Origin of the sequence: Streptomonospora wellingtoniae (assembly GCF_031845375.1) — a bacterium.
Classification (GTDB): Bacteria; Actinomycetota; Actinomycetes; order Streptosporangiales; family Streptosporangiaceae; genus Streptomonospora; species Streptomonospora wellingtoniae.
This window is the reverse complement of record NZ_JAVREK010000031.1, coordinates 1-56,241: the sequence shown is the minus strand read 5'-3', so window position 1 is coordinate 56,241 and position 56,241 is coordinate 1. Positions and strand designations below refer to the sequence as shown.

General features: G+C 73.4%; 50 protein-coding genes. 24 read left to right on the top strand and 26 right to left on the bottom strand.

The genetic code is table 11. The features are described 5' to 3' along the window. Positions 1-382: 382 nt before the first annotated feature. Positions 383-1,651, top strand: coding sequence for an ornithine--oxo-acid transaminase (gene rocD / locus RM446_RS22525; RefSeq protein WP_311547412.1), 1,269 nt, complete (start codon positions 383-385; stop codon positions 1,649-1,651). A 138-nt stretch (positions 1,652-1,789) separates the two neighbouring features. Here rocD and RM446_RS22520 read toward each other — a convergent pair whose 3' ends face one another. Together RM446_RS22520 and RM446_RS22515 are read right to left on the bottom strand one after the other, a co-directional pair. Next, a complete protein-coding gene (locus RM446_RS22520; protein ID WP_311547411.1) occupies positions 1,790-2,902 on the bottom strand; it encodes an SGNH/GDSL hydrolase family protein in 1,113 nt (370 codons plus the stop codon). A gap of 111 nt (positions 2,903-3,013) precedes the next feature. Beyond that, on the bottom strand, positions 3,014-4,210 hold the full coding sequence (locus RM446_RS22515; RefSeq protein WP_311547410.1) for an aminotransferase class I/II-fold pyridoxal phosphate-dependent enzyme: 1,197 nt from the start codon (positions 4,208-4,210) through the stop codon (positions 3,014-3,016). A gap of 338 nt (positions 4,211-4,548) precedes the next feature. Here RM446_RS22515 and RM446_RS22510 point away from each other — a divergent pair, with 338 nt between their 5' ends. From RM446_RS22510 to RM446_RS22495, 4 genes are all read left to right on the top strand, one after another. Continuing rightward, positions 4,549-5,919, top strand: coding sequence for an adenosylmethionine--8-amino-7-oxononanoate transaminase (locus RM446_RS22510; protein WP_311547409.1), 1,371 nt, complete (start codon positions 4,549-4,551; stop codon positions 5,917-5,919). After that, positions 5,919-6,635 carry an ATP-dependent dethiobiotin synthetase BioD gene (bioD, locus tag RM446_RS22505; protein ID WP_311547417.1) on the top strand — a complete coding sequence of 239 codons (717 nt, stop codon included), beginning with the start codon at positions 5,919-5,921 and terminating at the stop codon, positions 6,633-6,635. Before RM446_RS22510 ends, bioD begins: the two co-directional genes overlap by 1 nt. Positions 6,636-6,723: 88 nt before the next feature. After that, positions 6,724-8,676 (top strand): acetoacetate--CoA ligase, encoded by a 1,953-nt coding sequence (locus RM446_RS22500; protein ID WP_311547416.1) that lies wholly within the window; start codon positions 6,724-6,726, stop codon positions 8,674-8,676. 111 nt (positions 8,677-8,787) lie between these two features. Then, on the top strand, positions 8,788-10,062 hold the full coding sequence (locus tag RM446_RS22495) for a heparan-alpha-glucosaminide N-acetyltransferase domain-containing protein (protein WP_311547408.1): 1,275 nt from the start codon (positions 8,788-8,790) through the stop codon (positions 10,060-10,062). A gap of 39 nt (positions 10,063-10,101) precedes the next feature. On the opposite strand, the gene RM446_RS22490 is transcribed toward RM446_RS22495, so the two are convergent. Continuing rightward, entirely contained in the window at positions 10,102-10,872 is a 771-nt protein-coding gene (locus RM446_RS22490) for an enoyl-CoA hydratase-related protein (RefSeq protein ID WP_311547407.1), read from the bottom strand. A 284-nt stretch (positions 10,873-11,156) separates the two neighbouring features. Here RM446_RS22490 and RM446_RS22485 point away from each other — a divergent pair, with 284 nt between their 5' ends. From RM446_RS22485 to yjfF, 4 genes are read left to right on the top strand one after another with little or no spacing between them, the layout of a single operon-like run. Continuing rightward, on the top strand, positions 11,157-12,131 hold the full coding sequence (locus RM446_RS22485; protein WP_311547406.1) for an ABC transporter substrate-binding protein: 975 nt from the start codon (positions 11,157-11,159) through the stop codon (positions 12,129-12,131). 28 nt (positions 12,132-12,159) lie between these two features. Next, entirely contained in the window at positions 12,160-13,689 is a 1,530-nt protein-coding gene (locus RM446_RS22480) for a sugar ABC transporter ATP-binding protein (RefSeq protein WP_311547405.1), read from the top strand. Beyond that, complete coding sequence (locus RM446_RS22475) at positions 13,686-14,798, top strand: ABC transporter permease (RefSeq protein WP_311547404.1); 1,113 nt, start codon at positions 13,686-13,688, stop codon at positions 14,796-14,798. The genes RM446_RS22480 and RM446_RS22475 overlap by 4 nt, the downstream gene beginning before the upstream one ends. Further along, on the top strand, positions 14,795-15,811 hold the full coding sequence (gene yjfF / locus RM446_RS22470; RefSeq protein WP_311547403.1) for a galactofuranose ABC transporter, permease protein YjfF: 1,017 nt from the start codon (positions 14,795-14,797) through the stop codon (positions 15,809-15,811). The genes RM446_RS22475 and yjfF overlap by 4 nt, the downstream gene beginning before the upstream one ends. A 58-nt stretch (positions 15,812-15,869) precedes the next feature. Here yjfF and RM446_RS22465 read toward each other — a convergent pair whose 3' ends face one another. From RM446_RS22465 to RM446_RS22455, 3 genes are all read right to left on the bottom strand, one after another. After that, on the bottom strand, positions 15,870-17,447 hold the full coding sequence (locus tag RM446_RS22465) for a PTS ascorbate transporter subunit IIC (RefSeq protein WP_311547402.1): 1,578 nt from the start codon (positions 17,445-17,447) through the stop codon (positions 15,870-15,872). A 129-nt stretch (positions 17,448-17,576) separates the two neighbouring features. Continuing rightward, positions 17,577-17,852: a PTS sugar transporter subunit IIB gene (locus tag RM446_RS22460; protein ID WP_311547401.1), complete on the bottom strand. Its 276-nt coding sequence runs from the start codon at positions 17,850-17,852 to the stop codon at positions 17,577-17,579. Continuing rightward, positions 17,849-18,322 (bottom strand): PTS sugar transporter subunit IIA, encoded by a 474-nt coding sequence (locus RM446_RS22455; RefSeq protein ID WP_311547400.1) that lies wholly within the window; start codon positions 18,320-18,322, stop codon positions 17,849-17,851. The genes RM446_RS22460 and RM446_RS22455 overlap by 4 nt, the downstream gene beginning before the upstream one ends. Positions 18,323-18,507: 185 nt before the next feature. Between RM446_RS22455 and RM446_RS22450 the strand changes: the two genes are divergently transcribed. Then, positions 18,508-19,200: an HAD family hydrolase gene (locus RM446_RS22450; RefSeq protein ID WP_311547399.1), complete on the top strand. Its 693-nt coding sequence runs from the start codon at positions 18,508-18,510 to the stop codon at positions 19,198-19,200. Between the two features lie 64 nt (positions 19,201-19,264). Here RM446_RS22450 and RM446_RS22445 read toward each other — a convergent pair whose 3' ends face one another. The 3 genes from RM446_RS22445 to RM446_RS22435 all read right to left on the bottom strand — a co-directional run bounded on the left by RM446_RS22445 (position 19,265) and on the right by RM446_RS22435 (position 22,223). Continuing rightward, entirely contained in the window at positions 19,265-20,428 is a 1,164-nt protein-coding gene (locus RM446_RS22445) for an acyltransferase family protein (RefSeq protein WP_311547398.1), read from the bottom strand. A gap of 298 nt (positions 20,429-20,726) precedes the next feature. Continuing rightward, positions 20,727-21,374: a TetR/AcrR family transcriptional regulator gene (locus tag RM446_RS22440; protein ID WP_311547397.1), complete on the bottom strand. Its 648-nt coding sequence runs from the start codon at positions 21,372-21,374 to the stop codon at positions 20,727-20,729. A gap of 162 nt (positions 21,375-21,536) precedes the next feature. Continuing rightward, the gene (locus RM446_RS22435) at positions 21,537-22,223 is read right to left on the bottom strand and encodes a hypothetical protein (RefSeq protein ID WP_311547396.1); all 687 of its coding nucleotides are present in this window, start codon (positions 22,221-22,223) and stop codon (positions 21,537-21,539) included. A 257-nt stretch (positions 22,224-22,480) separates the two neighbouring features. Between RM446_RS22435 and deoC the strand changes: the two genes are divergently transcribed. The 6 genes from deoC (at position 22,481) to RM446_RS22405 (ending at position 29,543) form a co-directional block, all read left to right on the top strand. Beyond that, entirely contained in the window at positions 22,481-23,431 is a 951-nt protein-coding gene (gene deoC / locus RM446_RS22430) for a deoxyribose-phosphate aldolase (RefSeq protein ID WP_311547415.1), read from the top strand. An 11-nt stretch (positions 23,432-23,442) separates the two neighbouring features. Next, on the top strand, positions 23,443-24,900 hold the full coding sequence (locus RM446_RS22425; RefSeq protein ID WP_311547395.1) for an aldehyde dehydrogenase family protein: 1,458 nt from the start codon (positions 23,443-23,445) through the stop codon (positions 24,898-24,900). A 247-nt stretch (positions 24,901-25,147) separates the two neighbouring features. After that, positions 25,148-26,029 carry an aldehyde dehydrogenase family protein gene (locus RM446_RS22420; protein ID WP_311547414.1) on the top strand — a complete coding sequence of 294 codons (882 nt, stop codon included), beginning with the start codon at positions 25,148-25,150 and terminating at the stop codon, positions 26,027-26,029. 202 nt (positions 26,030-26,231) lie between these two features. After that, positions 26,232-26,783: a GNAT family N-acetyltransferase gene (locus RM446_RS22415; protein WP_311547394.1), complete on the top strand. Its 552-nt coding sequence runs from the start codon at positions 26,232-26,234 to the stop codon at positions 26,781-26,783. Between the two features lie 143 nt (positions 26,784-26,926). After that, positions 26,927-27,742 (top strand): purine-nucleoside phosphorylase, encoded by an 816-nt coding sequence (locus RM446_RS22410; RefSeq protein ID WP_311547393.1) that lies wholly within the window; start codon positions 26,927-26,929, stop codon positions 27,740-27,742. A gap of 133 nt (positions 27,743-27,875) precedes the next feature. Continuing rightward, entirely contained in the window at positions 27,876-29,543 is a 1,668-nt protein-coding gene (locus RM446_RS22405; RefSeq protein WP_311547392.1) for a phospho-sugar mutase, read from the top strand. Positions 29,544-29,624: 81 nt separating this feature from the next. On the opposite strand, the gene RM446_RS22400 is transcribed toward RM446_RS22405, so the two are convergent. From RM446_RS22400 to RM446_RS22350, 11 genes are all read right to left on the bottom strand, one after another. Continuing rightward, positions 29,625-30,896, bottom strand: coding sequence for a thymidine phosphorylase (locus tag RM446_RS22400; RefSeq protein ID WP_311547391.1), 1,272 nt, complete (start codon positions 30,894-30,896; stop codon positions 29,625-29,627). Between the two features lie 128 nt (positions 30,897-31,024). Continuing rightward, positions 31,025-31,468, bottom strand: coding sequence for a cytidine deaminase (locus tag RM446_RS22395; protein WP_398695711.1), 444 nt, complete (start codon positions 31,466-31,468; stop codon positions 31,025-31,027). Continuing rightward, positions 31,447-32,922, bottom strand: coding sequence for an ABC transporter permease (locus RM446_RS22390; RefSeq protein WP_311547389.1), 1,476 nt, complete (start codon positions 32,920-32,922; stop codon positions 31,447-31,449). Before RM446_RS22390 ends, RM446_RS22395 begins: the two co-directional genes overlap by 22 nt. Continuing rightward, complete coding sequence (locus RM446_RS22385) at positions 32,919-34,355, bottom strand: ABC transporter permease (protein WP_311547388.1); 1,437 nt, start codon at positions 34,353-34,355, stop codon at positions 32,919-32,921. Before RM446_RS22385 ends, RM446_RS22390 begins: the two co-directional genes overlap by 4 nt. Further along, positions 34,352-35,923, bottom strand: a complete 1,572-nt coding sequence (locus tag RM446_RS22380; protein WP_311547387.1) for an ABC transporter ATP-binding protein — start codon at positions 35,921-35,923, stop codon at positions 34,352-34,354. Before RM446_RS22380 ends, RM446_RS22385 begins: the two co-directional genes overlap by 4 nt. A gap of 190 nt (positions 35,924-36,113) precedes the next feature. Beyond that, the gene (locus RM446_RS22375; RefSeq protein ID WP_311547413.1) at positions 36,114-37,178 is read right to left on the bottom strand and encodes a BMP family lipoprotein; all 1,065 of its coding nucleotides are present in this window, start codon (positions 37,176-37,178) and stop codon (positions 36,114-36,116) included. Positions 37,179-37,468: 290 nt separating this feature from the next. Then, positions 37,469-38,215, bottom strand: a complete 747-nt coding sequence (locus RM446_RS22370) for an alpha/beta fold hydrolase (RefSeq protein ID WP_311547386.1) — start codon at positions 38,213-38,215, stop codon at positions 37,469-37,471. 82 nt (positions 38,216-38,297) lie between these two features. Next, the gene (locus tag RM446_RS22365) at positions 38,298-38,672 is read right to left on the bottom strand and encodes a biotin/lipoyl-containing protein (RefSeq protein ID WP_311547385.1); all 375 of its coding nucleotides are present in this window, start codon (positions 38,670-38,672) and stop codon (positions 38,298-38,300) included. Positions 38,673-38,696: 24 nt separating this feature from the next. After that, positions 38,697-39,665, bottom strand: coding sequence for an alpha-ketoacid dehydrogenase subunit beta (locus RM446_RS22360; RefSeq protein ID WP_398695719.1), 969 nt, complete (start codon positions 39,663-39,665; stop codon positions 38,697-38,699). Between the two features lie 59 nt (positions 39,666-39,724). Continuing rightward, entirely contained in the window at positions 39,725-40,759 is a 1,035-nt protein-coding gene (locus RM446_RS22355; protein WP_311547383.1) for a thiamine pyrophosphate-dependent dehydrogenase E1 component subunit alpha, read from the bottom strand. 233 nt (positions 40,760-40,992) lie between these two features. After that, entirely contained in the window at positions 40,993-41,352 is a 360-nt protein-coding gene (locus RM446_RS22350; RefSeq protein ID WP_311547382.1) for a hypothetical protein, read from the bottom strand. A gap of 200 nt (positions 41,353-41,552) precedes the next feature. Between RM446_RS22350 and RM446_RS22345 the strand changes: the two genes are divergently transcribed. After that, complete coding sequence (locus tag RM446_RS22345) at positions 41,553-42,131, top strand: Lrp/AsnC family transcriptional regulator (RefSeq protein ID WP_311547381.1); 579 nt, start codon at positions 41,553-41,555, stop codon at positions 42,129-42,131. Positions 42,132-42,351: 220 nt separating this feature from the next. On the opposite strand, the gene RM446_RS22340 is transcribed toward RM446_RS22345, so the two are convergent. Beyond that, positions 42,352-42,927 carry a hypothetical protein gene (locus RM446_RS22340; protein ID WP_311547380.1) on the bottom strand — a complete coding sequence of 192 codons (576 nt, stop codon included), beginning with the start codon at positions 42,925-42,927 and terminating at the stop codon, positions 42,352-42,354. A gap of 99 nt (positions 42,928-43,026) precedes the next feature. Further along, complete coding sequence (locus tag RM446_RS22335; protein ID WP_311547379.1) at positions 43,027-45,000, bottom strand: acyl-CoA dehydrogenase family protein; 1,974 nt, start codon at positions 44,998-45,000, stop codon at positions 43,027-43,029. A gap of 293 nt (positions 45,001-45,293) precedes the next feature. Here RM446_RS22335 and RM446_RS22330 point away from each other — a divergent pair, with 293 nt between their 5' ends. The 6 genes from RM446_RS22330 to dapB all read left to right on the top strand — a co-directional run bounded on the left by RM446_RS22330 (position 45,294) and on the right by dapB (position 51,205). After that, the gene (locus tag RM446_RS22330; RefSeq protein WP_311547378.1) at positions 45,294-45,788 is read left to right on the top strand and encodes a hypothetical protein; all 495 of its coding nucleotides are present in this window, start codon (positions 45,294-45,296) and stop codon (positions 45,786-45,788) included. A gap of 157 nt (positions 45,789-45,945) precedes the next feature. Then, the gene (gene egtA / locus RM446_RS22325) at positions 45,946-47,151 is read left to right on the top strand and encodes an ergothioneine biosynthesis glutamate--cysteine ligase EgtA (protein WP_311547377.1); all 1,206 of its coding nucleotides are present in this window, start codon (positions 45,946-45,948) and stop codon (positions 47,149-47,151) included. 84 nt (positions 47,152-47,235) lie between these two features. Then, positions 47,236-48,612 carry an ergothioneine biosynthesis protein EgtB gene (gene egtB / locus RM446_RS22320; protein WP_311547376.1) on the top strand — a complete coding sequence of 459 codons (1,377 nt, stop codon included), beginning with the start codon at positions 47,236-47,238 and terminating at the stop codon, positions 48,610-48,612. Further along, positions 48,612-49,355 carry an ergothioneine biosynthesis protein EgtC gene (egtC, locus tag RM446_RS22315; RefSeq protein ID WP_311547375.1) on the top strand — a complete coding sequence of 248 codons (744 nt, stop codon included), beginning with the start codon at positions 48,612-48,614 and terminating at the stop codon, positions 49,353-49,355. The genes egtB and egtC overlap by 1 nt, the downstream gene beginning before the upstream one ends. Positions 49,356-49,368: 13 nt before the next feature. Beyond that, entirely contained in the window at positions 49,369-50,331 is a 963-nt protein-coding gene (gene egtD / locus RM446_RS22310) for an L-histidine N(alpha)-methyltransferase (protein ID WP_311547374.1), read from the top strand. 130 nt (positions 50,332-50,461) lie between these two features. Continuing rightward, a complete protein-coding gene (gene dapB, locus RM446_RS22305; protein ID WP_398695705.1) occupies positions 50,462-51,205 on the top strand; it encodes a 4-hydroxy-tetrahydrodipicolinate reductase in 744 nt (247 codons plus the stop codon). A 114-nt stretch (positions 51,206-51,319) separates the two neighbouring features. Here the strand turns inward: dapB and RM446_RS22300 are convergent, their stop codons facing one another. The 3 genes from RM446_RS22300 to RM446_RS22290 all read right to left on the bottom strand — a co-directional run bounded on the left by RM446_RS22300 (position 51,320) and on the right by RM446_RS22290 (position 54,039). Continuing rightward, positions 51,320-52,072: an MIP/aquaporin family protein gene (locus RM446_RS22300; RefSeq protein WP_311547372.1), complete on the bottom strand. Its 753-nt coding sequence runs from the start codon at positions 52,070-52,072 to the stop codon at positions 51,320-51,322. A gap of 421 nt (positions 52,073-52,493) precedes the next feature. Then, positions 52,494-53,375: a 1,4-dihydroxy-2-naphthoate polyprenyltransferase gene (locus RM446_RS22295; RefSeq protein ID WP_311547371.1), complete on the bottom strand. Its 882-nt coding sequence runs from the start codon at positions 53,373-53,375 to the stop codon at positions 52,494-52,496. Positions 53,376-53,496: 121 nt separating this feature from the next. Beyond that, a complete protein-coding gene (locus RM446_RS22290; RefSeq protein WP_311547370.1) occupies positions 53,497-54,039 on the bottom strand; it encodes a GNAT family N-acetyltransferase in 543 nt (180 codons plus the stop codon). Between the two features lie 226 nt (positions 54,040-54,265). Between RM446_RS22290 and RM446_RS22285 the strand changes: the two genes are divergently transcribed. Beyond that, positions 54,266-54,652: a phage holin family protein gene (locus RM446_RS22285; RefSeq protein WP_311547369.1), complete on the top strand. Its 387-nt coding sequence runs from the start codon at positions 54,266-54,268 to the stop codon at positions 54,650-54,652. Between the two features lie 63 nt (positions 54,653-54,715). Here the strand turns inward: RM446_RS22285 and RM446_RS22280 are convergent, their stop codons facing one another. Further along, positions 54,716-56,143: a short-chain fatty acid transporter gene (locus RM446_RS22280; RefSeq protein WP_311547368.1), complete on the bottom strand. Its 1,428-nt coding sequence runs from the start codon at positions 56,141-56,143 to the stop codon at positions 54,716-54,718. Positions 56,144-56,241: the final 98 nt, after the last annotated feature.

Here is a 56,241-nt window from a genome sequence, read left to right as displayed (position 1 = left end):
CGATCTCCAAGTACAACGCCAAGGGCGCCGTCGATCGGACCAGCTACAAGGCCACGATCAGTATCAACATCATGGCCGTATCAAGTCCTTGACGCCGCCGCCGGAGCCCTTAACTACACGGCATTGGGGCTAGATCGGTGACGGGAGCATTGTTGCGCCTGCCCGGCACAGCACCGATCTTGTAGCCATCGTTAACGGAAATCGCTTTCCTTTACGGTGGCTACAAGATCAACGGGGTTCGGGCCGCGGCGGCACCGGCCGCGCACCGGCCGCGCACCAGCGGCCACCGGCGGCTCAGGCGTACCGGATCGGGCGCTTCGCCCCGACGGCGAACGGGTATCCACTGAGCGGCAATCGATCAAGGGTGATCGGAGGAACCTGGATGAGCGAGACCCGCGCTCTGGGACCGCAGGAGACCGGTGGCGACCCCGCCGGAACCGCCTACTCGACCGCCGAACACATCAGGCTGGCCGAGACCCATTCCGCACACAACTACGCCCCCCTGCCCGTCGTCGTCGCAGAAGGCGACGGCGCGTGGGTGACCGACGTCGAGGGGCGCCGCTACCTCGACTGCCTGGCCGGCTACTCGGCCGTGAACTTCGGACACCGCAACCCCGAGCTCGTCGCCGCGGCCCGGCAGCAGCTCGAACGCGTCACGCTGACCAGCCGCGCCTTCTACCACGACCGGTTCGCGCCCTTCGTCGCCGCGCTGGCGGGCCTCGCCGGCAAGGGCCGGGTGCTGCCGATGAACTCCGGCGCCGAAGCGGTGGAGACCGCCGTCAAGGTGTCACGCCGCTGGGCCTACGACGTCAAGGGCGTCCCTGCAGACCAGGCCACGATCGTCGTCGCCGGCGGCAACTTCCACGGCCGCACCACGACCATCGTCTCCTTCTCCGACGACCCCGACGCCTACGGCGGCTACGGTCCCTACACCCCCGGGTTCCGCAGCGTGCCTTACGGCGACGCCGACGCGGCCGCCGAGGCGGTCGACTCCACCACCGCGGCGATCCTGGTCGAGCCCGTGCAGGGCGAGGCCGGTGTGATCGTCCCCCCGCCCGACTACCTGCCACGGCTGCGCGAGCTGTGCGACCGGCACCGGGTGCTGCTGATCGCCGACGAGGTCCAGTCGGGCCTGGGCCGCACCGGGACCGTGCGGGCCTGCGAGCACACGGGAGTCGTGCCCGACGCCTACCTGTTCGGCAAGGCGCTGGGCGGTGGCATCCTGCCGGTTTCGGCGATGGTCGCCGACGAGGACGTGCTGGGGGTCGTCAAACCCGGCCAGCACGGCAGCACCTTCGGCGGCAACCCCATGGCCTGCGCCCTCGGCAGCACCGTCGTGCGCATGCTGCGCGACGGCCCCTACCTGGACAACGCGCGGCGGCTGGGCGAGCTGCTGCGCACCCGGCTGAAGGAGTTCGAGGGCCGCGGCGCCGTCTCCACCCGCTGCATCGGCCTGTGGGCGGGCATCGACGTGTCACCGGAGCTGGCCACCGGCCGGCGGATGTGCGAGCTGCTGGCCGAGCGGGGGGTCCTGGTCAAGGACACCCACGGCTCCACGATCCGGCTCTCGCCTCCGCTCGTGGTCTCCGAGGACGACCTCGACTGGGGACTCGACCAGATCGCGGCGGTGCTGACCGAGCTGGGGGCCTGAACCGGCCGCCGCCCCGCGCGGCGCAGCAGACTCTCCCGTCCGGGGCTTCCCGCCGGCCGCACGGCCGGCGGGAAGCCCCGCCCCGCCTGGACCAGTCCGGCCCGGCTTCGCGCGGGGCCGGGCGCCGCACCGGCGGGCTCAGTCCAGCTCTCCCGCCAGGACCTCCGGCCCCGCGCTGTCCAGGGTCGCCTGCGCCGCGTACAGCGCACGGTCCGGCCCTTCCTCCAGCTGGCGCAGGATCCGCTTGGTGAAGGCGCGGTGCCCGCGCGCGTTGGGGTGGAAGGTGCCGTGGTCGACCTGGACGCCCTGGGCGAACCCGCCCAGCAGGACGCCGTTCAGCCAGGGCTCCTCGGCGCCCACCTCGTGGCCCTTGAGCGCGTCGAACATGCGCACGTACTCCACGCTGCCGGTCTGGCGGTCCTCCACGATCTCCGAGTCCAGCCCGGCGGCCTTCTCCCGCACGCGGGTGCTGAACTCCTTGAGCTTGCCGTTGAGCCATTCCTGGTCGTCGGGGGCCAGGGTGTAGTACATGCCCGAGGGGTCGGTGGGGAAGAGCCGCGGATAGCCCACGACCAGGATGCGCGCGTCGGGGGCCCGCTCGCGGATCTCGCCGACGATGTCCTCCAGGGTGTCGTCGAACACGCGCATCCGCTTCTCGATCTCCTCCTCCTGGTCGCGGCAGGCGGTGGACTCCATCAGCGGGACCCGCACCATGCACGCCCGCAGCACGCTGGTGAAACCGAGGTCGTTGCCGCCGATGCCGATGGTGACCAGCGAGGTGTGCGCGGTCACCCGCCCGATCTGGGAGTCGCGTTCGCCCACCGACTCCAGCATCGAGGCGCCCCTTTGGCGGCTGCAGGCGAAGAACCCCAGGTTCCCCGCCACGTCGAAGGAGTCGGCCACGCGCCGGGGGTAGGCGTTGGCCGAGCGCCGGCAGCCGTCCTCGCCGGCCGTGCCCGGCGCGTAGTCGCCTGCGCCCTCGCCTGAGGAGTAGGAGTCGCCCAGTGCGATGTAGTTGCCCCACGAGGCGGCCTCCTCCGGCGTGAGGCGCTGGCGCCAACCCGAGGCGCCGTCTTCGTCGCGCCGCGGGTCCTCCAGCCGGGTGCAGCCCTGGCCGGTCGCCTCGCACCAGGCGTCCCGCAGGCCCTCGCGGGTGACCGGAACCACCAGAACCGCGACGCACGCCAGCACGAGTGCGGCCGCCGTCGCGCAGATGATCCGTGTGCGACGGCTGATCTCGGGGATGCGCACCGCTCCTTCTGCCTCCCGTTCCCGGCGCTTGCGTCCGCGGCCGGAGCCCTGCGCGCCCGGCGCCGCGGACCGGCGTCCACTGCACGAAGGCTACCCGCGCGGCCGGCGGCCTCAGCGGAGGCCGCCGACCGGTCCCGCCGCGGGCGCACCGCGGGGACGGGCCGCCACCACCGCTTCCAGCGCGCGGTCCACCTGCTCCCCGGTGAGGTCGGCGCGCGCTGTCAGCCGCAGCCGGGCCCGGCCGTCGGGCACCGACGGCGGCCGGAAGCAGCCCACCTCCACGCCCGCCGCGCGGCACCGACCGGCCCACGAGACCGCCTCCTCGCGGGAGCCGGCGAGCACCGACACCACGGCCGCGTCCGGCACCGTCGCGGCCAGCCCGGCCGCCCGCAGCTCCGCCGACAGCCGCCGCGCAGTCTCGCGCAGCCGGCGCGGGCGCCGGGGGTCGCCACGCAGCAGCCGCAGCGCCGCCAGCGCGGCGCCCGCGGCGGGCGGGGCGAGACCGGTGTCGAAGACGAAGGTGCGCGCGGTCTCGACGAGGTGCCGGATGAGGGTGCGCGGCCCCAGCACCGCGCCGCCCTGGGCGCCCAGCGCCTTGGACAGCGTCGCCGCCGCCGCGACTCCCGGCGCCCCGCGCAGCCCGGCGGCGCTCAGCGCACCGGTTCCGCCCTCGCCGACCACCCCGAGACCGTGCGCGTCGTCGAGAAGCAGCGCGGCGCCGTTCTCGGCGCAGGCGCGCGCCAGTCCGGCGACGTCGCTCAGGTCGCCGTCCACGGAGAACACCGTGTCGCTGAGCAGCGTCCGGTGCTCCCGCCCGCAGTCGGCCAGCGCCGCCCGCGCGGCGCCGCCGTCGCCGTGGTCGAACAGCAGGACCTGCGCGCCCGCCGCCTTGGCCAGGCGCGCGGCGTCGATGAGTGAGGCGTGGTTGCCGCGGTCGCACACCAGCGCCGCCGATCCGTCGGCCACCGCCGTGACCAGGCCCAGGTTTGCGGTGTAGCCCGAGGAGAACACCAGGGCCGCCTCGGCCCCGTAGAAGTCCGCCAGTTCCTCCTCCAGTTCGCGGTGCAGCAGCGTGTCGCCGCTGACCAGGCGCGATCCGGTGGCGCCCGCACCCCAGCGCCGTGCGGCGGCGGCCGCGGCCCCGGTCACGGCCGGGTGGCGCGCGAAGCCGAGGTAGTCGTTGCCGGCGAGGTCCACTGCGCCGGGCGCGGTGTCGGGGCCGCGCGGGCGCAGCCGCCGGGCCAGTCCCGCTGCGGCGCGCTCGGCCGCGGCGGCGCCGAGCCGCTCGAAGGGATCGTGGTCGCCCATGCCGTCCTCGTCGTCGGTGTCCGGGGTCCCTGCCCGTCCCCGGGTCGGCGGGGGCCGGGCAAGGCCCGCTCCGTTGCGGGGGCGAGGGACCAGCTGCGGCGCCCGGCAGCCGCGACGCCGTCGGCGCGGCGGCCGGGTCGCGTGAAGCGAACACCGCGAAGCAGGAGTGCGCTTCAGGAGTACGGGCCCGGCCGGCTGCCGGGCCCCGACCGGGGCCACGGCCAATGTCACACGCCCGTCCGGCCGCGGCACCTGCGGAAACCCACAAGGAACCGCCGCAGGAATCTGGGCGGAGCGCCATTGGCGGTGGCCGGGCCCGATCGGCAGCATGGCCCGGTATGACCGACGCCTTCCGGGCACCCGCCGTGCCCCCGTCCGCGACCGCCGCAGGAGTCGACTGGGTCGAACGGGTCGACCGCGAGCACGTGTGGCACCCCTACTCTGCGATCTCCGCGAACGGGTCCGACGACGCGCCCCGCGTCGTCCTGGGCGCATCGGGCGCGCGGCTGCGGCTGGCCGACCCGGACGGCGGCGCCGAGCACGACGTGGTGGACGGCATGTCGTCGTGGTGGTCGGCGATCCACGGCTACGCCCACCTCGTCCTGGACGAGGCGCTGCGCGCCCAGGCCGGCTCCTTCAGCCACGTCATGTTCGGCGGGCTCACCCACGAACCCGCGGCCCGGCTCGCCGCCGCTCTGGTCGAGATCACCCCCGAGCCGCTCCGGCACGTCTTCCTGGCCGACTCCGGCTCCGTGTCGGTGGAGGTGGCGCTGAAGATGTGCCTGCAGTACTGGCGCTCGGCGGGGCTGCCGGCCAAACGGCGCGTGCTCACCTGGCGCGGCGGCTACCACGGCGACACCTTCCACGCCATGTCGGTGTGCGACCCCGACGGCGGCATGCACGCGTTGTGGGGGGACGTGCTGCCCCGCCAGATCTTCGCCGAGCAGCCGCCGCCGGGGTTCGCTGCCGGACCCGACCCCGCCTACACTGCTCACCTCGACGCACTGGTCGCCGAGCACGCCGACGAGCTGGCCGCCGTCATCGTCGAACCGGTCGTCCAGGGAGCCGGCGGCATGCGCTTCCACAGCCCCGGCTATCTCGCCGAACTGCGCCGCATCACCGAGCGCCACGGCGTCCTGCTGGTCTTCGACGAGATCGCCACCGGGTTCGGCCGCACCGGCGAGCTGTTCGCCGCCGATCACGCCGGTGTCGCCCCCGACGTCATGTGTCTGGGCAAGGCGCTGACCGGCGGCTATCTGACCCTGGCGGCCACCCTGTGCACCGCGGAGGTGGCCGAGGGCATCGGCCGCGGCGAGGTCCCGGTCCTGGCGCACGGGCCCACCTTCATGGCGAACCCGCTGGCCTGCGCGGTCGCCGCCGCCTCGATCGGCCTGCTCAGCGGCGGCGACTGGCGCGCCCGCGTCGCGTGCATCGCGCGCGAACTGGAGGCCGGACTCGCCCCGGCGCGGGCTCTGCCCGGTGTCGCCGACGTCCGCGTACTCGGCGCCATCGGCGTCGTCCAGCTCGACCGGCCCGTCGACACCCGCGCCGCCACGGCCGCCGCACTCCGCACCGGCGTCTGGCTGCGGCCCTTCCGCGACATGGTCTATACCATGCCGCCCTACGTCTGCGGCCCCGACGAAACCGCACGCGTCGCCGAGGGCGTGCTCGCCGCCGCCCGGGCCTGCACCGCAGAGGGGCGGCGGTGATCCTCGTCGTCGCCGGAACCGGAACGGGCGTGGGTAAGACCGCCGTCACCGCGGCCGTCGCCGCGCTGCACCCTGACCGGGCCGCGGCGCTCAAGCCCGCCCAGACCGGCGCCGCGCCCGGCGAGGCGGGCGACGCCGACGCGGTGGCGCACCTGGCACCCGGCACCGCGGTGTGCGAGCTGGCCCGCTACCCCGATCCGCTGGCCCCCGCCACCGCGGCCCGCCGCGCCGGCCGCGCGGGCGTGCGCGCCGTCGAGGCGGCACGCGCCGCGCGGGCGCTCGCCCGCGAGCACGCTCTCGTACTCGTCGAGGGCGCCGGAGGACCGCTGGTGCGGCTGCACGGGAACGGCGACACCCTCGCCGACGTCGCTGCCGAGCTGGGCGCACCGGTGCTGCTCGTGACCCGCGCGGGGCTGGGCACCCTCAACGACACCGCGGCTGCCGCCGAGGCGCTCGCCGCCCGCGGTCTGACCTGCCTCGGCACCGTGATCGGCAGCTGGCCCGCCCGGCCGGGCCTCGCCGCCCGCTGCAACATAGCCGACCTGCCGGAGGCATCCGGGCTGCCGCTGCTGGGCGCACTGCCCGAAGGGGCGGCGCGGCTGTGCCCCCGCGCGTTCTCCGCCGCCGCGGCCGCCTCGCTCACACCCCGGCTGGGCGGACGGTGTGCGACGCCCCCACCACCCCGCCCGCGTGTCACCTGCGGCGTCTGTTGTTAGATGATGGTCGGCGCCACACCCGCCGGCCGGACCCGCGCTCCGGCGTACCGCACGAAGGAGGAAGCCGGACATGCCGACAGCGCCGCCCATGCTGTGGAAGCCGGACGAGAACCGGATCGAGCGTGCGAACCTCACGCCCTTCACCCGGTGGGTGCGCGAGCACCGCGGCGTCGAGGCGGCCGACTACGACGCACTGTGGCGGTGGTCGGTCACCGATCTCGACGGCTTCTGGTCGGCCGTCTGGGAGTACTACGGCGTCAGCGCCGAGACCCCCTACGAGCAGGTCCTCGCCGACGCCTCCATGCCCGGTGCCGACTGGTTCCCCGGCGCGCGGCTGAACTACGCCCGCCACATCTTCTCCGGCCGCGACGACGGTGCCGTGGCCATCCGGCACGCCTCCGAGCTGCGCATGCTGGGGGAGTGGACCTGGGGCGAGCTGCGCGCCCGGACCGCCTCCATCGCGCAAGGGCTGCGCCACCTGGGCGTGCGGCCCGGCGACCGCGTCGTGGGCTACCTGCCCAACATCGCCGAGACCGTCGCCGCGTTCTACGCCTGCGCCTGCATCGGCGCCGTCTGGTCCTCGTGCTCGCCCGACTTCGGGGTGCGGAGCGTCGTCGACCGCTTCGCCCAGATCGAGCCGAAGGTGCTGCTGGCCGTCGACGGCTACCGCTACGGCGGCAAGGACTTCGACCGCACCGGCGTGCTGGCCGAACTGCGCGAGCAGTTGCCCACCGTCGAGCACACCGTGGTGCTGAACTACCTGCGCGACGTCCCCGTCGAGGGCGCGCTTTCCTGGGAGGAGCTGGAGTCGGCGGGCGCAGGCGCCGATCTCGCCTTCGCGGAGGTGCCCTTCGACCACCCGCTGTGGGTGCTGTACTCCTCGGGCACCACCGGCCTGCCCAAGGCGATCGTGCACGGCCACGGCGGCATCCTGCTGGAGCAGCTGAAGAACCTCAACCTGCACCTGGACGCTCAGGCCGGCGACCGCGTGTTCTGGTACACCACCACCGGCTGGATGATGTGGAACTTCCTGGTCAGCGTCCTGCTGACCGACGCCTCCATCGTCCTCTACGACGGCAGCCCCGGACACCCGGACCTGGGTGCGCTGTGGGACCTGGCCGACCGCGCCGAGGTCACGGTGTTCGGCACCAGCGCCGGCTTCCTGACCTCCTGCATGAAGGAGGGCGTCCGCCCCGCCGAAGGGCGCGACCTGTCGCGGCTGCACGCCGTCGGCTCCACCGGCTCCCCGCTGAGCCCCGAGGGGTTCGACTGGTGCTACCGCGAGCTCGGCCGGGACCTGTGGCTGTTCTCCACGAGCGGCGGCACCGACATCTGCAGCTGCCTGGTCGGGGGCGTCCCCACCCTGCCCGTGTACGAGGGCGAGATCCAGGCCCGGTCGCTGGGCATGGCCGTGGCCGCATGGGACCCTGACGGCAACGAGCTGATCGGCGAGGTCGGCGAGCTCGTCGTGACCCGGCCGGCGCCTTCCATGCCGGTCCGCTTCTGGAACGACCCCGGCGGCGAGCGGCTGCGCGAGAGCTACTTCTCCGTGTACCCCGGCGTGTGGCGCCACGGCGACTGGATCGAGGTCACCGAGCGCGGCACGGCGGTCATCTACGGCCGCTCCGACTCCACCATCAACCGCGGCGGAATCCGCATGGGCACCAGTGAGATCTACCGCGCGGTGCTGGCGCTGGAGGAGGTCACCGACGCGCTCGTCGTCGACGTGCCCCAGAAGGACGGCGCCTCGCGCATCGAGCTGTTCGTGGTCGTGCGCGAGGGCGCGGCCCTGGACGACGGCCTCACCGCGCGCCTGGCGCGGCGCATCCGCGAGGACTGCTCGCCCCGCCACGTCCCCGACGCGGTGCGGGCCGTGGGCGAGGTGCCGCGCACCCTGTCCGGCAAGCTGCTGGAGGTCCCGGTCAAGCGCATCCTGATGGGCGAGAGCGCCGAAAAGGTCGCCAGCCGCGACTCGCTGGCCAACCCGCAGGCCCTGGACCACTTCACCCGGCTGGCCGACGACGGCCGCGGCGGCAGCTGAGCGGCGGCGGCGCACGACACGGGCCCGGGTCCGGGCCGCGCCCCGCGGGCGGACGGCCGGGCGGGCGGACGCGAGGGGACTGACCCGCCGAACACGGCCTAGTCTGGGCGCGTGTCGCAGCAGATTCCCCAACGCGGGGCCCAAGGCGCCCGCGACGCCCGGGGCGGGCGGATCGTCGGCATCGACGTCGCACGCGCGCTCGCGGTGTTCGGCATGTTCACCGTCCACCTCGGCGTCGGCTCCATCGGCGTCTTCGGCGGGGACGCCTTCGGGGAGTCCGCCGCCGAGGCGCTCCACCAGCTCACCCGGGGCCGCTCCTCCGCGCTGTTCGCGTTCCTCGCCGGGGTCTCGCTGGCGCTGATGACCGGACGCACCCGCCCCGCCGACGGCACGGCCCTACAGCGGGCGCGCGCCCGCATCCTGGTCCGCGCCCTGGTGCTCGCACTGCTCGGGATGCTGCTGGACCTCACCGGCGCGCCGATCGCGGTCATCCTCACCTACTACGGCGGGTTCTTCCTGCTCGCGCTGCCGCTGCTGCGCCTGCGCGCCCCGGCGCTCTGGTGCATCGCGGCCGCGGTCGCGGTGCTGGGGCCGGTGCTCTCCTTCGCGGTCCGCGACCGAATGGCCGAGCCACCGCTGCGCGTCAGCTCGATCGGCGGCATCACCGACTTCCTGCTGACCGGCTACTACCCGGCGGCCACCTTCATGGCCTTCGTCGTCGCGGGTATGGCCGTGGGCCGGCTGGACCTCGCGGCGCCGCGCGTCCGCGCCGCCCTGGCCGCGGGCGGGGCGGGGCTGGTGCTACTCGGCTACGGCGGCTCCTGGCTGCTGCTGTACCCGCTGGGCGGCATCGACCGCCTGGTGCAGGCCAGGCTGGGCGGCGCCGTCGACCTGTCGGCCACCGACCCCGTGCTGCGCGCGCCGTTGCGCAGCGACGTCGCCGCCGAGCTCGGCGACCTGCACGGCCAGGTGCCCACCGACTCGCTGTGGTACCTCGTGGTCGCCGCGCCGCACAGCGGCACCGGCTTCGAGATCGCCGGCGCCGTGGGCACGGCCCTGGTGGTGCTGGTCGCCTGCATGGTCGCCGCCGAGTTCGCGGCCGCGCCGCTGTACCCGCTGGCCGCCGCCGGGTCCATGGCACTGACCGTCTACACCGGCCACATCCTGGTGATCGCGGCGCTGGGGTACTCGTTCCAGGACGACGCGCCGTTCCGGCTGGAGGTCTTCGTGATCGGAGCGCTGCTTACGGCGACCCTGTGGCGCATGCTGCTGGGCCGCGGTCCGCTGGAGCGCGCCCTCGGCTCGGCGGGCGACGCGGTCGCCGACCTGGTCACCGCGGGCGCGCCGCCGGCGGAGGGCGGCACGGGCCGGCCGCCGCCGCGCTGAGGACGCGCCCCCGCCCCGAGCAGTCGGTGCGGCGTCCTCTCACGCGGGCCAGCGCGGCGGGCGCTTGTCCAGGAAGGCGGCGATACCCTCGCGGGCCTCGGGCGTCTGGCTGCTCGCGGCCATCACCTCGACCGCATGGGTGTAGGCGTCGCGCTCGGGCCGGTCGAACTGGGCGTAGAGGGTCTGCTTGCCCAGCGCGGTGCTGCGCGGCGCCCCGCGGGTGGCGCGCTCCAGCAGCCCGCGGGCCGCACTGTCGAGCTCGGCGTCGGGCACCGCCTGGTTGACCAGGCCCCATTCGGCGGCGGTGGCGGCGTCGATCGCATCGCCGGTCAGCGCCATCTCCATCGCACGCTTGCGGCCGATGCTGCGCGAGATCGCCACCATCGGCGTGTGGCAGAACCAGCCGCCCTTGCCGCCGGGAGCGGCGAACCCGGCGCTCTGGGCGGCCACGGCGAGGTCGCAGTCGGCGACCAACTGGCATCCGGCCGCGGTGGCCAGGCCGTGCACCCGCGCCAGCACCACCTGCGGCACCGACTGCACCGTCTGCATCAGTCGCAGGCAGGTGGTGAGCAGCTCGCGAGCGCGGTCGAGGTCGGCGTGGGCCACATCGGCGAAGTCGTGGCCCGCGCTGAAGACGGGTCCGCTTCCGGCCAGGATCACACCGGTCGCGTCGGAGGCGCCGACCTCCTCGAACGCCTCGGTCAGCCGGCGCATGTGGTCGAGGGACAGCGCGTTGCGGCGGTCCGGCCGGTTCATCGTGATGGTGGCGACGGCGCCGTCGCGCTCGACGAGGACTGGTTCATCGCTCATACCCCGACGCTACGCCGCGGACCGCCCGCGGTGCAGGGGTCCGCGCGGGGCCGTCGGCGCTCTGCGTCCGGTACCGGTCAGCAATGTCTCAGAGCGGTAAACCGGTCTTGACTTCATGGCTGTTAGCGCTAACAGTTGTGACCTACGCCATAGACCGGTAGTGCCGACCTATCGCAGCACCCCCACTCCTGAGATCCCCGGTGCAATCGGGGTACTCGAATCCCCCTAGTTGTTAGCGCTAACAATCGGCTCCGGGCCGACGACGGCGCAGAAGGAGTCCCCCGATGAACAAGGCACTCTCGACGGCCGCGGCCGCCGTCGCACTCGCCGTAGCGGCGACCGCCTGCGGAGGCGGCGGAGGCGGCGGCCAGGGCGGCGATGACACCATCGTCCTGGGTTTCTCGCAGGTGGGAGCCGAAAGCGGCTGGCGCACCGCCAACACCGAGTCCATCAAGAAGGCCGCCGAAGAGGCGGGCTTCGAGCTCAAGTTCTCCGACGCACAGCAGCAGCAGGAGAACCAGATCCAGGCGATCCGCAGCTTCATCCAGCAGGGCGTCGACGTGATCGCCTTCTCGCCCGTCGTCGAGTCGGGCTGGGACACCGTCCTCGCGGAGGCGAAGACCGCGGGCATCCCTGTCGTGCTGACCGACCGCGCGGTCGACACCGACCAGAAGGAGGTCTACGAGACCTTCCTCGGCTCCGACTTCGTGGAGGAGGGCCGCAAGGCCGGCCGGTGGCTGGTCGAGGAGTACGCCGACTCCGGCGAGGACGTCGACATCGTCGAACTGCAGGGCACCACCGGCTCCGCGCCGGCCATCGACCGCAAGGAGGGCTTCGCCGAGATCATCGGCGAGGACGACAAGTTCGAGATCGTCGCCTCCCAGGACGGCGACTTCACCCGCTCGGGAGGCCAGGAGGTCATGCAGGCCTTCCTCAGCTCCCACGACGACATCGATGTCCTCTACGCCCACAACGACGACATGGCGCTGGGAGCCATCGAGTCCATCGAGGCGGCCGGACTCGAACCCGGCGAGGACATCAAGATCATCTCCGTGGACGGCATCAAGGACGCGTTCCAGGCGATGGCCGACGGTGAGATCAACGTCGTCGTGGAGTGCAATCCGCTGATCGGCCCCCAGCTGATGGACCTCGTCGAGAAGGTGCACGCCGGCGAGGAGGTCGAACCGCGCGTCGAGGTGGAGGAAGGCGTCTTCACCCAGGACCAGGCCGAGGAAGAGCTGCCGAACCGCAAGTACTGACCGTACGCCGCGACGCGAAGGAGGGGCCGTGGACACCACGGCCGAGCCCGCCGTGCAGATGAGCGGGATCGTGAAGGATTTCCCCGGCGTCCGGGCCTTGGACGGCGCTGGCCTGCGGCTCGTCCCCGGCGAGGTACACGCGCTGCTGGGGGAGAACGGAGCCGGGAAATCCACCCTGATAAAGGTGCTGACCGGGGTGCACCGCCCCGATGCGGGGCGCGTCCGCATCGGGGGCAGGCCCGTGGCCGTCGCCGGCCCGCTGGACGCCGAACGCCACGGGATCGCCACCGTCTATCAGGAGGTGAACCTGTGCCCGAATCTGTCGGTCGCGGAGAACGTCCTCCTGGGCCGCGAGCCGCGCGGGCGGTTCGGTATCTCGGCGCGACGCATGAACCGGCGGGCGGCCGAGCTGGCCGCCGGAGTGGAGCTGGATCTCGACGTCACGCGCGCCCTGGGCGAGTACCCCATCGCTGTCCAGCAGCTCGTCTCCATTCTCAGGGCGGTCGACCTCGACGCCCGGGTGCTCGTCCTGGACGAGCCGACCTCCAGCCTGGATCGGGGCGAGGTTCGCATCCTGTTCGACCTGGTCGAGCGGCTTCGCTCGCGCGGTGTGGCGATCCTTTTCGTGACCCACTTCCTCGACCAGGTCTACGAGCTGTGCGGGCGCATGACGGTGCTGCGCAACGGTCGGCTGGTCGGGGAGTTCGCCACCGCGGAGCTCGGCCAGCGCGAGCTGATCGGCCACATGCTCGGCGAGCAGGCCGGTGAGCTGGACCGGTTGGAGGAGCACGCCCGCAGCGGCGGTCCGCCCGCGGGGGCGGACACGCTGCTGCGGGCGCGCGGCCTGGGCCGCTCGGGCGGCGTCGCCCCCTACGACCTGGACGTGGCGCCCGGCGAGATCGTGGGTCTGGCGGGGCTGCTCGGCTCGGGCCGGACCGAAGCCGTGCGGCTGCTGTTCGGCGCCGACCGCCCCGACACCGGGGAGGTGGAGGTGGACGGCCGGCCGGTGCCGCTGCGCACGCCCCGGGCGGCTATCGCCGAAGGCCTGGCCTATTGCTCGGAGGACCGCAAGGCCGAGGGGCTGGTAGCCGAGCTGTCCGTTGCCGACAACCTGCTTCTGGCCCTCCAGGCCGCCCGCGGCTGGATGCGGCCGCTGCCCGCGAGGAAGCGGTCCGAGCTGGTCGAACGCTACATCGCGGCCCTGCGCATCCGGCCCGCCGCCCCCGACGTCCCGGTGGCCTCCCTCAGCGGCGGCAACCAGCAGAAGGTGCTGCTGGGACGGTGGCTGATCATGCGGCCCCGGCTGCTCATCCTCGACGAGCCCACCCGCGGGATCGACGTCGGGGCGAAGGCCGAGGTGCAGCGCCTGGTGGCGGCCCAGGCGCAGGAGGGCACCGCGGTGCTGTTCGTCTCCTCCGAGCTGGAGGAGGTGCTGCGGCTGAGCCACCGGGTGGTGGTGCTGCGGGACCGGCGGGTGGTCAGCGCGCTGGACAACGACGACGGCGGTCTGGACGTGGACCGCGTGCTCGCCGAGATCGCGCAAGGGGGTGCGCAGTGAGGTCGGCGCAGACCCGGCGGCTGGCGTGGCCGCTGCTGGTGCTCGCGGGGCTGCTGGTCGCCAACCTGGCCGCCACCCCGGGGTTCTTCGAGATCAGCGTCAAGGGCGGGCGGCTGTACGGCAGCCTCGTCGACATCCTGCACTTCGGCACGCCGCTGCTGCTGATCTCCCTGGGCATGACGCTGGTCATCGCGTTGCGCGGCATCGACCTGTCGGTGGGCGCCGTGGTCGCCGTGGCCGGTGCGCTCGCGTGCGAGACGATCGCCGCCGCCGGCGGCGGCCAGGGATCGGCGGTGACGGCGGCGGCGGTCGCCGTCGCCTTGGGCGCGTCGGCGCTGCTGGGGTTGTGGAACGGGTTCCTGGTCTCGGTGCTGCGGATCCAGCCGATCGTGGCCACGCTCATCCTCATGGTCGCCGGCCGCGGTCTCGCCCAGTTGATCACCGGCGGCCAGATCACCACGGTGCGCAGCGAACCCTACCGCGAGATCGCGGCGGGCAGCCTGGCCGCCGTGCCGTTCACCGTCATCGTGGCCGCGACCACGGTCCTGCTGATGTGGCTGCTGGTGCGCCGCACCGCCCTCGGTCTGCTCATCGAGGCGGTCGGCGGCAACGCCGAGGCGGGCCGCCTGGCCGGGATCCGCGCGACCGGCCTGTCCGTGGCGGCCTACACCTTCTGCGGGCTGTGCGCCGGGCTCGCCGGGGTCATCATCAGCGCCAACACCGGCAGCGCCGACGGCAACAACGCCGGGCTGTGGATCGAGCTGGACGCCATCCTCGCCGTCGTGATCGGGGGGACTCTGCTCACCGGGGGGCGCTTCTCGATCGCCGGGACGGTGCTGGGTGCGCTCATCGTGCAGACGCTGTCCACGACCGTCTACACCATGGGAGTGCCGCCGGAGAGCGCGCTGGTGTTCAAGGCGATCGTGGTGTTCCTGGTGTGCCTGCTGCAGTCGCCGCGGTTCCGCGCGCAGGTCGCCTCGCCGTTCCGGCGCGGCCGACGGCCCGTCCGGGCGCGGACCGGTCCCGGCCCCGCGCCGACCGAGGAAGACGACGTGACGCCCACAGCGACGAGCGCCGGGACCCCGGGCGCACCGGAGGTGCAGCGATGACGACTCCTTCCACCCTTCCCGACCTGTCGCGGGCGGTCTACCGCACCCGGGAGGTGCTGGAGGGCCGACGCAGGTTCATACCCGTGGCCATGGCCGCGACCGTGCTTGTGCTGCTGTTCGCCGCCGGGTCCGTGCGCTACACCGGGTTCCTCGAACCGCAGGTCGCGCTCAACCTTCTGGTGAACAACTCCTTCCTGGTAGTGCTGGCCGTGGGGGTGACGTTCGTGATCCTGGCGGGCGGCATCGACCTGTCGACCGGGTCGGTGCTGGCGCTGTCGGCGATGCTCTGCGCCTGGCTCCTGCGCGAGGGGTGGCCCCCGCTGCTGGTGATCCCGGCCGCGCTGCTGGCCGGGGCCGCCATCGGGCTCGCCCAGGGCTGCATCATCCACTTCTACGGTGTGCAGCCCTTCATCGCCACGCTCGGCGGCATGTTCTTCGCCCGCGGCCTGTGCTACCTCATCAGCACCGAGTCGATCCCGATCACCGACCCGCTCTTCGGCACGCTCGCCCAGACGCGGGTCCCGCTCCCGGGCGGGAACTCACTGAGCGTCGGCGCGGTCGTCGCGCTGGTGGCCGCGGGCGCGGCGGCCTACGTGCTGCACCGCTCCCGGTTCGGCCGCAGCGTCTACGCGGTGGGCGGAAGCGAGTCCTCGGCGATGCTCATGGGCCTGGCGGTGGGCCGGGTGAAGGTCGGGGTCTATACGATCAGCGGGTTTTGCGCGGCTCTGGGCGGGGTGCTGTACACCCTCTACATCGCCTCCGGCAACAGCCTGCACGGGCTCGGCATGGAGCTCGACGCGATCGCCGCGGTGGTGATCGGAGGGACCCTGCTCACCGGGGGGTTCGGCTACGTCCTGGGCAGCGTGATCGGTGTGCTGACGCTGGGCACCATCCAGACGATCCTGGTCTTCGAGGGAACCCTCAGCTCCTGGTGGACCCGGATCGTCGCCGGTGCGCTGCTGTTCGCGTTCATCCTTCTGCAGCGCGCGCTGGCTCCGCCCGCAGCGAAGTGACCCGGTTCTGATCGGGCGGCTGCGGCGCGGGAGCGCGCTCCCGCGCCCGCGGCGGCAGTCAGCTCCTCCGGCCGGGCGGCTGGGAGCCCTCGTCCGAGGACGCGGACCCGCCGTCCTCCCGGGGCGCCTCGTCCGCGTCCGCTTTCGCCTTCCCGGCCGTCCCGGTCGTTCCCGCCCGGGCACGCTCGGCCAGTGCCGCCTCGTGCCGGGCGCCGGGGTCCCAGCCCCGGTCGACGGCGCGCTTCTGCACCCAGATCCCGCCGGCGAGCAGGGCCGCCGCGACCAGCAGCGCCAGGACCACACCGCCCGCGTCGCCCGCGCGGAAGGCGTAGCCGATCGCGATGCCGAACCAGCCGAAGTCGGCGTCACCGAACGTGGTGTTGGCGGTGCCGAAGTCGCCCAGCACGCCCAACAGGAACGCCGGCAGCAGCGTGATCAGCACGCCGTTGACGAATGCGCCCGCCACAGCCCCGCGCCGACCGCCGGTCGCGTTGCCGTAGACACCCGCGGCGCCGCCGGTGAAGAAGTGCGGTACGAGGCCGGGCAGGACCAGCGCCAGCCCGAAGGCGGGGTTGATCACCGACGCCATCACCGCCAGCGTCGCCAGCCCGCCGGCGAAGCTGGAGAGGAAGCCCACCAGCACGGCGTTCTGCGCGAACGGGAAGACGATCGGCGCGTCCAGCGCCGGCACCGCACCCGGAACCACGCGGTCGGCGATGCCCTGGAAGGCGGGCACCAGCTCGCCCAGGATGGTGCGCACGCCGTAGAGGATCACTGCGACGCCGATGCCGAACTGCAGGCCCTGCATGGCCGCCTGCATGAGGAAGTGCCCGATGGTGGGGTCGATGCCCTCAGCGGGCGGGAACATCTCAAGCGCTGCGGCGGTGCCCTGTCGTGCCCAGAACACCAGCGCCACCGCGAGGTAGATGAGCACCATGGAGAGCGCGGTGGCCACCATCGAGTCCCGCAGGAACCGCAGCCCTTCGGGCAGCTTCAGGTCCTCGGTGCTGCGGCTGGTGCGCCCGACCAGCTGACCGGTGGCGCCCGAGGCCACGTAACCCAGCGTGCCGAAGTGGCCGATGGCGATCTTGCCGTCGCCGCCGACCCGGCGCGTCCAGGGCTGGGCGAGCGCCGGTAGTGACACCATCACCACCGCCAGCAGCACCGCGCCCAGCAGCACGGTTAGCCAGGTGGGCAGGTCCGTGGTCGCCAGAACCATGGTCATCAGGGTCGCCATGAACAGGATGTGGTGGCCGGTCAGGAACACGTAGCGCAGCGGGGTGAAGCGCGCCAGCACCAGGCTCAGCGCGAACCCCGCGATCATGATCCAGGCGACCTGGGCGCCGAACCGGTCCTGGGCGATGGCCACGATCGCCTCGTTGGTCGGGACCACCCCCTGGGCGCCGGCGGCGCCCTGGATCATCTGGCCCAGCGGGTCCAGCGCGGCGACGACGATCCCGGCTCCCGCACCGATCAGCAGGAAGCCCAGGACCGCCTTGAGCCCTCCCCCGACGATCTGGCCGACCGACCTGCGCAGGGCGATCAGGCCGACCGCGGTGATCAGGCCGACCATGTAGGCCGGCACGCTGAGGACCTCGTTGACGACGAACTGCGCGACGGCGACGATCCACTCCATTGGGGCTCCTGGGATCGGGGGGCATTCGGTGACTGCGGCGACCGCGGCGGCCGCGGCTCGCGGAGGGCGCCGCGCGGGCGCGGGAGTGCGCGGCGGCGGGCGGGACGGGGCGCCGGCGCGGTCCCTGAGCTAGAGCTCGAGTGCGGCGCCGAGCTTGCTGCGGACCTCGTCGCCGTCGACGAAGTTGTCCACGACGACCACGGGCACGCCCATGTCCCCGAGCTCGGCCGCGAGCTCGCCGGAGGTCAGCACGACGTCGGCGGTGCTGGCGGCACCGCGGGCCGTGCCGATGTCGGCCACCTCGACGTCGGCGTCCAGGCCCAGGTCCTTCGCGGCCTTCTCGGCGTTGCTCTTGAGCAGGATGCTCGTGCCGATTCCCATGCCGCAGACTGCCAGGATCTTCATGTCTCTTCGCTCGATTCGTACTCGCTGATGGTGTTGTGGATCAGCTCGGCGTCCGCCGCGCCGCTCAGCCGCTCCAGCCGTTCGGGATCGGCCAGCAGTCGCGCGAGCCGCGACAGCGCCGAGGAGTGGCCGTCGTGGTCGACGGCGGCGAGCCCGACCACCAGCCGGACGGGGTCGTTCGTGCCGTGCCCGAACTCCACCGGCTTGGCCAGCCCGACCCACGAGAGCCCGGTGCGCAGGACGGCGGGGGAGGGACGGGAGTGGGCCAGTGCGAGTCCGGGGGCGATCACGATGTAGGGCCCGTACTGGTCCACCGCCGTCTGCATCTCGTCGATGTAGGCGGAGGTGGTCGCGCCGGTGGAGACCAGGAGCTCGCCGGCCGCCCGGATCGCGGCCCGCCAGTCGTCGGCCTCGGTGCCGGTGGCGATCGCCTCGACCGGCAGCAGGTGCGAGAGGGACGGTTCCTGCATTGCGCCTCCCCGTGGTGGACCCGGCTGGCCGTGTGCGCTGTCGGGATATGCCCCGGCAGAGGGCCGTGCATTCATGCAGGGGGATGATCAGCCGAAACAGGGGTGCGCGAATTCCCGATGCGGGTCGGCGGCGGGTGCCGGTAGCCTCCCTGTGGCAGAGACGTCCCCGCGGGGAGGGAGGCCGCATGGCGCGTCCGATGAACCTCATCTTCGACGCCGACGACACGCTCTGGGAATGCAACGTCCTGTTCGAGCGGGCGATCGAGGACTTCATCGACTACGTCGGCCGGCCGGACCTGCCGCGCGCCGAGGTGCGTGCGGCGCTGACCGAGATCGAGCGCGAGAACAGCGCCGCCTACGGCTACGGCGCCCGCGTCTTCGAGCGCAGCCTGGGCGACTGCCTGGCCCGGCTGCGGCCCCGGGCCGGTGTCGGCGACGCCGACCGGGCCCATCTGCACCGTCTGTGCAGGCGCATCGTCGAAGGCGAGACCATCCTGCTGGAAGGGGTCCTGGAGACCCTGCACGCGCTGCAGGAGCGGCACACCCTGTACCTGCTGACCAAGGGCCACCCCGAGGAGCAGCAGCGCAAGATCGACGTCTCGGGGGTGGCCGCGCTGTTCGCCGGCCTGGGGATCGTGCCGGAGAAGGACCCCGACGCCTACCGCGCGTTCGGGCGCACCCACAGCCTCGACCCCGAGCAGACGTGGATGATCGGCAACTCGGTGCGCTCGGACGTGCTGCCCGCGCTGGAGGCGGGCATGGGCGCGGTGCTGGTGCCGCATCCGGCCACCTGGATCCTGGAGCACGCCGAACCGCCCCAGGAGCACGAGCGATTCCGCGAGGTCGCCCCCATCGAGCGGCTGGTCGAGTTCTTCTGACGGTCCGGGTGCGGCGGGCGGCGGCCCGTCCCGTCGCCGCGGCGCACCCATCCGGACGGGGCGGCTAGAACACGCGGTCTGCGCGCGGGAGCGAGCGCACCAGGTAGGCGGCGCCCCAGCACAGCGGTAGTCCGAGGGCGGCCACGACAGCGAACTCGGCGACCGAGGGAGCTTCCCACCAGGACAGCGCGCAACTCAGTCCGACCAGTACGACAGGGTGCAGGAAGTAGACCGCATAGGCCTGGTCGGACAGGAACGTGCCGACGGCCGAGCGCCGGTTGAACAGCCGCTGGAACAGGGCCAGCAGCGCCAGCACGGTGCCCACGGCGAGGACGCTCTCCACGGCGGCAACCGCCAGCGACTGCCAACTGCCGGGCGTGAGCGCCTCTTCGTACACCGCGGCCAGCAGGAGCAGATAGACCGGCGCAGTGAGGAGGGCGGCCGCCGCTCCGCCCCGGCCCGCCCAGCGGGGGACGGCGTCGAGCCAGCCCTTGCGGAAGGCCAGCGCCCCCGCGGCGAACAGCAGGACGTACTGCGGCATGAAGCCGGGGGTGGGCAGGCCGACGACCGGCCAGGTGGCGTCGCCGGGTACAACCATGCGCCACAGGTAGGTGGCCGCCACCAGCACGGCCACGAAGCCGGCGACGGCCGCAGGGCCGGGCAGGCGAGCCGGACCGCCCGGGCGGTCCGCCTCCGCGGCCGAGGTCCGGCGCACCGGCCGCAGCCTCCTGATCAGCGCGTATACCAGGGCGAAGACCAGCAGTGCCTCGACGAACCACATGGGGCCCGGATCCCACGTCGTCACGTAGAAGCGCCAGTAGGGCACCGGGTCGGCATCGCCCAGGTAGATCGCGAGATAGACGAGAGGGCGCAGGAACACCAGGTAGATCAGCAGCGGCACCCCCAACCGCGCCAGCCTGCCGACCAGGAAGCCGCCGGCGCCCTTGCGGTCGTGGGAGCCGGGCGTGAAGTACCCGGATATCAGGAAGAAGAACCCCATGAAGAAGGCCTGGTTGAGCGCGAGGAAGGCGTCGAGCAGCGTGCTGCTGGGGTCGTCGCCGGGGTCGACGTAGTACCAGGCCGGGACGTTGCTGTAGGCCAGAGCGGCGTGGTGCAGCACCACCAGGACCGTCAGCGCGGCGCGCAGGTGGTCGAGGTAGTGCAGCCGCGGTCGGGCCGGTGCGGCGGCGCCGCGGGGCGCGGAGGTCAGGGGACGGTCCGAGGCCATGGTTCTCCGATCCTGGGGCGGTCCGCGTCGGCCCGTGCGGCCCAGCGGATTCGTCCGCCGTTGGGAATCCTGTCTGACTGGACTATTTATTGTCCATGCGGCCAGTTTTCTGGCGACTCAGACAAACATGTATCGGTGGTCTCCCCGACGGAACCCTGAGCCGACCCGGAGTCCTATCGGGGACGGCGGATCACGGCGGCGCAGCCGTGGCGAGGGGGTGCCGCAGCGGTGAGGAGGTGCGGCGGGCGCGTTCGCGGACGCGCGGAGCGCAGAGCGGGCGGTCAGGGCGTCGGGCGGGTCAGGTGGAGCCGGCGGAGTCGGCGGAGTCGGGGCGCGCGGAGCGGTCGATGAGCTCGGCCAGTTCGGCGGCGTGCGCGTCCAGGTCGTGGTCGGGATGGGTCACCCAGTACGCGAACATGCCGTCGATCGCGGACTGGAGGGACACCGCCATGACGCGGACGTCGAAGTCGCGGAGGACGCCCCGCTCCTGACCGGCGCGCAGGCGCTCTTCGATCGCCCGGTAGACCGGCTCGCTCACCGCCATGCGGTAGCGCGGGGCACCCACCGGGGTCTGCACGCCGTTGAAGATGCCGGCCAGGGCCAGCAGCTGCTCGCGGTTGCTGCGCATGTAGTCGGCCACGGCCAGGATGTGGGTCCGCAGGGCGGCACGCTCGTCGGGCGCCTCTGCCACGCGTGGCAGCACGAAGTCCGCGATCGTCGAGTAGATCTGCTCGACGACCCGGTCCATCAGCTCGTCCTTGCCGGAGAAGTGGTAGGAGATGACGCCCTTGCTGATACCGGCGTGCTGGGCGATGCGCGCCAGCGAGGCATTGGCGTAGCCCGCCTCGGCGACGGTGCGGATGGCCGCGGAGACGATCTGCGCGCGCCGGGCCTCCTCGATGAAGGTGCGCTTGCGCCGGCCGCTCGGGCGAGATCCTGGCTCCATGGACAGCGAAATTATCAGCGGGCCGGGCGGGCGCCCGCGCAACCCCGCGTCGGACGTCGCGCGGTCGTGCGGGGGTGATGGAGAGCGCCCGGGGCGGGTCCGGGGCCCGGCGGCAGCGTGCGACCGTTCGCCGCTGCGAAAGCGGCTCCGACGCCAAGCGCGTCAGTGCCGCCGGCGGGTGATGTGCGCGGCGGTGCGGTCGCGGTGCTCCAGGGAGTCGCTGGTGGTGCGCGACTGCGCGCGCATCAGTCGGCGGGCGTCGTCGGCGGCCGCGCGCGCCGCCTGGGGTGAGGCCGCGCGCCGGGGCGCGCCGGGACCATCGGCGGGCGCCCCCAGGTCGTCCGGCAGCCCGATCCGGCCGACGATGCGCATCTGGGCGCCCTCCTGGGAGACCGACGGGCGGATGTCGCCCGTCTCCGACTTCCAGTTGCGCAGGCGGTGCTGCAGCCACTCGACGCCCTCGTAGCCCTCGCCCTGCGGCCACTGCGCGCCGTCGTGGCGGTGGCCCAGGGCATGCAGCAGGTCGCCCAGGGTCCAGCCGGCCGCGAAGAAGCGGGCCGCCTCATCGCGCAGCTCGGCGAAGTCGACGCCGCGCAGCGAGGGGTCGCTGCGCCGCAGCGTCTCGCACGCCCGGTGCACGTCGCTGCGGGTGTGCACGGAGGCCGCGAGCGGATCGGGCGCCCGCTTCTCCAGCAGCGCCGTGTCCACGGTCACGACCACGTCCCCGCCGCCGCGGTTCTGCCAGATGCTCACCTGGTCACGCGCCCAGCCCTGCGACTCCACGAGATCGGCCGCGAGTCGCCGCAGGTCCAAGTCGCCGGTGTCGGAGCTGATGCGGAACTCGGCCACTCCCGCCGCCTCCCTTTTGTACCGCCGCTTGCCGCGCGGCCGCTCTCCTCACGATGAACCCCTGCGGGCGATCCGCCACCGCAGGAAGGGTGCCTACCCCATCATGCCCGACCGCCGATACCGGCGCCGGCACCCAGGCCGTCCACAGGAGCGCTTGCCCGTCGCCGCCGCGCGGTGGTGGCGTGGCACTATGGGGGCGTTGCCCGCCGGTGCCACAAGCAGCCGATCGGGCGTCCCAGACCCGCGACCCGCGTGAGGTGCCCGTGCCCGAGACCGTCCTTCCACCCGGCCAGGCGGCGTCGAACACGTCGCTGCGGGCGCTGCTGCACGGCCTGCCCGGAGTCGACGAGGTCGGCGCCCGGGCGCGGGCCGCCGACCTGTCCACGCGCTCGATCAAGACCGCCGCCAAGGCGCGGGCGATCGACCTCGCCGTGGGCATGATCGACCTGACCACGCTGGAGGGCGCCGACACTCCCGGCAAGGTCCGCGCGCTTTCGGCCAAGGCGATGCGCCCCGACCCCGCCGACCCCACGGTGCCGCCGGCGGCCGCCGTATGCGTCTACTCCGACCTCGTCGCCACGGCCGCCGAGGCGCTGGCCGGCTCCGGGGTCAAGGTCGCGTCGGTGGCCACCGCCTTCCCGGCGGGCCGCGCGCCGCTTGAGGCCAAGCTCGCCGACACCCGCCGCGCCGTCGCCGACGGCGCCGCCGAGATCGACATGGTGATCGACCGCGGCGCGTTCCTCGCCGGCGACTACCGCGCCGTCCACGACGAGATCACCGCGGTCAAGGAGGCCTGCGGCGGCGCCCATTTGAAGGTGATCCTCGAAACGGGCGAGCTGGCCACCTACGACAACGTCCGCCGCGCCTCGTGGCTGGCCATCCTCGCCGGCGCCGACTTCATCAAGACCTCCACCGGCAAGGTCGCGCCCTCCGCCACGCTGCCCGTCACCCTGGTCATGCTGGAGGCGGTGCGCGACCACTTCGCCGACACCGGGCGCCGTGTCGGCGTCAAGCCCGCCGGCGGCATCCGCACGACCAAGGACGCGCTGAAGTACCTGGTCCTGGTGAACGAGGTCGCCGGCGACGGCTGGCTCGACGCCGACCATTTCCGCCTCGGCGCCTCAAGCCTGCTCAACGACCTGCTGATGCAGCGCACCCGGCTGTCCACGGGCACCTATTACGGCCCCGACTACTACACCCTGGACTGAGAGGCCGAGCAGTGGAAGAAAAGGCCGACCGGATCTTCGAGTACGCGCCGGCGCCCGAATCCCGGGCCGCGGTGCGGCTTCGCCCCGGCTACGAGCTGTTCGTCGACGGCGGGTTCGTGCCCCCCGAGTCCGGGCAGCGCATGGCAACGCACAACCCCGCCGACGAGGAGCACCTGGCAGACGTCGCCGTCGCCGGCGAGACCGACGTCGACCGCGCCGTCGCCGCCGCCCGCCGGGCCTTCGAGGGCGCCTGGGGCGCCATGCCCGCCGCCGAGCGCGGCAAGTACCTTTTCCGCATCGCCCGGATCCTCCAGGAGCGGTCCCGCGAGCTGGCCGTGCTGGAGACGCTCGACAACGGCAAACCGATCAAGGAGACCCGCGACGTCGACCTCCCGCTGGTCGCCGCGCACTTCTTCTACCACGCCGGCTGGGCCGACAAGCTCGGCTACGCGGGCATGGGGTCGGCGCCCCGCCCGGTCGGCGTGGCCGCACAGGTCATCCCGTGGAACTTCCCGCTGCTCATGCTGGCCTGGAAGATCGCTCCCGCGCTTGCCACGGGCAACACCGTCGTGCTCAAGCCCGCCGAGACCACGCCGCTGACCGCGCTCGCGTTCGCCGAGGTCTGCCAGGAGGCCGAGCTTCCGCCCGGCGTCGTCAACATCGTCACGGGCGCCGGCGGGACCGGCAGGGCCCTGGTGAACCACCCCGGCGCCGACAAGGTCGCCTTCACCGGCTCGACCGCGGTCGGCCGCGAGATCGCGGGCGCGGTCGCGGGCACCGGCAAGCGCCTGACGCTGGAGCTCGGCGGCAAGGGCGCCAACATCGTCTACGACGACGCGGCCCTGGACCAGGCGGTCGAGGGCATCGTCTCCGGCATCTTCTTCAACCAGGGGCACGTGTGCTGCGCCGGCTCGCGCCTGCTGGTGCAGGAGTCGGTGGCCGACGACCTGCTGTCGCGCCTGCGCGCCCGCATCGAACGGCTCCGGCTGGGCGACCCCCTGGACAAGAACACCGACATCGGCGCGATCAACTCCGCCGAGCAGCTCGAACGCATCCGCGAGCTCGCCCGTGTCGGCGCCGAGGAAGGCGCCGAGAGCTGGTCGCCCCGGTGCCCGCTGCCCGAGAAGGGCTACTGGTTCGCGCCCACCGTCTTCACCGGCGTCACCCAGGCCCACCGCATCGCCCGCGAGGAGATCTTCGGGCCGGTGCTGTCGGTGCTGACCTTCCGTACCCCGGAGGAGGCTGTGGCCAAGGCCAACAACACCCCCTACGGACTGTCTGCCGGGGTGTGGACCGAGAAGGGCTCGCGCATGCTGTGGACCGCCGAGCGGCTGCGCGCGGGCGTCATCTGGTCCAACACGTTCAACAAGTTCGACCCGGCCAGCCCTTTCGGCGGATACAAGGAATCCGGCTACGGCCGCGAGGGCGGCCGCCACGGACTGGAGGCATACCTTGTCCACGCCGCCTGAGCACCCCGAGCACCCGCGCGCCGCGTCCGGCCAGGGCGGCCGCGCAGTGGACGCCGCCGAGGGCCCGCGCGGCAGCGCGCCCTCCGGAGCGGCGCCGCGGTCCGCGGGCCCCGAGGTGCACGCCGAACCGGCCGAACTCGCCGAGCCCGCGGGCAGCGCGGAGCCGACAGGCCCGGGGGAGACCTACCGCCGGCGCGGCACCGAGGGCTCGGGCGAGTCGACAGGTACCGCCGGTGCGGGCGCCGGCGTGCCGCCCGCCGCTCCGGGCACAGGGCGGGTCCCGGTGCGCAAGACCTACAAGCTCTATGTGGGCGGGGCTTTCCCCCGCTCCGAGTCAGGCAGGTGCTATCCCGTGACCGCATCCGGCGGCGCCCACCTCGCCAATGCCGCACTCGCGTCCCGCAAGGACGCCCGCGACGCCGTGGTCGCCGCGCGTTCCGCGTTTCCCGGCTGGGCCGGGCGCACTGCCTACAATCGGGGCCAGATCCTGTACCGCGTCGCCGAGATGATGGAGGGGCGCCGCGCCCAGTTCGCCGCCGAGATCGCCGAGGCCGACGGCATCGGCGCCGCCCGCGCCGACGAACTGGTCTCGGCCGCCGTCGACCGGTGGGTGTACTACGCCGGCTGGTCCGACAAGATCGCCCAGGTCCTCGGCGCAGCCAACCCGGTCTCGGGACCCTACTTCAACCTCTCCCAGCCCGAACCCGCCGGAGTGGTGGCGGTCCTCGCCCCGCCTGCGGCGCCGCTGCTGGGTGTGGTGTCGGTGGTGGCGCCGGTGATCGCCACGGGCAACACCGCCGTGGTGGTGGCCGGCGAGCGCGCGCCGCTGCCCGCCCTTACCCTCGCCGAGGCCCTGGCCACCTCCGATCTGCCCGGCGGAGTCGTCAACATCCTCACCGGCAGGACCGGCGACCTGGCGCCGCACCTCGCCTCACACGCCGATGTGAACGGCATCGACCTCACCGGGGCCCTCCCCGAGTCTGCCGCCGACCTCGAACGCAGCGCCGCCCAGACGCTCAAGCGCGTCCTGCGCCCCGGCGAGGGCGAGGACTGGCTCGCCGATCCGGGCATCTCGCGGATGACTCCGTTCCTGGAGACCAAGACCGTCTGGCACCCGGTCGGCATGTAGGCGCGGCTGTCCGGGATCGGAGAGGGCGGCGCACCGACAGGGGCGGCGCAGCTGAAGGAGTGTCGAGGGCCGCATTCCGTCGCCAAGGCCTCTGGCATAGTGGTAGGAGCCGTCGTCGCCTGCCGCAGCCGCGTCGGCCGCGACCCGTGAACGCCGCAGTCGGCCGTGCGGCGCGGAGCGGGCCGCGCAGGAGGTGATCGAGGTGCCCGATACGACCGAGGGCGCCGCGGGCCGCCCGGACAGGGCCTCCGTCGCGCTGGTGCGCCTGGACCGCCCCGGCCCCGACGTCGAGCGCCTGCGCGCGGCCGTACTGCGCATCCGTGTGGCGCCCGGCCAGCGCGCCCTGGTCACCGAGGCGGTCGAGACCCTTCCGCGGGCCGACGCCGATCCCGACCGCACCCCCTTCGCCGTGCTGGTCGACGGCGAGCCCGTCGGCTTCGGCATCATCGACCGGGGCGGCGCCCGAGCCGAGCTCGCCGGCGTCACCGCCGACACGGCGCGCGCCGTCATGCTGCGCGCGTTCTACCTCGCTCCGGAACGGCAGGGCCAGGGGATCGGCCGCCGCGCCTGCGCCGCCGTCGAGGCGCTCGTGCGCTGCGTGCACCCGGACGCGGCCGAGGTGTTCGTCGCCGTCAGCGAGTCCAACCGGGCAGCCGTGCGCGCCTACCGCGCAGGGGGCTTCGCGCCGACCGGCGACCGCCTGTCCGACGGGGTGTCGGCGCCGCGCGCCGTGCTGCGCAGGGCGGTCGCGTGAGGTCGCCCCCGGTCCCGGCGCGGCGTACGCGAGCCGAACGGTTCCCGGCCCTATGGCGGTTCGCCGTTGCCAGCGCGGGGCGCAGCGCGCCAAGATCACTGCGGGTCCGACCGCGAGAGCCATCACCCTGGAGGTAAGTCCCCGTGACGACCGATCCGTACACAGCAGCAGAGAAGGCAGCCGAAGAGCTGCGATCCCGCACCGGCGTCGACACCTACGACGTCGCCCTGGTCATGGGATCGGGGTGGGCGCCCGCCGCCGACGCGTTCGGGTCCGGCGGGGCCGAGGTGCCAACCAGCGAGCTGCCCGGTTTCGTGCCGCCGGTGGTCGAGGGCCACAGCGGCAGCGTCCGCAGCGTCCGCAGCGGCGACCGCGACCTGCTGGTGTTCCTCGGCCGCACCCACCTCTACGAGGGGCACGGCGCCCAGGCGGTCGCCCACGGGGTGCGCACGGCGGTCGCCGCCGGCGCGTCGACCGTCGTCCTCACCAACGCGGCCGGGTCCCTCAACTCCGCGCTGGGGGTCGGGGCCCCGGTCCTCATCGCCGACCACATCAACCTCACCGGGCGCTCGCCGCTGCAGGGCGCGACCTTCGTCGATCTCACCGAGACCTACTCGGCGAAGCTGCGCGGACTCGCCAAGGAGATCGACCCCGGGCTCGCCGAGGGCGTCTACGCCGCGATGCCCGGCCCGCACTTCGAGACTCCCGCCGAGATCCGTATGCTGCGGGCGATGGGCGCGGATCTGGTCGGCATGTCCACCGTGCTGGAGGCCATAGCCGCCCGCGAGGCCGGGGCCGATGTGCTGGGCCTGTCGCTGGTCACCAACGTCGCGGCCGGGTTGTCCGGCCAGCCGCTGGACCACGAAGAGGTGCTGGCCACCGGGCGCGACGCGGCGACCGACGTCGGGGCGCTGCTCGCCTCGCTGGTGGAGCGGCTGGAGCCCGCCCAGGAGGGGTAAGGCCGGGAGCCGGCGGGCTGGAGCCGGGGGGCGCCGCCCGCGCGGAGACCCCGGTGGGCGCTCGCGCCGCGCGGAAGGCGGCGCCATGTCCGTCCCGACCACGAAACGGCACGACACGGAGGGAGCGCCGGCCATGGGCGACTCCGACGGATCCCGTCGCGCGGCGGCGCGCGCCTGGCTGGAGCAGGACCCCGACCCCGCGACCCGCGCGGAGCTGGCCGGGCTGCTCGACGCCGGCGACGACGCCGGCCTGGCCGACAGGTTCGGTTCCCGCCTGGAGTTCGGCACGGCCGGGCTGCGCGGAAGGCTCGGCGCCGGCCCCAACCGCATGAACCGGGTGATGGTCATGCGCGCCGCCGCGGGCGTGGCGCAGTGGGCGGGTCCGGGCGCGACCGTGGTCATCGGCTACGACGCCCGCCACCGCTCGGCCGACTTCGCCCGCGACTCCGCCGCCGTGCTGGCCGGCGCCGGCTGCACCGCACTGCTGCTGCCCCGCCCGCTGCCCACGCCCGTGCTGGCCTTCACCGTCCGCGATCTGGGCGCCGACGCCGGAATCATGGTCACCGCCAGCCACAACCCGCCCGAGGACAACGGCTACAAGGTCTACGCCGGCGGCGCGGGCGCCGACGCCGGGAGCCAGATCGTCCCGCCGGCCGACGCCGAGATCTCGGCGGCGATCGAGGCGGCGGGCCCGGTCGACCGGCTGCCGCTGTCGGAGGACCGCCGAATCCTCGGGGAGGAGGCGGTGGAGCGCTACGTGGCCGCGCTGTGCACGCTGCCGTTGGGTGCGGACCGGGAGGTGACCGCCACCTACACCCCCATGCACGGTGTGGGCGGCCAGACGCTGGCGACCGCGTTCTCCTGGGCGGGGTTCCTCCCGCCCCGGCCCGTGCCCGAGCAGCAGTCGCCCGACCCCGACTTCCCGACGGTGCGGTTCCCCAACCCCGAGGAGCCCGGCGCCATGGACCTCGCGATGATCGGCGGGAGCGCGGCGGGCTCCGACATCGTTCTGGCCAACGATCCCGACGCCGACCGGCTGGCGGTGGCCGTGCCCGGCCACGGCCTGCTGACCGGCGACCAGGTCGGCGGGCTGCTGGCCGAGTACGTGCTGAGCCGCACCTCGGGCGAGGACCGGATGGTGGCGACCACCATCGTCTCGGCCGGGTTGCTGCCCAAGATCGCCGCGGCGCACGGAGTGCGCTGCGCCGAGACCCTGACCGGCTTCAAGTGGCTGGTGCGCGCCGCCGGGCCGGGGGAGCGGTGCGTCTTCGCCTATGAGGAGGCGCTGGGCTACTGCCTGGCCGGCGACCGCGGCCGCCCGGTCGCCGACAAGGACGGGATCGGCGCGGCGCTGGTCATGGCCGCGCTCGCGGCCGGCGCCAAACGCGAGGGGCGCACCCTGCTCGACCTCCTCGACGACCAGGCGCGCCGGTACGGCCTGCACGCGACGGACCAGGTGTCGGTGCGGGTCGCCGACCTCGCGCTGATCCCCGAGACCATGCGCGCCCTGCGCGCCCGCCCTCCGCGCGCGTTCGGACCACTGGAGGTGGAGGACGTGGAGGACTTCGCCCCGGGCCTGCGCGGCCTGCCCCCCACCGACGCCCTGCGCTACCGGCTCGGCGGTCCGGCGCGCGGCCGCCTCACCTTGCGCCCGTCGGGCACCGAGCCCAAGCTGAAGGCCTACCTGGAGGTCGTCCTCCCGGTCGACGGCGACGCGGCGGCGCCACGCGCCGAGGCGGCGTCCCACTTGGCTGAGCTGTCCCGCGCGGTCCGCGCCCTTTTCCCCGAGGAGCCGAAGTAGAGCCGGCGCCGACGTGAGTACGCCGGGTCGGGGCCGTTCCCTTCGGCGGTGAGCCGTTCCGGCGCCCGCAGACCCCGGCCTTCAGCCGACCCGGTCGAGAACCAGCGGCAGGCCCCCGGGCGGGCCGTCGACCGCGAAGGAGTCGGCGAGCGCCTCGGCCGCCCGGCCGAAGCGGTCGGGGTCATCGGTGTGCAGGGTGAACAGCGGGCGGCCGGCGCGGACCTCCTCGCCCGGCTTGGCGTGCAGTTCCACCCCGGCGCCCGCCGAGACCGGGTCCTCTTTGCGGGCCCGGCCCGCACCCAGCCGCCGGGCCGCCACGCCCACCGCGTAGGCGTCCAGGCGGGTCAGGGTGCCGGTCGCCGGAGCGAGGATGTCGCTCTGTTCGGTGGCCGCCGGCAGCGGCGCGTCGGGGTCCCCGCCCTGCGCCGCGATCATCCTCCGCCAGACGTCCATGGCCGACCCGTCGCGCAGCGCCTCGGCGGGGTCGCGCGCGCCGTCCAGACCGGCGGCCCGCAGCATTTCCCGCGCCAGCTCCACCGTCAACTCGACGACGTCCGGCGGCCCGCCGCCGCAGAGCACCTCGACCGCCTCGGCCACCTCCAGGGCGTTGCCCACCCGGCGGCCCAGCGGGGTGTCCATCGCGGTCAGCAGCGCGCTGGTGCGCACTCCGTGGTCGGTGCCGATCGCCACCATCGCCTCGGCCAGCTCCCGCGCCGCCGCGGCGTCCTTCATGAACGCGCCCGAGCCGACCTTGACGTCGAGCACAAGCGAGGCCGTGCCTTCGGCGAGCTTCTTGGACATGATCGAGGCGGCGATGAGCGGGACCGACTCCACCGTCCCGGTGACGTCGCGCAGCGCGTAGAGCTTGCGGTCGGCGGGTGCCAGGCCGGGGCCGGCGGCGCACACGGCGCACCCGACCCCGGCGAGCTGGCTGCGCATCTCCTCGGGGGAAAGGTCGGCCCGCCAACCCGGAACGGATTCCAGCTTGTCCAGGGTGCCGCCGGTGTGGCCGAGCCCGCGGCCCGACAGCTGAGGGACCGCCGCTCCGCACGCGGCCACGGTCGGCGTCAGGGGCAGAGTGATCTTGTCGCCGACGCCCCCGGTGGAGTGCTTGTCGGTGGTGGGCCGGTCCAGGCCGCCGAAGTCCAGACGCTCGCCGGAGTCCAGCATCGCCTGCGTCCACGCACTGGTCTCGGCGCGCGTCATGCCCCGCCACAGGACGGCCATGTTCAGAGCGGCCATCTGCTCCTCGGCCACCGCTCCGCGGGTGTAGGCGTCGACGACCCACCTGATCTGGTCGACGGTGAGCTCGCCGCCGTCGCGCTTGGCGGTGATGACGTCGATGGCTTCCATGGCTTTCCCTTCCTCGGCTCCTCGGCCGGTCGGCGATCCGCCGGGGCGCGACGACATCGCCCGGCGCTTGGCGCTTCGCGTTCCTCGTGCCCGGTCCGGGCAAACCACCGCTGTGCCGCCCCGGAGGTTCAGCGCCCCAGGTCCTGGGGACCGAACGCCTGGGGCAGCAGGTCGCCGAGCGGCAGCACGCCCTGCGGGGTGTCGACCAGGAGCGCGGCGCCGCCGTGCTCGTAGAGCAGTTGGCGGCACCGGCCGCAGGGCATCAGCGGGTCGCCTGCACCGCCTACGCACGCGAACGCGCGCAACCTGCCGCCGCCCGTGGCGTACAGCGCAGAGACCAGGCCGCACTCGGCGCACAGACCCAGCCCGTAGGAGGCGTTCTCGACGTTGCAGCCCGCGACCGTGCGCCCGTCGTCGACTAGCGCGGCCGCGCCCACGGGGAAGTGCGAGTAGGGCGCGTACGCGCGGTCGCGGGCCCGTGCCGCCTCGGCCCGCAGCCCGGGCCAGTCGATGCCGGTGCCCTCGTCCGGCGAAGACGCCTCCACCGTGCTCACGCCCTTCCCTTGCGCCATTGGCGGCCCACGCTCGCCGGAGGGCGCAGCCGCTGCGAGGCCAGCGCCAGCACCAGCAGCGTCGCGATGTGCGGGCTGTAGGTCACGAGCTGCCCCGGCAGCGAGTCGGTGGCGAAGTAGACCACCAGCACGACTGCCCCCGTCGGCGCCGCGACCAGGGCCGCCAGCGGAAGGCGCCCGCCCGCGTCCGGCCACGAGCCCACCGCCCGCACCGCCGCGAACGCACCCGCGGCCGCGCCCAGCGCGGCCACGGCCCACCACCACGCGGGGCCGCCGGTGGCGGCGGCCGTCCCACCGGCCGCGGCGAGCGCCGTGCCGACGGCGAACACGCCCCACAGCGCTGCCATGCGGGCGAAGGACGGCGTCGAGCGCATCCGCCGCAACGTGGCGGCCAGCATGCCCGCAGCCGTGACCAGCAGCGCGGCCGCGATCAGCAGCAGCAGCGAGTGCACCGCGCCCCCGCCGCCGCGCACCTGCAGCGCGTCGGTGAACCCGAACAGCCCGGCGCCCATCGCCAGCCCGCCGGGACGCCAGTTGCCGAAGATCATCGCGGCCAGGCCGATGTAGCCGCGCCCGCCGGTCTGGCCCTCCTGGTAGACCGAGGAGGCCACCATGGCCAGGAAGACCCCGCCCATCCCGGCGAACCCGCCGGAGAGCACGACCGCGGTGAACTTGTAGGTGTAGACCGGCACCCCCAGCGACTCCGCCGCGTCGGGGTTCTCCCCGCACGAGCGGAGCCGCAGGCCGAACGGCGTGTGCCACAGGACCGCGAACGTCAGCGGCACCAGCAGAACGGCCAGCAGCGTCATCACCGACATGTTGGTCGTCAGCCCGGTGACCAGGGAGGCGGTGTCGGAGACAAGGAAGATCCCCGAGTCGCGCGCCGGCGCCAGTACCTCCGCCACGAACGGGAGTCCCACCTCCGGGAACTCCGGAAGCTGCGGCGACTGAGCGGCGCCGCCGCCCGGCGCGCCGACGAAGAACAGCAGCGACAGGTAGCGCATCGCGCCCACCGCCAGGATGTTGATCGCCACGCCGGAGACGATGTGGTCGACGCCGAAGGTCACCGTCGCCACCGCGTGGATCAGGCCGCCCGCCATGCCGCCCAGCACACCGGCGACGAGCCCGACCCAGGGATTGTCGAAGCTCCAGGCGAAATAGGCGCCGAACCAGGTGCCCAGCACCATCATGCCTTCGAGGCCGATGTTGATGATGCCGGCGCGCTCGGCCCACAAGCCGCCGAGCCCGGCCAGCCCGATCGGCACGGCGAACGCCAGCGTCGCCTGGATGGTGCCCGCGCTTGTGAGCATCGGCTGGCCGGTGATGGCCCGCACCCCCGCCAGCGCGACGAACACCGCGACGGCGATGCTGACGAACCGCCACCGCGTACGGGCTCCCGACCGCGCGGAAGCCGGAGGGGCCGGGGTCTCGGAAACCGCCAGGTCCTGGCTCATGACGCCGCCGCCTCCTCCCGGTCGCCGCGGGCCAGTTCGCGGCCCACCTGCTGCTGCTGGTAGCGCAGACCCCAGCGGTGCACGACCTCGTACACCACGACCACGGTCAGCACGATGGTGGCCTGGGTGACCACGGCGATCTCCTTGGGAATGCCTTCGAAGTCCAGGATCTGGCTGGACTGGTCCAGAAACGCCCAGAAGAGGGCGGCGAAGCCGATGCCGACCGGGTGGTTGCGCCCCAGCAGCGCGATCGCGATGCCGGTGAACCCGAGGCCGGTGGGAAAGTCCAGCGCGTAGTAGTGGGACTGTCCGAGCAGCTGAGGCATGCCCACCAGGCCCGCGACCATCCCGGAGATGACCATCGACAGCAGCACCATCCGCTTGATGTCGATGCCGCTGGCCCGCGCCGCCGTAGGCGACTGGCCCGTGGCGCGGAGGTCGAAGCCGAACCTGGTGCGGTTGAGCATCGTCCAGTAGCCCACGCCCACCGCGATCGCCAGCACAACCAGGCCGAAGATCTCGCGGTCGGCGCCCATGAACCCGGCGGGGATGCCCGGCACCCACCCCGACTCGGCGATCTCGGGAGTGCCGATGTTGTTGGTGCTGATCTGCACCGCGAGCCGGTCGGTGTTGAGCAGGTAGGCGGTGATGCCGGTGGCCACCGAGTTCAGCATGATCGTGGAGATCACCTCGGACACCCCGCGCGCCACCTTCAGGTAGCCCGCGATGCCGGCCCAGACACCGCCGACGGCGACCGCGACGGAGATCACCACGACCTGGTGGACGACCGGAGGCAGCACCCACGCCCCGCCCACGGCCGCGGCCATCAGCGCCGCCAGCCGGTACTGGCCGTCCACACCGATGTTGAACAGCTTCATTTTGAAGCCGATCGCCACCGCCACCGCCGAGAGGTAGAAGGTGGTGCCGGAGTTGACCATGATGACCAGGCTGTCGGGCTGGAGACCGAACTCCAGCATCCGGCCGAAGGCGTGGAAGGGCGCGACTCCGCTGAGCCACAGCACCAGCGAGGTCACCGCCAGGGCGAGCACCCCGGCCGCCACGACCGCGCCGAAGGACAGCGCCAGAGTGGTGGCCAGCCGGCGGTACAGCCAGAACGCCGCCGCCGCGCCGATCGCCGCGCCCAGGACGAAGGCCGCCGGCTCGATCAGCCACCAGTCGATGATCCCGCCCGCCAGCAGAGCGGTGACCACCGACAGCACCAGCGCGATGGGGGTCACCAGCAGCCGGTGGACGCGCGTGTCGGCGTCGTCGGTGGTGGGGGAGGTGGACAACAGCACGACGCAGAACGCCGCCGCGGTGCCCAGCGCCGCCGCCGCGGGCGCGAGCAGGCCCATGTCGGCGCCCGCGGTGACGGCGGCGCCGACCGCCGCGGCCAGGACGGCCGCGGCCGGTGTGGGGATGGGGATTCTCATTCGCCGCCCTCGCCTTCGCCGCCGCCGGCGGCGCCGTTCTGCAGACCGGCGCCGGTCATGGCGGCGCCGAGCTCCTCGGGAGTCACCGTCATCGGGTCGGCCTGGGCGACCAGTCGGCCGCGCAGGATGACGTGCAGCGTGTCCGACATCCCGATCAGCTCGTCCAAGTCGGCCGATACCAGAAGCACAGCGAGCCCTTCGCCGCGCGCCCGGCGCAGATGCTCCCAGATCGCGGCCTGAGCGCCCACGTCCACGCCCCGCGTGGGGTGCGCGGCCACGAGTACCTTGGGGCGGCCGCTCATCTCGCGGCCCACGATCAGCTTCTGCTGGTTGCCGCCGCTGAGTGCTTCGGCGATCACGTCGATGCCGGGTGTGCGCACGTCGTAGTCGGAGACGATCCGCTCGGTGTCGGCGCGCGCGCCGGCCTTGTCGATCCAGATGCCGCTGGCGTTGGGCGGCTCTCCCTGGTGGCCCAGGATGCGGTTCTCCCACAGCGGCGACTCCAGCAGCACGCCGTGGCGGTGGCGGTCTTCGGGGATGTATCCGACACCGGCCTCACGGATCCGCAGAGTCCCCCAGCCGGTGATGTCGCCGCCGTCCAGCCGGACGCTGCCCTCGTCGACCTGGCGCATGCCCATGACGGCCTCGATGAGCTCCGACTGGCCGTTCCCCTCGACACCGGCGATGCCCACGATCTCGCCCCGGTGGATGGTCAGCGAGACGTCGTCGACCACCTGCCGGCCGCCGGGCTCGCTCACCCGCAGCCCGCCGACCTCCAGCATCGGCTGCTCGGTCACCGTGGACTCGCGCAGCTCGGGCACGGGCAGCTCGCCGCCGACCATCAGTGTGGCCAGCTCGCGCGCGCTGGTGCCCTCCGGGTCGACCGTGGCCACCGTGGTGCCGCGGCGGATGACGGTGATGGTGTCGGCGACCGAGAGCACCTCGTCGAGCTTGTGCGAGATGAAGATGACCGTGAGGCCCTCCCGCTTGAGCTCGCGCAGGTTGTCGAAGAGCTCGTCGACCTCCTGGGGCACCAGCACCGCGGTGGGCTCGTCGAGGATCACGATGTCGGCGCCGCGGTAGAGGACCTTGAGGATCTCGACCCGCTGTCGCCGGCCCACCCCCAGCTCCTCCATCAGCCGGTCGGGCTCGATTCCCAGCCCGTACTGCTCCGACAGCGAGGTGATGCGCGCCCGTGCGTCCCGGCCGATGCCGTTGCGGCGCTCTGCGCCCAGCACGACGTTCTCCAGCACGGTGAGGTTGTCGGCGAGCATGAAGTGCTGGTGCACCATGCCGATCCCGTGCTTGATGGCGTCGGAGGGGGAGTTGAGCCGAACGGTTTCGCCCTTGACGGAGATGGTGCCCTCGTCCGGCCGGTGCATGCCGTAGAGGGTCTTCATCAGCGTGGACTTGCCTGCGCCGTTCTCGCCGACGATGGCGTGAACGGTGCCGGCCTCGACGGCGATGTCGATGTCGTGGTTGGCCACGACCCCCGGGAACCTCTTGGTGATCCCACGCAGCTCGACGGCGGGAGGCCCCTCCCCGCCGCCGGACGGCTCGCTGCTCATCCGACTCCTATTGCGATGACTTGGGCCGCCGCAAGCGGACGCCGGAACGGCGCCGACCGCCGGCGGCGGAGCTGGGGGAGGACTGACCGACCGCGGCACCGGGGCCGGGGAACGCTCCCCGGCCCCGGTGCCGGGGCGATTGTGTCGCGGCAGGGCCCGCTCGCGCGGGACCGGTCGCGCGGCCCGACGGCTAGGGCTTGGTCGGAACCTCGATCTCGCCGTCGATGATCTGCTGCTTCAGCTCGTCCAGGCGGCCCTCGACGTCGGAGATGGCCTCCTCGTTGGACTTCGCGTAGCCCACACCGCCGCTGGCGAGGTCGAAGCGCTGGATGCCCGTCTGCACCTCGCCGTCCTGCGCCGACTTCACGAAGTCGAAGACCGCGGTGTCCACGCGCTTCATCGCCGAGGTGAGCACGTACTGCTTCTGGTCCTCGGGTGCGCTCTTGTACTGGTCGCTGTCGACGCCGATGAACAGCTTCTCGGCGTCGGCCACAGCCTCCAGGACGCCGTTGCCCGAGGCGCCGGCGGCGTGGTAGATCACGTCGGCGCCCTTGTCGAGCTGGCCCTGCGCGGTGCTGCGCCCCGTCGCGGGGTCGGAGAAGCCGCTCATGTCCGGCGGCTGCGTGAGGTAGGCCGTCTCGATCTCGATGTCGGGGTTGATCTTCTTGGCCCCGGCCACGTAGCCGGCCTCGAACTTGTGGATCAGCGGGGTCTCGACGCCGCCGACGAAGCCGATGTGGTCCTCCTCGGTCTTCAGCGCGGCCGCTGCGCCGACCAGGTAGGACGCCTCCTCCTCGGTGAAGACGAGGCTGGTGACGTTCTCCTGGTCGGTGATCTCGGAGTCGACGATGGCGAAGTGGACGTCGGAGTAGGCCTCGTCGCTGGCCACGTTGATCATCGGTTGGGTGTAGGCGAAGCCCACCCCGATGACCACGTTGAAGCCCTGGTCGGCCATGTTCTTGAGGCGCTCTTCCTTGTCCACGTCCGACTCGCCCTCGCTGGGCTCGAAGTCCTGGACGTTCTCGGAGCTGATACCCAGCTCCTCCTCGACGCGCTGGAGCCCGCGGTAGGCGGAGTCGTTGAACGACTTGTCGCCCCGGCCGCCGACGTCGTAGGCGAGGCCGACGCGGATCTCGTCGCCGCCTCCTCCTCCGCCGTCGCCCTCGGAGCCCCCGCTGTCCGGGTTGTCACAGGCCGTCAAGGCCAGGGTCAGCACGCCGGCCGCGGTGGCGGCGGCGAGCTTGGCGGCTCGCATGTTCACTCTTCACTCCCCTTCAGCCCTGAAGCGGCCCACGCTTGTGGGTGGGCTCGCCGGGTTCTGCTGCCGGACGATATACGTTCCGTGAAAAGCGACCAATCACCAGGGAACGGTTGTTATGAAGGCGAGAGCGGAGCGAAACGGACGTTACCGATTCGCAGCTCCGACGTTGGTCCCGCCCGTCTCGCCGGGCCCGGCGGCCGGATCGCAACGGCAATTCTCGCCTACGTTCGGAGGCGCCGTTCGGTAGCGGAGGGTGACGGCGCGTCGGCGTCCGCCACACCGCCTCAGTTCCGGGATACCGCGTCCGCTTCGGCTGTGAGGAACTCCACTGCGGCCCCTTTCAGCGACCGGGCCGAGACGGCCGTGCGGTGGTCGCGCCCCGGAGCCCGCAGCACGGTGCCGCCCACCCCGCGGGCGAGGCCCTCCACGCCGTCGGCCAGTTCGTCGTGCTCGCCGGCCATCAGCAGCATCGGCGTCTTCTCCGGCGCGGGCTCGGAGCGGAAGGGATGGGCGGCCTGCCCCCGCGCGCACGCCGCCAGAGCCGCCGAGTCCCCGCCGGGCAGCCCGGAGGCGGACCGGAAGACCCGTCCGAACGGCGAGTCGTCGCCCTCGAGATCCTCCAGGTCGGTGCCGGCGAACGCGTCGCGGGGACCGAAGCCCGCCAGCACCGCGCGGCGCACCCGGTGCGGGTGTGCCAGCGCCAGTTCCCAGGCCAGACGCGCACCCAGCGAGTAGCCGACGACGTCGGCGCGGTCGATCGCCAGCGCGTCGAGCACTGCGGCGAGGTCGCCGACGAAGGCCGCGGTCGTGTACTCCCGGGGATCGTGCGGCTTGCCGCTGCCGCCGTGTCCCCGCAGGTCGCAGCCGAAGAACGGCAGGTCCGCGAGCGCCCGGGTCCAGCCGGTGCGCTCCCAGTTCAGCTCGTAGTCCGAGCCGAACCCGTGGACGAGCAGGACGGGGACCCCCGAGGCCGCGGGATCGGGGGCGGTGTAGCTCAGCGGCACCGGAGCCCGGAGCGTGTAGCGGGTCATCGGACCTCCCCTCGCTTCCGGGGCGACGCCCCGGTGCGGCGCTCACACCCTGTGCGGGCCTTCCGGCCGGTCGGCAGCGTTCTCACCCCTCGCGCTCGCCCCGCTCGCCGGCCTCGTTCCGCTCCTCGTCGGGCAGGCGGAGCCGGACGCGGCGGCGCGGTGCCTCGTCACCGGGGACGGTGCCCACGATCCCCGCCGCCTCCTGCTCCGCGACCTCGAAGGTGACCAGGGGCGCGCCCACCGCGACCGCGGCTCCCTCCTCGGCGTGCAACCGGGCGACCACGCCCGCGTGCGGCGACGGGATCTCCGCCGCGGACTTGTCGGTCTCGACCTCCACCAGCGGGCCGTTGCGCTCGACCCGCTCGCCCGGGCGCACCAGCCACTCCAGCACCGTCGCCTCGACCAGGCCTTCGCCAAGGTCGGGCAGGTGGAACGTCGTCTCGTTCGGCTGCGTCATCTGCGGTGGTCCTCCTGGGGAGTGCTAGGCGCCGAGCGTCCGCTGTACGGCGAACAGGATGCGGTCGACGGTGGGCAGGTACTGCGGCTCCAGCGGGCCGGCGGGGTAGGGGACGTCGAACCCCGCCACCCGCTGCACCGGAGCGGCGAGCCGGGAGAACGCCCCCTCCGTGATCAGCGCACTGACCTCGCCGCCCAGTCCGGCGGTCAGCGGCGCTTCGTGGACGACGACGGCGCGTCGGGTGCGCCGCACCGACTCGGCCAGGCCTGCGGAGTCGAGCGGCTTGAGCCAGCGCAGGTCCAGCACCTCCAGTTCCACTCCGTCCTCGGCCGCGAACTCGGCCGCCTGGAGGCACCGGTGCACCATCGCGCCCCAGGCCACGAGTGTCGCATGGCGGCCGCGGCGCACCACGCGGCTCGCGCCGACCGGCAGGTCGCCGTCAGGCGCGGAAGGGGCGGGGGAGTCGACGCGGTCCCAGTAGCGCGCCTTGGGCTCCATGAAGACCACCGGGTCGTCGGAGCGCACCGACTGCAGCAGCAGGCGGTAGGCGTCGGCGGCGTCGGAGGGCGCGGCGACCTTCAGCCCCGGGACGTGGGCGAAGACGGCTTCCAGGCTCTCGCCGTGGTGCTCCGGCGCCTGGATGCCGCCGAAACTGGGCACCCGCACCGTGACGGGCATCGGAGCGGTGCCGCGCGAGCGGTAGTTCATCCGGGCGATCTGGTTGACGATCTGGTCCAGAGCCGGATAGGCGAACCCGTCGAACTGCAGCTCGGGTACCGGGCGCCAGCCGTTCATCGCCAGTCCCACCGCCATCCCGGCGATGGCCGCCTCCGACAGCGGGGTGTCGAAGACGCGGTGCTCGCCGTGGCGCCGCTGCAGGCCGTCGGTGACCCGGAAGACGCCGCCCAGCCGCCCTACGTCCTCGCCGAAGACCAGGGTGGCCGGGTCCTCGGTCAGGGCCTCGTCCAGCGCGCGGTTCAGCGCCTCGCGCATGGTGGCCGCCGGTGCGGGCGCCTCGGCGGCGCCGCCGGCCGTGCCGGTCGCAGTCGGGCTCATCCGACCTCCTCCTGCCAGACCCGCCGCTGGCGGGCCAGTTCCTCGGTGGGCTCGCGGAAGACATGGGCGAACAGGTCCGAACCGGGCGGCTCGGGCGCGGCGCTGACGCCGTCGCGGACGCGCTCGGCCTCCGTGCGGCACTCGGCCTCGGCGCGCTCGAAGAACGCGGCGTCGGCGTCCCCGGCCGCCTCCAGCGCGGCGCGCGCCCGCGGCAGCGGGTCGCGCCCGGCCCAGGAGCGCTCTTCGGCGGGGTCGCGATAACGCGAGGTGTCGTCGGAGGTGGAGTGCGGGGCGGCACGGTAGGTCAGCGCCTCGACCAGGCTCGGTCCGCCGCCGGAGCGGGCGCGCTCCAGGGCCGCGCCGACGGCGGTGTAGACCGCCGCTGCGTCGTTGCCGTCGACGGCGGTGCCGGGCATCCCGTATCCGGCGGCGCGCGCGGCCACCGAACCGCCCGCGACCTGGCCCTCATTGGGCACCGACAGTGCCCAGCCGTTGTTCTGGCAGACGAAGACCACCGGCGCGCCCAGCACGCCGGCCAGGTTCATCGCCTCGTGTACGTCGCCCTCCGAGCTGGCGCCGTCGCCGAAATAGGACACGGCGCAGCCGGTGCGGCCGGCCAGCTTCTCGCCCAGCGCCCAGCCCACCGCGTGCGGGACCGGCCCTCCGACCACGGCGTTGACCGGTGCGAACCGCGACGCCATGGGGTCGTAGAGCCCTCCGTGCCATAGGGCGCGGTGGCTGGCCATATAGCCGACCATGTCCACGCCCAGCGTCAGGGCGACGGCCATTTCGCGGTAGGTGGGAAACGCGAAGTCGCGCTCGCGGTCCATGGCCGCGGCGCTGCCGACCTGGGCGGCCTCCTGGCCGCGCAGCGAGACGTAGGCGGGGAACACGCCCTGGCGCTGCAGCGCCACGGCCTCGGCGTCCAGCAGCCGCGCGGTCAGCATCGTGCGGTACAGGCGGCGCGACAGCTCGGCGGGCAGCGCGGGACCCGGTTCCTCCTGTGAGGCCGGCGGCTCACCGGTCGGCATTGCGGGGCCTCCCTCTGCTGCATGCGATGGCGGCTGCGCCGCCTGGCGGTGACGATCTCGATTGTGCGCCGGATGTCGACACTTGCGCTAGAGATGCGCGCCAAGTGCATACAACAGAGGATGAGATCGGGATATTGGTCCGCAATCGTCTAATTCCCATGGTCATGGGAGGTCGTTGCCGATACACGGTGCGCGGGCGCCGGCGGGCCTCCGCGATGCGGGGAGGCAGACCCTCAGAGGTCGGGCAGCGGGTCGGGCGGCAGCGAGGCGGCGCCCTGGAGCTCGGCGTCGCAGGCGTTGATCACCGACACGTACTCGTCGTCGACCTCGAAGGTGTGGCCGCCGAAGTGGAAGGTGGGGACCAGATGGGTGTCCACCGGGCCGATGCGCACGTTGCGCGGGAACACGGCCCATATGCCCTTGGGCCGGTTGCGGCTCAGCAGCCGGTTCACGAGCACGGTGACGGCGGCGTCGGTCACGGCGAAAACGAAGAAGCTGGACTCGTTCCGCGAGGCGGGGAAGATGTAGCGGATCTCGACGCGGGCCGGCAGGAAGCCCCGCGCTCGTTCGCGGACGTCGGGGGAGATGGGCATGGTGCCTCCTTGCGGTCACCGCACGCGTGCGCCGCGCGTCCTGGCAACATGTTAGATCGGCCGACTCCGTCCATGGGGTGCCGATTCCGCGGCGCGGGTGGCCAAAGGCCGCCCGCCCTCTCGATAATTGACCGCAATGACCCGATGCCGATGGTCGCCCGCCCGGCCGTCGCTCAAGGCGAACCCCCAGGAGTCAGGGAATGGCCGACGGCCAGCAGCAGGAGCACGGGCGCGCGCGGCAGACCGCGGAATCCGAACGCCGAAGGCCCCTCCGGCCCGCGTCGGCGGGCGAGGAGGCCGATCGGAACCGGCGGCGGGAAGCGCGGCTGCCCGACGCCACGGATGAGATCATCATCGGGGCGCTCGCCGACGACGCGCGCACCGGCATCACCGAGATCGCGGCCATGGCCAACGTGTCCCGCGCGACCGCCTACAACCGCATCAAGCGGCTCACCGACGACGGCGTGATCCGGGGCTACTCCGTGGTGGCCGACCACGCCAGGATGGGCCTTGGCGTCACCGCCCTGGTGCTCATCTCGGGCAGTCAGCCCGACTGGCGGGCCAACCGCGAGGTGCTCTCCTCCTACCCCGAGATCGAGTACTGCTGGTACGTCGTTGGCTCGGCCGACATCGTGCTGCTGGTGCGGGTGGCCGACACCAACCAGCTGCGCGACCTGATCCTCACCCGGCTGCAGGCCCTGCCGGGCGTCACCGCGACCCAGACCCTCACCGTCATCGACGAGGTGGTCCACCGCCCGGTGGTCAAGCCCGCCGAGTGAGGCCGGACCGGCGGCTCCGGATGCCCGCATGCCCGTTGGCCGCCGGGCGTCCGGAACCCGCGGCCGCGCCCGCCGGAGCTTCCGGCGGGCGCGGCGTCGCGCACCATGGGCAATCGTCTGCCCAACCGAGAGCTGCCGCGGCGCCGTCGCTGTGCAGACGCGGCCGCGGCTGGTGCGGCGTGCCGCCCCGGAGAGGGCCGGCGGCGGGCGGGCGTCTCGGCTACATCGGGGGGCCCATGGGCGCCGGCGCGGGGACCAGCAGATAGGCCACCACCGAGCCGACCGCGAACAGCCCTCCGAGGAGCACGGCCGCCCCCGCGGCCCAGCGCACCCAGGGGCGGCTGCCCTCGTTGGCCATTCCGGCACCGACGAGGCCGAGCACGACGCCCACCAGCGCCACCACGGCGTCTCCGAGGATGGTTCCGGAGACGGCCGAGACCTGGTCCTGAGCGGTCACGCTGGACAGCATCTGCACCAGGCGGGGACCGACCAGGGCGCCCCCGACGGCGAGCACCGCCGCGAGGGAGAAGGTCTCGGCCCCCAGAAGACCGCCCCCGGGAGCCGGCCGTGCGGGCGCTGCGTAGTCATCGGGCCCGATGAGCTCCTCGTCCTCGGCCTCATCGGTCTCGTCGGCGATGAAGGGGTCGAACCGGTCGCCCTCATCCTCGGGCGGAGCCGCCGCGGCGGCTCCGCCGTGCTCCCGCACGTCCTCCCCGGCCTCAGAGGCCGGCTCGGTCCCGCGGTCGTCGGGTCCCGGCCCGCTGGGCCGGTCGTCGCTGCTCGATGGCGTGTTCATTGCCGCCAACCTACTGGCGCTCCGCCGCCTTCCGAACGCGGCGCACCGGTGTGCCGGCTCCGCGGCCGGGCCGGCGGGGACGGGACGCGGGCCCGCGGTTCAGTGGCCCGGCGCGGTGCCCTGAGCCCGCCGCCGCCGCTCCTCGGCCCCCAGCGCGATGGGCGCCGCAAGCCACTCGTCGGGCATACCGAACGCGTCGACCAGGCCCTCGGCATGCGGGCGCAACCGCGCGCACAGCCGGTTGACCTCCTGGGTCACCGATTTGGCGCGGGTCGCGGTCAACCGCTCGTGCTCCAGGAACCAGGCGCGGTCCTCCTCGACCGCCGACAGCACGAACAGGTCGCACACCCGGTCGAGCAGATCCCGCGCCGCGGCGTCGCCGCAGCGGTCGATCGCGGCGACGAACGCCTCCAGCACGACGCGCTCCATGTGCGCCCGCGCGGCCGCCAGCACGTGGTCCTGGGCCTCGTTGAACACGTCGAAGGCGTCGGCGCCCGCGGAGCCCGCCCGCCGCAGCCGCCGCGCGAGCCCGTCGAGCACGTGCTTCTCCCGGTCCTCGAACAGGCTCAGCTGCCATCCGCGGTCGTAGAGGTCGGTGGCGTCGCCGCGGCCCGGCGCGGCGCTGACCAGACGTTCGATCAGCGAGCGCGCGGCAGTGCGCTCGATCACCGCGCCGAGGAACTGCCCGGCCGCGAAGCGCGCCATGCCCAACGGGTCCAAGTCCCCGAACTCCTGGCGGTAGTCGGTGAGCAGCCCTTTGGCCACCAGTTGCAGCAGGACGGTGTTGTCGCCCTCGAAGGTGGTGAAGACGTCGGTGTCGGCCTTGAGCTGGGGCAGCCGGTTCTCCTGCAGGTACCCGGCGCCGCCGCAGGCCTCCCGGCAGGTCTGGATCGTGCGGGTGGCGTGCCAGGTGGACAGCGCCTTGATCCCGGCTGCACGCGCCTCGAGCTCGCGCTGGCTGCGTTCGTCGCGGGTGCGCTCGCCTTCGCCGGTGTGGCGCTCGTGCAGCGCCGCGACCAACTCCTCCTGGGCGAAGTGCAGCGCGTAGGTGCGCGCCAGCGCCGGCAGCAGCCGCCGCTGGTGGGCGCGGTAGTCCAGCAGCACGACCTCCTCGCCGGTGCCGGGGCGGTCGAATTGGCGGCGGACCCCGGCGTACTTGACGGCGATCGCCAGCGCGGCCTTGGTGGCGCTGCCCGCGCCGCCGGCGACGCTGATGCGGCCGCGCACCAGGGTACCGAGCATGGTGAAGAACCGGCGGTTGCCGCTGTCGATGGGGCTGGAGTAGGCGCCGTCGGGCGCGACGTCGCCGTAGCGGTTGAGCAGCGCCTCGCGGGGCACCCGCACCGAGTCGAACCACAGCCGGCCGTTGTCCACCCCGTTGAGCCCGGCCTTGGGTCCGCAGTCGGCGATGTGCACGCCCGGCATCGGGCTGCCGTCGGCGTCGCGGATCGGCACCAGCAGCGCGTGCACGCCGTGTTCGCCGCCCGGGGTGGCCAGCTGGGCGAAGACGACCGCCATGCGCCCGTCGCGGGCGGCGTTGCCGATGTAGTCCTTGCGGGCGTCGTCGTCGGGGGTGGTGACGACGAACTCCTCGGTCGCCGGTTCGTACTCGGCGCGGGTGCGCAGCCCCTGCACGTCGGAGCCGTGGCCGGTTTCGGTCATTGCGAAGCACCCGGGCAGCTCCAGCGAGATCACCCGCGGCAGGTAGGCGGCGTGGTGGCGGTCGGTGCCCAGCGCCTGGATCGCGCCGCCGAACAGGCCCCACTGCACGCCCACTTTGACCATCAGCGACAGGTCGCACACCAGCGACTCGAAGGCGACCACCGAGGCGCCCACGTCGTCCTCGCCGCCGTACTCGGAGGCGAACCCGTAGGCGGACATGTCGGTGGCCGCGATCTCCTTGAGCTGGGCGAGGACGCGCTCGCGGTGCTCCTCCATCCCCAGGCCCGCGACGGGGCGGAACCGCTCCCCGCGCAGGTGCTCGCGCGCGAGCTCGCGGACGCGGTGCCACCGGCCGTCCAGCAGCGTGCGCAGCTCCGGCGGGTAGGAGGGGCGGACGTCGGCTTCGGTCATGGGTTCCCCCTTCTGCGGCCGGGCCGGACCGTGCCGGACCCGCTCGGTCCTCAAGCACCGTCGTACCACTCCGCGCCAAAGCCGCGCGCCGGAGTGTCGCGGGCGCGGCGGCCGGACGTCGGCAGCTACGGGCGGCATATGAAGCTGAATCGGGTGGGATGTCCGGCGAGTGTCGTACAACCCGCTTCCCGGGGGAATGCTCAAACAGACGTGGAATGTCCCGGAGGCCGCTCGGAAGCGGAGCCGACGGCGCGCGGACCGGTCGAGGGCGGCGGCGGACGGGAGGACGGCGGATGAGAACCGACCAGCGGCCGGAGGTGGCGGCGGCCGACCCCTCGCACATCGAGGCGATCGTCGAGCTCGCGCACCGGCGGCGCACCGACTACCGCGACCACGCCCCCGGCTTCTGGGACCCCGCCCCCGACGCCCGCGAACGCCACCGCGCCCGCGTGAGCAGGATCCTCGCCGACCACAGCAGCGGGCTCGCCCTGGTGGCCAGGCGCGGGCCCGCGCTCACCGGATGCCTCCTGGCGGTCCTGGGCCCGGCCCCCGACGTCTACGCCCCCGGCGGGCACCTCGCCTACATCGACGACCTCTGGGTCGAGGACCCCGCCGACTGGTGGGCCTCGGGCTCGGCGCTGCTGGACGAGGCCCGCCCCCGGCTGAGCGCGCTGGGCGCGGTGCGCATGGTCGTCGAGGCCGGCGGCCACGACTCGCCCAAGCAGGCGTTCCTGTGGCGCTCGGGACTGGCCCTGGCCTCCGAGAGCTACCAGGCCCCCCTTCGCTGACCCGCGGCTCCTCCCGCATTCCCCGGCTCACCGGCTGTTCGCGCCGGCGTCGCACACGGTTCCCGCGGACTTCCGCCGCGCCCTCGGTCCGGCGATGTTGCAAACGGGTGTACCCGGGGCAGAGATAGTGCTACGTCCGCTACACGGAGGATGAGCCTTGGCCTACCTCACCGAGACCGACGTGCAGGACTACATCCACGGCATCTGCTTCAAGACCGGACCTCCCGGCCGCGTGGGCGCCGAGACGGAATGGCTGGTGCGTGACCCGCTGCGCCCCCGCGAACCCGTCCCGCTCGGCCGCCTCTCGGCGCTCGTCGCCGAGATCGGACCGCTTCCCGGCAACAGCACCGTCACCTACGAACCCGGAGGGCAGCTTGAGCTCAGCTCGCCGCCCCTTCCCGGCCCTGGGGCCGCCCACGCCGCCCTGGCGCGAGACCTCGACCTCATCCGCGACCGGCTGCACGCCGCCGGCCTGATCCTGGACGGCAACGGCCTCGACCCGCGGCGCCCACCGGTCCGCCAGCTCACCCTCCCGCGCTACGCCGCGATGGAGGACTACTTCCACTCCGCCGGTTGCTCCACCGGACCGCTGATGATGTGCAGCACCGCCTCGCTCCAGGTGTGCCTGGACATCGGCGCCGATGCCGCCGACGCCGCGAACCGCTGGCGGCTGGCCAACCGGCTCGGCCCGCTCTTCGTCGCCGCCTTCGCCAACTCGCCCATCCACCGGGGGCGCAGCACCGGTTGGCGCTCCACGCGCTGGGCCATCTGGGACGCCATCGATCCCACCCGCACCAGCCCGGTCGCCTGCGGCGACCCCGTCACGGCCTGGACGGGCTACGCGCTGCGCGCCCGGCTGATGACCATCCGCGACGACGCGCTGCCCTGGGTGATCGACCCCGGCATCGCCTTCGGCGAGTGGATCGCCGAAGGCCGGCCGCGCCCGCCCACCCGCGACGACCTCGTCTACCACCTCAGCACCCTCTTCCCGCCGGTGCGGCCGCGGGGGTGGCTGGAGCTGCGGATGATCGACGCGCTGCCCGACCGCTGGTGGCCGGTTCCCATAGCGGTCGCGGCCGCCCTGCTGGACGACCCTGACGCGGCGCAGACGGCTGCCGAAGCCGTCGACCGGCTCTGCCGCGGCGCCGACCCGGACCGCCCGCTGTGGGCCCGCGCCGCCCGCGCCGCACTCACCGACCCCGCCCTGGCCGAATGCGCGCGAACCTGCTTCGGTGCGGCCGCCGGTGCGCTGGGCCGCATGGACTCCGCCGACTTGGGCGGCGTCGTCGACGACTACCGCGAACACTTCGTCGAGCGCGGGCGATGCCCCGCTGACCTGCAACGCCTGGACGTGGCGGCCTAACGGGCCGCGGCCGGCCACCGCATGCCGCACCGCGCCCCGCGCACCCGGGCGCGTCCGCACGCGCGAGCGAGGGAGAAACACGCCATGACCGACGACACCGCCGGCGGGCGCGCAGCCGAAGAGAACCTGCGCGCGCGCATCGCCGCCGAACTCGACGCCGGCCGGGCGCGCAGCGTCGGCCTTACCCTGGAGGCCCTCGACGAGACCGAGCTCGTCGCCCAGCACTCGCCACTGATGTCCCCGCTGGTGTGGGACCTCGCCCACGTCGGCAACTACGAGGAGCAGTGGCTGCTGCGCACGGTCGCGGGCGGCGAGGCACTGCGCCCCGACATCGACGTCCTCTACGACGCCTTCGAGAACCCGCGCGCCGAGCGTGTCGGTCTCCCGCTGCTCTCGCCCCGCGAGGCCGAGGACTACAACGCACGCGTCCGCGACCGGGTGCTGGACGCCCTGGACAGAGCCGCCTTCGACGCCGGTACCCCGCTGCTCGACGGCGGGTTCGTCTACCACTTGGTCATCCAGCACGAGCACCAGCACGACGAGACCATGCTCGCCACACACCAGCTGCGCCGCGGCGCCCCCGTCCTGGCCGACCCGCCCTCTCCGCCGGCGCCGGGCGCGTTCGCCGGACCCGACGAGGTGCTGGTCGAGGCGGGCCCCTTCACCATGGGCACCACCGCCGACCCGTGGGCCTACGACAACGAGCGCCCCGCCCACACCGTCGAGGTGCCCGCCTTCTGGATCGACACCCGCGCCGTCACCAACGCGCGGTACCTGGAGTTCGTCGCCGACGGCGGCTACGACGACCCCCGCTGGTGGAGCACACGCGGCTGGGGCTGGCGCACCGCCTCGGGCAAGCGCGGCCCCGCCTTCTGGACCGACGACGGCTCCGGCGGCGTGCTCCGGCGCCGCTTGGGCCGCGTCGAGCCGCTTCCCATGGACGAACCCGTCCAGCACGTGTCCTTCCACGAGGCCGAGGCATACGCCCGCTGGAGCGGCAAGCGGCTGCCCACTGAGCCGGAGTGGGAGAAGGCGGCCCGCTACGATCCCGCGACGGGGCGGAGCCTGCGTTTTCCCTGGGGCTCCGCCGAGCCCGGCGAAGGCCGTGCCAACCTGGGCCAGCGGCTGCTGCGGCCCGCGGCCGCCGGAACCTACCCGGCCGGAGCCGCCCCGAGCGGTGCTCTGCAGATGCTCGGCGACGTGTGGGAGTGGACCTCCTCGGACTTCCACGGGTACCCGGGCTTCGAGGCGTTCCCCTACCCGGAGTACTCCGAGGTGTTCTTCGGCGGCGACTACAAGGTGCTGCGCGGCGGCTCCTGGGCCACCCACCCCACTGCGGTACGCGCCACATTCCGCAACTGGGACCACCCGATACGCCGGCAGATCTTCAGCGGGTTCCGCTGCGCACGCGACGCCGAAGGCGCCGCTGCGGCGGGCGCGGTGCAGGGGGCGGTGCGCTGATGTGCCGCCACGTGGCCTACCTCGGTGCGCCCCGCACCCTGTACGACCTGCTCTACGCCGCCCCCTACTCGCTGCACACCCAGTCCTACGCCCCGCGCGAGCAGCGCCACGGCACCGTCAACGCCGACGGCTTCGGCGCGGGCTGGTACGACGGGCGGCGTTCCGAACCGCTGCGCTACCGCCGTGCAATGCCGATCTGGGCCGACTCCTCCTTCGCCGACGTAGCCCGCGCCATCACCGCGACCTGCGCGGTGGCGGCGGTGCGCGACGCCACCCCCGGCTTCGGCACCGACGAATCCTGCGCACAGCCATTTCGCGCAGACACCTGGCTGTTCTCGCACAACGGCGCGGCCAAGGACGACGAGGCGCTGGCCGCGCGTCTGGGGACGCCCGCGCCGCCGGGCGCCCTCGACGCCCGCACGCCGGTGGACTCCGCGCCGCTGTTCGCCTCCGCGCTGCGGCTGTGGCGCACGGGCGCCGGCCTGGGCGAGGCCCTGGCCCGGGTCGCCGCCGAAGCCCGCGCCTGCTCGCCCGGCCGCTACAACCTGCTCGCCTCCGACGGCTCGCGACTGGCCGCCACCGCCGACGGCGACACGCTCTATGCCCGCCGCGGCCCGCACGGCGTGTGGCTGGCGTCGGAACCGCTCGACGACGACGCCGCCTGGCAGGCGGTGCCCGACGGCTGCCTGGTCACCGCCGACCGGGACGGCCTGCACATCGGCCCGATCCCCGCGGCCGCCTGAGAACGGAGTGCCCATGCTGCGCATCGACCGCCACCTGACCGACGACGACCTCGCCAAGGCGCTGCGCAGCGACGTGGTGGAAGGGCTGGCGTCCCGCCCCAAGTCGCTGCCGCCCAAGTGGTTCTACGATGAGCGGGGAAGCGAGCTGTTCGAGGAGATCACCCGGCTGGAGGAGTACTACCCGACCCGCGCCGAGCGGCGGATCCTGCGCGAACGCGCCCCCGAGATCGCGGCCGCCGCCGGCGCCGACACGCTCATGGAGCTGGGGGCCGGGTCGGGGGAGAAGACCCGGCTGCTGCTGGACGCCCTCGGCGGTGCGGGCACGCTGCGCCGGTTCGTGCCCGTCGACGTCAGCGGCGGCTTTCTGAGCGAGGCGGCCGCGGCCATCGGCGAGGCCTACCCCGGTCTGGAAGTGCACGCGGTCGTCGCCGACTTCGAGCGCCATCTGCACCTGCTGCCCGGCGGCGGGCGACGGCTGGTGGCCGTTCTCGGCTCGACGCTGGGCAACCAGCCGCCCGCCGAGCGGGTCTCCTTCCTGAGCGACCTGTACAGCGGCTGCACCGCCGGCGACAGGCTGCTGCTGGGTGTGGACCTGGTCAAAGACCCCCGGCGCCTGGTCGCCGCCTACGACGACGCGAGCGGGGTCACCGCCGAGTTCAACCGCAATGTGCTGCGCGTGCTCAACCGCGAGCTCGGCGCGGAGTTCGATCCGCGGGAGTTCGACCACGTCGCGGTCTGGGACCCCGGGGCCGAGTGGGTCGAGATGCGGCTGCGCTCCCGCATCGGGCAGCGGGTGCGCGTCGCGGCCCTCGACCTCACCGCGGAGTTCGCCGCCGGGGAGGAGATGCGCACCGAGATCTCCGCGAAGTTCCGCCGCGACAGGATCGCCGGCGAGCTCGCAGCCGCCGGGTTCCGCCTCGACGCCTGGTGGACCGATCCCGCGGGGGACTTCGCGGTGCTGCTGGCGCGGCCCTGATCCGGCCGCCGCGCTGCGCGGGCTCCGCGCCGCGCTCCGCCGGCGCACGCCTGCGGCCGTCGGCGCACGCCTGCGGCCGGGGGCGCGGCGGCGGCCGGGCGCCGCTTCGGGCTCCGGTACGGTAATGGCCGTGATCAAGGTAGGAGTGTTCGGCGCCCGCGGGCGCATGGGGTCCGAAGTCGTCAAGGCGGTCCAAGGCGCCGCCGACACCGAGCTGGTCGCCGCGGTCGACGACCCGGCCGAGCGCGGCGGCGTACGGGGCGCCGACGTCGTCGTCGACTTCACCCACCCCGACGAGGTCGTGGGCAACGTCCGGTGGCTCGCCGAGAACGGCATCCACGCCGTGGTGGGCACCAGCGGCTTCGACGACTCCCGGATCGCCGAGGTGCGCGACGCCTTGGCCGCCAACCCCGGCCCCAACGTGCTGATCGCGCCGAACTTCGGCATCGCCGCGGTGCTGATGATGAACTTCGCCGCCAAGGCGGCGCCGTACTTCGAGTCCACCGAGATCGTCGAGCTGCACCACCCCGGCAAGGCCGACGCGCCCAGCGGCACCGCCTACCGCACCGCCGAGATGGTCGCCGGCGCCCGCGCGCGCGCCGGCGCCGAGCCGATGCCCGACGCGACCACCTCCGAGATCCCCGGCGCCCGCGGCGCCGACGTCGAGGGTGTGCGGGTGCACGCGCTGCGCATGACCGGCATGATCGCTCACCAGGAGGTCGTCTTCGGCACCCACGGCGAGACGCTGCGCATCCGCCACGACTCGATGAACCGCGAGTCGTTCATGCCGGGCGTGCTGCTGGGTGTGCGCCGCGTCGCCGAGCTTCCCGACCGGGTGACCGTCGGCCTGGAGCCGCTGCTCGGGCTGGACTGAAGGCCCGCACCGCACGGGCGGCCGGTCCCGCCGGTTCGGCCCCGCCTCACGCGGCGGGATCCGCCGCGCGGCGGCCGAGCAGGCCGCCCGGGTCGGAGCGGCCTGGCGGGCTCGCTAGATCCTGAAGCCGAGGAGCACGAAGGTCTGGGCGGCCAGAACGCCGCCGATGAGCGGTGCCACGATCGGTACCCAGGCGTAGGACCAGTCCGACCCGCCCTTGCCGGGAATCGGCAGTAGCGCGTGGGCGATGCGCGGCCCCAGGTCACGGGCGGGGTTGATGGCGTAGCCGGTGGGACCGCCCAGGGACAGGCCGATGGCCAGCACCAGGAACCCGACGAGCAGCGGTGCGATGCCGGTGCCGAAGAGGTCGGCGAGCGTGCCGTTGCCCGCCTCGGCCAGCGGGTTCATGTTGGCGTTGATGCCCAGGATCCCGAAGATCAGCATGAACGTGCCGATGACCTCGGTGATGAAGTTGGCGGCGATGGAGCGGATCGCCGGGATGGTGCTGAAGACCCCGAGCTTGGTCTCCGGCTCGGCGGTCTCGCGCCAGTGCGGCAGGTAGCCGAGGTAGACCAGCACCGCGCCGAAGAGGCCGCCGAGGACCTGGGCGATCATGTAGCCGGGCACCTGGCTCCACGGGAACTCGCCGATGGAGGCCAGTGCCAGGGTGACCGCGGGATTGATGTGCGCTCCGCTGTAGTAGCCGACCGTGTAGACAGCCATGGCCACGGCCAGGCCCCAGCCGAAGGTGATGACGATCCAGCCGCCGTTGGCGGCCTTGGATCGGGCGAGAGTTACACCGGCGACGACGCCGCAGCCAAGCAGCGTGAGGATCGCCGTTCCGACGAACTCGGCCAGATAAATCATGAGGACCTCCGCCGTAACGCCGCCGCGGCCGGTTGGGACGCGGAACCGGCTGCGAGGGCGGCGTAGTGGCCGCCCCGCGGCCGCAGCAGACCCGCACTCGGTGAGACCGGAGCGGAACGCTGTGAAGAGTGTGATTCAGGTCACATTCAATGTCAACGACTGTTCCGGGGCCCACCGCATTTCACGCGGACTTCCGGCGTGATTGGCATTTCCTGAGACACCTCACCGCAAACGGCGGTCGGCTGCCTATTGCACGCGGGGGAGCCGCGACGCGACACTCGGTTCCGGACGCCGCGTCGGCGCATCGCAGCCGGAGTAGCGCGGGAAGGCCCGAGAACGGCCGGGAGTCCGGCGCACTCCGGGGCCGCAGACCGCACCGCCTGCCGCACACTCCCGCCGCTACCCGGGAGACGGGACGGGCTCAGCTCAGCGCGCCCAGCGCAAGCCCGGCCGTGAACAGCGCGCCGAACACCATCTGCAGCCGCCCCGTCTCGCCCAGTCCTGCGACCAGGTCGCGGCCCGTCTGGCCGCGCATCACCCGCCGCACCGGCGGCACAGCGGCCGGTACGGCAAGCAGCACCAGCGCCACCCACCAGCTCGCCGCCGCGATCGCCAGAGCGCAGGCGAAGGCGACGCCCACGCACCCTGCGTACAGTCGGCGCGTGCCGGTCTCGCCCAGCCGCACCGCAAGCGTGTTCTTGCCGGTCAGGGCATCGGTGCCGAGGTCGCGCAGGTTGTTGATCACCAGCACCGAGCAGGAGAGCAGCCCTACGGGAACGGCCGCGACCCACCCTTGCCAGGGGACCCCCTCCACTTGGACGAACACCGTGCCCACCACAGCCACCAGGCCGAAGAAGACGAACACGGACACCTCGCCCAGGGCGCGGTAGCCGTAAGGGCGCCGCCCGCCGGTGTAGAACCACGCCGCCACGATGGAGACCGCGCCTACCAGCACCAGCCACCACGCGGTGGTCGCCGCCAGCACCAGGCCCAGGGCCGCCGCAGTCGCGAAGCAGACCCAGGCGGCCGAGAGCACCCTCCGCGGCGCCGCCAGCCGGGCAGCCGTCAGCCGGGTCGGGCCCACCCGCTCCTCGGTGTCGGTTCCGCGGACGCCGTCGCTGTAGTCGTTGGCGTAGTTCACGCCCACCTGCAGCGCCAGCGCCACCCCCGCCGCCAGCAGCGCCTTCCACCACACGGCGCCGCCGGCGCCCACCGCAACGCCGGTGCCCACCGCCACCGGGACGATCGAGTTCGGCAACGTGCGGGGACGCGCCCCCGCCACCCACTGGCTGACCGTGGCCACGCGTCGGCCCTTCCTCACTTGTGCCGGCCGCCCCGAACAGTGCGTCCGGGGCCGGGATCCCACGTTAGCGCCGCCGCTCCGCCCGACCGTGCGGGGAGGGGCCGAGGCGGGCGGCGTCCTCTCAGCCGCCGACCGAGGCGTGCAGTCGCACCATCGGCAGCGGCGCGCCCGGATCGAGCTCGCGCGTCGCACCGTCGGGCCGCCACCCGGCCGCCTCGGCGAAGGACCGCAGCGGGTTTGCGGATTCCATTACCCACAGCAGGGCGGTGTGGAAGCCGTCGTCGACCAGGTGGTCCACGGCGGCGTTCAGCAAGCGGCTGCCGTGGCCCTCGCGCACATGGTCGGGGTGCACGTGCAGCGCATAGACCTCGGCGTCGGTTCCCGGCCAGCTGTCGGGGTCCTCCGCGGGACCCAGTGCGGCGAACCCGACCACGGCCCGGTGGTCGGTGGCCACCAGCAGCCGGTGCCGCGAGGTGGGCGGAGCGGTCAGCGCGCCGTGCCACTGCTCGCGGAACCGGGCTGCGGCCTCCTCGCTGACGATCTCCGCCAGCACGGCCTCGGGCAGCAGCGGTCCGTACATCGACCGCCAGGCGGCGACCTGCACATCGACCACGGTGCCGATGTCGGCCTCCCGGGCCGGTCTGACAAAACGCTCCGTCGACACCGCTCGGTCCTCGATCCCGTCCTCGAATCCACGGGCGGGCCCGCCCGTCCCGGCGCGCTCCGCGCCAGGCATGTTTTCAGTGCGCGCCGTCCCCGGCAAAACCGCGGCACCGCCGCGGCATCCGCCCGGGCGCCCCCTGGCGGCCCCTGGGGGCACCCCTGGGAAACCCCGCAATACCCGGTCGCCGCGTTCCCCCCGGCGCCGGGAGCATGGCAGCATCGTCCGGGTGAGCATCATCATCAGAGTCCTCATCAACGCCGTCGCCCTCGGCGCCGCGGTGTTCCTGATCGACGGCCTCAACGTCGACACGGCGTCGACGAGCGAGACGGTCATCGCCTACATCGCACTCGGCGCCCTCTTCGGCGTGGTCAACGCGGTGATCAAGCCGATCGTCAAGACCGTCGGCTGCGCCTTCTACATCCTCACACTCGGGCTGATCTCGCTGGTCGTCAACGCCCTGCTGCTGCTCCTCACCGGGTGGTTGGCCGGGATGTTCGGCCTGGCGTTCACCATCGACGGGTTCTGGCCGGCCTTCTGGGGCGCCATCGTCATCTCGGTCGTCAGCTGGGTGCTGAGCCTTCTGCTTCCCGGCGGAGACGGCGACGAGGACTGAAGCGAAAGGCGCGGCGGCGGTTCGGGACCCGGTCCCGTACCGCCGTCCGCGCGTGTCCGCGCCTCACCGGAGGAAGGTGATGCACAGCGAGGCGACGACGATGCCGAAGACCATCACCACCGCGCTGTAGCCCAGCACCTTTCCGGCCCGCAGGCGGGTCAGCGCCAGCAGCGGCAGCGCCCAGAACGGCTGGATCCCGTTGGTGAGCTGGTCGCCCATCGCCACCGCCATCACGGCCACGCCCGGCTCCAGCCCCAGCGAGGCGGCGGCGTCGGTGACGATCGGCCCCTGCACCGCCCACTGCCCGCCGCCGGAGGGCACCGCCAGGTTGACCAGGCAGGCGCTCACCATCGCCCAGAAGGGATAGGTGAGCGGTGTCGAGAAGGAGACGAACCACTCGGCGACGGTCTCCAGCAGCCCCGACTGCTCCATGATCCCCATGATTCCGGCGTAGAAGGGGAACTGGATGATCACCGAGGACGCGTTGCGGGCACCCTCGGAGGCCGCCGACGCGTAGCTCGCGAGCGTGCCGTGCAGGGCCAGGCCCAGCATCAGGAACGTGAAGTTGAGCAGGTTGAGGTCCATGCCCACGATCCCGCCCCGGACCAGCTCGGGAACCAGGTAGACCGCACCCGCGGCGACGACGACCAGAACCGGGACGCGGCTGTGCATCAGCCGCTCGGCGGGCGAGAGGGACCGGCTGCCGGAGTCCCCGGGACCGCCGGTCCCGCTCTTGCGGCCCAACAGCTTCTTGCGGTCGCGGCGGCGCTGGGCCCCGGTCCGCGGCTGGTCCGCGGTCCCGTTCGCTCCGGCGCCGGCGCCCGCCGGCTGCTCGGCGATCTCTTCGGCGTCCTCGGCGCGCGGGTGCATGCTCAGGATGATCAGCGGCGCGCCGATGAGCATCGCCGCGAGGAAGGCGAGGTTGAACGGCTGGAACAGCGTCTCGCTCAGCGGCAGCACGCCGATCTCGGACTCCAGGAAGTGGCCCTCGGTGTTGACCAGCAGCGGCGCCGACCCGGAGAGGCCGCTGTGCCAGACCATGAGGCCCACGTAGCCGCCCGCCGCCAGCAGCGGGAAGTGCACCTTGATGCCGCGCGCCTTGCAGGAGCGCGCCACCTCCACGGCCAGCAGCGCACCGGCGATCAGGCCCAGCCCCCAGTGGAGCATGCCCAGCACCGCGGCGCCCGCCGCAGTCAGCACGTAGGCCGAGCGCGGGCCGCGGGGCAGTCCGGCGAGCGCCGCGATGCCGCGTTTGGCGGGCGGCGACGACGCCAGCGCGTACCCGGTCACCAGCACCAGGGACATCTGCATGGCGAACTCCAGCAGCCCCCAGAAGCCGGAGTACCAGTCGTCGACGAGGGTGAGCGGCCCGTGGTCGGTCACCCCCAGGGCCAGCAGGTAGACGAGTACCGTCAGCGCGATCGCGAAGACGAACGCGTCGGGGATCCACCGCGTGCTGAACGCGGCGAGGGCATTGCCGATGCGGCGCAAGACGACCCTCCATCGGGGGTGGGGAAGGGGCAGGTGCGGGTGGTGGGGGAGCGGGGGGGGGGGGGGGGGTGTCGCCCGGTGGTTCGCGTCGTGTCGGC

Bases quoted from the DNA above. Each gene is read 5' to 3' on its own strand.
- rocD (WP_311547412.1), top strand. From the start codon at position 383: ATGAGCGAGACCCGCGCTCTGGGACCGCAGGAGACCGGTGGCGACCCC.
- RM446_RS22515 (WP_311547410.1), bottom strand. From the start codon at position 4,210: ATGGGCGACCACGATCCCTTCGAGCGGCTCGGCGCCGCCGCGGCCGAG.
- RM446_RS22510 (WP_311547409.1), top strand. From the start codon at position 4,549: ATGACCGACGCCTTCCGGGCACCCGCCGTGCCCCCGTCCGCGACCGCC.
- RM446_RS22500 (WP_311547416.1), top strand. From the start codon at position 6,724: ATGCTGTGGAAGCCGGACGAGAACCGGATCGAGCGTGCGAACCTCACG.
- RM446_RS22490 (WP_311547407.1), bottom strand. From the start codon at position 10,872: ATGAGCGATGAACCAGTCCTCGTCGAGCGCGACGGCGCCGTCGCCACC.
- RM446_RS22485 (WP_311547406.1), top strand. From the start codon at position 11,157: ATGAACAAGGCACTCTCGACGGCCGCGGCCGCCGTCGCACTCGCCGTA.
- yjfF (WP_311547403.1), top strand. From the start codon at position 14,795: ATGACGACTCCTTCCACCCTTCCCGACCTGTCGCGGGCGGTCTACCGC.
- RM446_RS22465 (WP_311547402.1), bottom strand. From the start codon at position 17,447: ATGGAGTGGATCGTCGCCGTCGCGCAGTTCGTCGTCAACGAGGTCCTC.
- RM446_RS22460 (WP_311547401.1), bottom strand. From the start codon at position 17,852: ATGAAGATCCTGGCAGTCTGCGGCATGGGAATCGGCACGAGCATCCTG.
- RM446_RS22455 (WP_311547400.1), bottom strand. From the start codon at position 18,322: ATGCAGGAACCGTCCCTCTCGCACCTGCTGCCGGTCGAGGCGATCGCC.
- RM446_RS22450 (WP_311547399.1), top strand. From the start codon at position 18,508: ATGGCGCGTCCGATGAACCTCATCTTCGACGCCGACGACACGCTCTGG.
- RM446_RS22445 (WP_311547398.1), bottom strand. From the start codon at position 20,428: ATGGCCTCGGACCGTCCCCTGACCTCCGCGCCCCGCGGCGCCGCCGCA.
- RM446_RS22440 (WP_311547397.1), bottom strand. From the start codon at position 21,374: ATGGAGCCAGGATCTCGCCCGAGCGGCCGGCGCAAGCGCACCTTCATC.
- RM446_RS22405 (WP_311547392.1), top strand. From the start codon at position 27,876: ATGGGCGACTCCGACGGATCCCGTCGCGCGGCGGCGCGCGCCTGGCTG.
- RM446_RS22400 (WP_311547391.1), bottom strand. From the start codon at position 30,896: ATGGAAGCCATCGACGTCATCACCGCCAAGCGCGACGGCGGCGAGCTC.
- RM446_RS22395 (WP_398695711.1), bottom strand. From the start codon at position 31,468: ATGGCGCAAGGGAAGGGCGTGAGCACGGTGGAGGCGTCTTCGCCGGAC.
- RM446_RS22390 (WP_311547389.1), bottom strand. From the start codon at position 32,922: ATGAGCCAGGACCTGGCGGTTTCCGAGACCCCGGCCCCTCCGGCTTCC.
- RM446_RS22385 (WP_311547388.1), bottom strand. From the start codon at position 34,355: ATGAGAATCCCCATCCCCACACCGGCCGCGGCCGTCCTGGCCGCGGCG.
- RM446_RS22380 (WP_311547387.1), bottom strand. From the start codon at position 35,923: ATGAGCAGCGAGCCGTCCGGCGGCGGGGAGGGGCCTCCCGCCGTCGAG.
- RM446_RS22375 (WP_311547413.1), bottom strand. From the start codon at position 37,178: ATGCGAGCCGCCAAGCTCGCCGCCGCCACCGCGGCCGGCGTGCTGACC.
- RM446_RS22370 (WP_311547386.1), bottom strand. From the start codon at position 38,215: ATGACCCGCTACACGCTCCGGGCTCCGGTGCCGCTGAGCTACACCGCC.
- RM446_RS22365 (WP_311547385.1), bottom strand. From the start codon at position 38,672: ATGACGCAGCCGAACGAGACGACGTTCCACCTGCCCGACCTTGGCGAA.
- RM446_RS22360 (WP_398695719.1), bottom strand. From the start codon at position 39,665: ATGCGCGAGGCGCTGAACCGCGCGCTGGACGAGGCCCTGACCGAGGAC.
- RM446_RS22355 (WP_311547383.1), bottom strand. From the start codon at position 40,759: ATGCCGACCGGTGAGCCGCCGGCCTCACAGGAGGAACCGGGTCCCGCG.
- RM446_RS22350 (WP_311547382.1), bottom strand. From the start codon at position 41,352: ATGCCCATCTCCCCCGACGTCCGCGAACGAGCGCGGGGCTTCCTGCCG.
- RM446_RS22345 (WP_311547381.1), top strand. From the start codon at position 41,553: ATGGCCGACGGCCAGCAGCAGGAGCACGGGCGCGCGCGGCAGACCGCG.
- RM446_RS22340 (WP_311547380.1), bottom strand. From the start codon at position 42,927: ATGAACACGCCATCGAGCAGCGACGACCGGCCCAGCGGGCCGGGACCC.
- RM446_RS22335 (WP_311547379.1), bottom strand. From the start codon at position 45,000: ATGACCGAAGCCGACGTCCGCCCCTCCTACCCGCCGGAGCTGCGCACG.
- RM446_RS22330 (WP_311547378.1), top strand. From the start codon at position 45,294: ATGAGAACCGACCAGCGGCCGGAGGTGGCGGCGGCCGACCCCTCGCAC.
- egtB (WP_311547376.1), top strand. From the start codon at position 47,236: ATGACCGACGACACCGCCGGCGGGCGCGCAGCCGAAGAGAACCTGCGC.
- egtC (WP_311547375.1), top strand. From the start codon at position 48,612: ATGTGCCGCCACGTGGCCTACCTCGGTGCGCCCCGCACCCTGTACGAC.
- egtD (WP_311547374.1), top strand. From the start codon at position 49,369: ATGCTGCGCATCGACCGCCACCTGACCGACGACGACCTCGCCAAGGCG.
- RM446_RS22300 (WP_311547372.1), bottom strand. From the start codon at position 52,072: ATGATTTATCTGGCCGAGTTCGTCGGAACGGCGATCCTCACGCTGCTT.